The sequence below is a fragment of the Pseudomonas kairouanensis genome (assembly GCF_004682055.1).
Lineage (GTDB): Bacteria > Pseudomonadota > Gammaproteobacteria > Pseudomonadales > Pseudomonadaceae > Aquipseudomonas > Aquipseudomonas kairouanensis.
Map to the genome: position 1 here is coordinate 113,776 of NZ_QUZU01000008.1, position 57,671 is coordinate 171,446.

Genomic DNA, 57,671 nt, shown 5'->3' on the forward strand with positions numbered 1-57,671 from the left:
GTCTACTGGCCGGCGCTTTGGGGGCAGAGTTTATAGGGCAAAAACACAACGTTCCACCAAAAATCCGTCAGGGCGCCAACTCGAAAAACGCCTGGATCAGCCGTAATGAACGGCGCCGTTCCAGGCAACCCAGCATGTGCCGGTTGACCAGGCCATCCCCTTGCAAAGCGATCGCCTGCACCCTGGGGTCGGGGCTGACCTCAATGGACGACACCACCCCAACCCCCAGTTCGGCGGCGACGGCTTCGGTCACCGCCTCGCGGCTGTCCAGTTCCAGCAACACCTTGGGCTGCACGCCCGCGGCCTCACAGGCCTGATCAAATGTACGGCGCGTGATGGAACCGGGCTCACGCAGCACCATGATCTGTTCGTGCAGTTGCGCCAGGTGAATGCCGTCAGGCTGAGTGGCAAAGGCATGGCCGGCGGGCACCAGCGCGCAGATCCGCGACTGGCTCAACGCCTTCAGATACAGGCCATTGCGCGGTTCCACCTCAGTCAGCACCGCCACATCCGCATGTTCGGACAACAACGCCGCCAAGGTGTCCTGGGCGTTGCCCAGGCGCAGGTTGACGGTGATGCCGGGGTAACGCGCCCGCAGGCTGGCGATCATCGGCATCACCAGGTGCGGCCCATCCGCCGCCACTTCCAGGCGCCCGGTGAGCAACTGACGGTTGGCTTCGAGCAGGGCCTGCGCCTCATCCACCAAGCCAAAGATGGCACGGGTGATCGCCGCCAGCCGTGCACCCTCCTCGGTCACCTCCACGCGTCGCGCGGTGCGCCGCAGCAGGGGGATCTGGTAGTACTCCTCCAGCGCCTTGATATGCCCGGTCACCGCCGGCTGGCTGATAAACAGCCGCGCTGCAGCACGGGTAAAACTGCCCTCACGGGCCACGGCATCGAATGCACGCAGTTGGAACAGGTTCATAGCTATCGGCCTCACTGATGGCTCGCATAACAACAAACAATTTGATTGATAACAAGCCAAACTGCAATTTAGGCGTCGTAGATTCAGCCCAGTTTCACGAGGATTTGAAATGACCGCGCCTATCCTGCTCACGCCCGGCCCCCTGACCACCTCCGCCCGCACCCGCCAGGCGATGCTAGTGGATTGGGGCTCCTGGGACGAGCGCTTCAACCAACTCACCGCCAGCGTCTGCGAGCAGTTGCTGGCGATCATCAATGGCAGCGCCAGCCACCATTGCGTACCGTTGCAAGGCAGCGGCACCTTTGCCGTCGAAGCCGCCATCGGCACCCTGGTCCCGCGTGACGGCAAAGTACTGGTGTTGATCAACGGCGCCTACGGCAAGCGCCTGGCGATGATCTGTAAAGTGCTCGGTCGCGGCTTCAGCACCTTTGAAACCGCCGAGGACCAACCCACCACCGCCGCCGACGTCGACCACCTGCTGCGCGCCGACAGCGCCATCACCCACGTTGCGTTGATCCACTGCGAAACCAGCACTGGCATCCTCAACCCGTTGCCGCAAATCGCCGATGTGGTCAAACACCACGGCAAGCGCTTGATCATCGATGCCATGAGTTCGTTCGGCGCATTGCCCATCGATGCCCGTGAAGTGCCGTTCGATGCCCTCATCGCCGCCTCCGGCAAATGCCTGGAGGGCGTGCCCGGCATGGGTTTCGTCTTCGCCAGCACGCAAGCGCTGGCCGCAGCCCAGGGCAATTGCCACTCCCTGGCGCTGGACCTGTTCGAGCAGCACGCCTACATGACCAAGACCGGCCAGTGGCGTTTTACCCCGCCCACCCATGTGGTGGCCGCGCTGCATGAAGCGCTGCAGCAATACGCCGAAGAAGGCGGCCTGCGCGCACGGTATCAACGCTACGCCGGCAATTGCCAGGCGCTACTGGACGGCATGACCGAACTGGGCCTGCGCAGCTTCCTGCCAGCGGCGATCCAGGCGCCGATCATCGTCACTTTCCATGCGCCCCAACACCCGCGCTACCAGTTCAAGGACTTCTACGAACGGGTCAAGGCCCGGGGTTTCATCCTGTATCCCGGCAAATTGACCCAGGTGGAAACCTTTCGCGTGGGCTGCATCGGCCATGTCGACACCCCCGACATGCACGCCGCCGTCGCCGCCATCGCCGAGGCACTGCACGCCATGGGCATCACCCTTTCTTCTATTGGATCGCACGCATGAACTACCACAACCCCAACACCCTCCAGGCCGTGATTCTCGATTGGGCTGGCACCGTCGTCGACTTCGGCTCCTTTGCGCCCACCCAGATCTTCGTCGAGGCCTTTGCCGAGTTCGGCGTGCAGGTTTCCATCGAAGAAGCCCGGGGCCCAATGGGCATGGGCAAATGGGACCATATCCGCACCCTGTGCAATCAGCCCAGCGTGGCCGAGCGCTATCGCCAGGTTTTTGGACGTACGCCCACCGACGATGACGTCACCGCCCTTTACCAGCGCTTCATGCCGCTGCAGATCGAGAAGATCGCCGAGCATTCGGCGCTGATACCCGGCGCCCTCGACACCATCGCCCGGCTGCGCCTGCAAGGCCTCAAGATCGGCTCCTGCTCCGGCTACCCCAAGCAGGTGATGGACAAGGTCGTGGCCTTGGCCGCCACCAACGGCTACTACGCCGACCATGTGGTGGCCACCGACGAAGTGCCCAACGGCCGCCCCTGGCCGGCCCAGGCCCTGGCCAACGTGATTGCCCTGGGCATTGATGATGTAGCGGCCTGCGTGAAGGTCGACGACACAGTGCCAGGCATCCTTGAAGGCCGTCGCGCCGGTATGTGGACCGTGGCCCTGACCTGCTCCGGCAATGCCCTGGGCCTGACCTACGAGCAGTTCCGCGCCCTGGACGCCGTCACCCTGGCCAGTGAGCGCCAGCGCATCAAGGCGATGTTCGCTGGCGCACGCCCCCACTACCTGATCGACACCATTACTGACCTGCCAGCGGTGATCGCCGATATCAACGCGCGACTGATCCTTGGCGAAATGCCCCAGCGCCACTGATAGAGGTCAAGACAAGCGCACTTACGCCAGGCAAAGCGCTCAAAACCGGCATACAGTTACAGCACTCCATCACCCAAGAATGGAGGTTTGCCCTGATGAGTGAGGAACCCAGCGATGCCGTGGAAGAACTCCGATACGCGTTACAGCACCATGTCGATTGCGTTGCATTGGTTGATGGTGGTGCTACTGGCGGTGGTCTACGCCTGCATTGAGCTACGCGGCCAGTTTCCCAAAGGCAGTGGCGCGCGAACGTTGATCGTGGAGATGCACTTCATGTTCGGCCTTACGGTATTCGTGCTGGTGTGGCTGCGCCTGTTTGCCCGCAGCCTGGGGGTGGCGCCGAAGATCGTGCCGGCACCGCCGCAATGGCAAAGCCTGCTGGCCACGCTGATGCATGTGGCGCTGTATGCGTTGATGATCGGCATGCCGATTGCCGGTTGGCTGATCGTCAGTGCCGAGGGGCATTCGGTGATGTTCTATGGCATGGAGTTGCCGCCGTTGATCGCCGAAAACAAAGCGTTAGCCAAGCAGATCGAGGGTTGGCATGTGTGGTTTGGCAAGGTGGGGTATTGGTTGATTGGGCTGCATGCGTTGGCGGGGATCTTTCATCACTATGTGATGCGCGATAACACGGCGTTGCGCATGATGCCGGGTAAACGGGCTAACCCTTGAACCCTCGGCGACCTTGCAGGCCGCCGGTGTGGATGAAGATCAGGCGAGTGCCGGGGGCAAAGCGCCCGGCCTCGATCTGGTGCTTCAGGGCCAGCAATGCCTTGGCGGTATAGAGCGGTTCCAGCGGCAAGCCGCAGGCCTGCTCCGTCGCCTCGATAAAGCTGAGCAACTGCGGGTCGACCTTGGCAAATCCCCCTCGGCTGGCGTCCAACAGTTCATAACGTCCCTGCACGATGGCATCCACGTTCTGCGCCACGCCGTGGCCATCCGGCACGGCCATGGCGCCATACACAGGGTGCGCGCCCGCCTCCGCCAACACCAGCCCCGCCAGTGTGGTGCCCGTCCCTGCCGCCAGCCACCAAGCGTCATAGTCGGCCCAGCCCAATGCAGGCAGCTGCGCCTTCGCCTGTTCCACCAGCACGCCACACCCCACGGCGCCCGCCAACCCACCACCGCCTTCGGGCACGGGATGCAAATCGGGGTATTGCTCAAGCCAGGGCAACCAGAAACCCGCTTCATGCCGCGCACGATAGCCGCCATAACCTAGCCAATGCAGCTGCATGCCGAACGCTTTCAGGTCGTGGAGGGTGGGGTTGTCTTGGGGATGACCGCGCAACAGGCCAACCGTGGGGAAATCAAAGCGTTTCCCCGCCGCCGCCAACGCATGCAGGTGATTGGAGTACGCACCGCCCAGGCTGATGATGCCGCGGGCCTCGTGCGCCTGGGCCAGGTGCCCACGGAGTTTGAACCACTTGTTGCCGCTGATCAGGGGGTCGATGCGGTCCAGGCGCAGCACGGCCAGCTCGACCCCTTGCAGCCAATCCAGGTGCAGGGGTTCAAGGGGAGCGTGGGGAAGCCAATCGAACGGGCCCATCGGGTGCATCTCAATGTGCAAAGGGCCCGTAGTCTATGCCGCCTTACAGCTCGGCGGCCAGTCGCGAGCCTTGGTTGATGGCACGCTTGGCATCCAGCTCGGCGGCCACATCGGCGCCGCCGATCAGGTGTACGTTCTGGCCGGCCGCGATCAACCCATCCTGCAACTCGCGCAACGGATCCTGACCGGCGCAGACGACGATGTTGTCCACCGCCAGCACCTGGGGCTCGCCCTCGGCGCCGATACGGATATGCAGGCCTTCATCGTCGACTTTCAGGTACTCGACACTGTTAAGCATCTGCACCTGCTTGTTCTTCAAACCCGTGCGGTGAATCCAGCCGGTGGTCTTGCCCAGGCCATCGCCGACCTTGGACGTTTTACGTTGCAGCAGGAACACCTCACGGGCCGGCGCGTGGGGCGCAGGCTTGATCCCGGCCACACCGCCACGGGCTTGCAGCTGAGTGTCGATACCCCATTCTTTCCAGAACGCTTCGCGGTCCAGGCTGGTGGACACGCCCTGGTGCACGAGGAACTCCGACACGTCAAAACCAATGCCGCCCGCACCGATCACGGCCACGCGCTTGCCGACCGGCTTGCGCTCCAGGATCACGTCCAAGTAGCTCAGCACCTTGGCGTTATCGATACCGGGAATCGCCGGGGTGCGTGGGGCAATGCCGGTGGCCAGGATGATTTCGTCATATCCGCCGGCCTTCAACTGCTCGACATCCACACGGGTGTTGAGGCACAGCTCCACATGGGTGGTCTGCAACTTGCGCTTGAAGTAGCGCAGGGTTTCGAAAAACTCTTCCTTGCCCGGCACACGCTTGGCGATATTGAACTGGCCGCCGATCTCGCTGGCCGAATCGAACAGCGTCACTTGGTGGCCGCGCTCGGCCGCAACGGTAGCCGCAGCGAGGCCCGCAGGACCGGCGCCGACCACGGCAATTTTCTTGATCTGCTGCACGGGCAGGTAGTTGAGCTCAGTCTCGTAGCACGCCCGTGGGTTGACCAGGCAGGTGGTCAGCTTGCCGCCAAAGGTGTGGTCCAGGCAGGCCTGGTTGCAACCGATACAGGTATTGATCTCGTCGGCGCGGCCGGCGGCCGCCTTGTTGACGAACTCGGGGTCCGCCAAAAACGGCCGCGCCATCGAAACCATATCCGCGTCGCCTTCGGCCAGGATCTGCTCGGCGATTTCCGGGGTGTTGATGCGGTTGGTAGTGATCAGGGGAATCTGCACCGCACCGCGCAACTTGGCGGTGACCTTGCTGAACGCACCACGGGGCACTTTGGTGGCGATGGTCGGGATGCGCGCCTCGTGCCAGCCGATGCCGGTGTTGATGATGGTCGCGCCAGCGCCTTCAATCGCCTTGGCCAACTGCACGATTTCTTCCCAGGTGCTACCGCCTTCCACCAGGTCAAGCATGGACAAGCGGAAGATGATGATGAAATTCGGGCCTACCGCCTCACGCACCCGCCGAACAATTTCCACCGCCAGGCGCATACGGTTTTCATAACTGCCGCCCCAACGGTCAGTTCGATGGTTGGTGTGGGCCGCGAGGAACTGGTTAATGAAGTAACCTTCGGAGCCCATGATTTCCACGCCGTCATACTCGGCGACCTGGGCCAGAAGCGAACAGGTGACGAAATCCTGGATCTGCTTTTCGATGCCCTCTTCGTCCAGCTCCTTGGGCTTGAACGGGTTGATCGGCGCCTGGATCGCGCTGGGCGCAACCTGCTTGGGGCTGTAGGCATAACGGCCGGCATGGAGGATCTGCATGCAGATCTTGCCACCCGCCTCGTGCACGGCGTGGGTCACGATCTTGTGCTTTTGCGCTTCTTCGTCGGTGGTCAGCTTGGCGGCGCCGGCATACACCCCGCCTTCATCGTTCGGGCCAATGCCACCGGTGACCATCAGGCCCACACCGCCACGGGCACGTTCGGCAAAGTACGCGGCCATGCGCTCGAACCCACCGGGTTTTTCTTCCAGGCCCGTGTGCATCGAGCCCATCAGGGTACGGTTGCGCAAGGTGGTAAAACCCAGGTCCAACGGGGCCAGCAGGTGCGGGTAGGCAGCAGCGGTCATGGTCAAGCTCCACAACGGATCATCACGGGACGTGGCAGCCTCGTATGGACTGCCATCGGTTTATGTCCCACAGACTAAGAGGCGGTGGACGACGGCTCAATGACCGAAACTGACAAGTTATTGATCCAAATGCACAGCACCCCTTGGCAAGCCGGTCCACGGGCCCTACCCTAGTCGGCGAACCCCGCTGCCGGTCTGTTGTCTGTTGCCCCATGCGTAAACTTCTAGCTTTTACCGTTTCCCTGGCCCTGGTTGCCGCCATCGCCGCGTATCTGGTCTGGACCCAGGAGCGCCCCGTGGCGCATTACCTGTCGGACCTGCGCATTACCCTGGCCATCAATGAAGGCCTGCCCGCCGATCGCGGCAACCTGCTGGGCATCCAGCCGGAGCTGTTTCCGGCCGACTACCAGAGCCTTGAGCGCCTGCACCTGAAACTCGCGGCCTACCTGCAAAAGGCCCGGGATCAGGGGCTGGTCAATGACAAGACCATCGTTGTGCTCCCCGAACATATCGGCACCTGGCTGATGCTCAAGGGCGAAAAAAACGAGGTGTACCAGGCCCTGCATGCCAAGGAAGCAATGAACTGGCTGTCGGTCAGCAACCCGCTGCGGTTTGCCCGTGCCTGGATCAGCGCCACCGGCGAAAACCGTACCGACGACGCCTACCTGCGCATGAAAGCCGCCGATATGGCGCGCGATTACCAGGTGCTGTTCGGCGGCCTGGCCAAGGAATTCGGCGTCACCCTGGTGGCGGGCTCCATCGCCCTGCCCAACCCGACGGTAAGCCAGGGGCAACTGCACATCGGTCACGGCGCGCTGTACAACGCCAGCCTGGTGTTCAATGCCGACGGCTCACCAGTAGGCCAGCCGCAACGCCAGCTCTACCCGATCTACGATGAACGCGGTTTTATCGCACCGGGCGACGAGCAGACCATCAGCGTGGTTGACACCCCGGCCGGGCGCCTGGGCGTGCTGGTGGGCAGTGACAGCTGGTACCCGGACAACTACCGCAAACTCAACGAACAAGGTGCGCAATTGATTGCGGTGCCGGCGTTTGTGCTGGGGCGCGATACGTGGGATCGCCCATGGCGCGGCTTCAAAAGTGTGTCCACGCCGCCGGAAATCAGCCTCAAGCCCGAAGAACTCAGCGAGGGCGAAGCCTGGCGCCGGCTGACCCTGATCAGCCAGCAGCCCATCAGCCAGGCCAGTGCCGGGATGAGCGTGTTCCTGCGCGGCCAGTTCTGGGACCTGGGCACCGGCGGGCATAGCTTTCTCAGCAGCAACGGGCACGTCAGCGCCGACGGCGAGGCCCGTGGCGCGCGCTTGTTGAATATCTGGCTGTGAAACCGGTACGGCTGGGGGACCTGTCGGTGGGCTTTGTGCACACCTTGGCCGATGCCATCCACAGCCATGGGCTGGACCCACAACCCCTGCTGCTGCAATACGGCCTGGACCCGGCGCGCCTCGCCGAGGCCGGTGCCCGCCTGTCAATCCCGCGCTATATGCGCCTGGGCCATGCGGCCATCCAACTGACCGGCAACCCCGCCCTGGGCCTGCGCATGGGCCAGCTCAGCCGCTTGAGCCAGGCCGGGCTCGCAGGCGTCACTGCCGCCCAGGCGCCCAACGTGCGAGAGGCCGCACGCGCGCTCACCCGCTTCGAAGCATTGTATGGCTCCAACTATCGCGGGCAATCGAGCTTTGACGAGGACGCCAATGGCGCCTGGCTGCGGTTCTATTCCATCAGCCCGTACAACGCCTACAACCGCTTTGTGGTGGATTCGATCATCGCCGGGTGGCTGTTTCAATTGTCGTCCGTGGCGCAGCAGCCGGTGCAGGCCCAGCGCATCGAGATCGAATTTGAAGCGCCGGACTACAGCGAACACTACAGCGTGCTCGGCGACATTCACTTCGGCGCCGAGGCCAACCAACTGCGCCTGAACCAACCCACCCTGGCACTGCGCAACCCACAGCATTGCCCCAGTACCTGGAACCTGTTGTTGCAATTGTGTGAGCGAGAGCTGGAGCAGTTGACCCGCACCCGCAGCCTGCGCGAGCGCATTACCCGCTTGCTCGGGCCGATGCTCAATGGCGGCCGGGAACCCGACCTGGAAGAAGTGGCGGCACGCTTGAAGCTGCCCACCTGGACACTGCGCCGCAAACTGGCCGATGAAGGCACCCAGTTTCGCGCGATACTTAATGACACCCGCCGCGACTTGGCCATGACCTACATTCGCGATACGGAACTGGCTTTCGGCGAGATCGCCTACTTGCTCGGGTTCGCCTCAGCCCAGGCGTTTCAACGGGCGTTCAGGCGATGGAACAACCAGACCCCAGGGGAATTTCGCCGCAGTCAGCGGCATTCCGCCTGAAGTCGGGGTTACAGCTCTGTGGCATCGTCTGCCGGTTCCAGCGGGTCCAGCTCAATGGCGTGGTATTCGAGCAATTCTTCCTGGTAATCGTCCATCGTGGACTCCTTCTTCTTTGAGTAAAAAGCAGCTGCAATCAAGTGACCTGCGTGACCAGCCTAAAGTGCCGTCATGACGAAAAAATGTCGGCGTCATGACGTTCCTGCACTCCAGAACTAAACGTAGCAGCGTTATGGCAATTTAGCATCTTGGACCCTGTATGTGATTGCAATTGCAATCATATGCACTCTTCCATTAGGGTTAGGGCATCCGCTATCAAGGGACTCACCCCATGCCCGCTTCTACCGCCCACGCTGCGCAGCTTTGCCTGGATGCGCTGAGCGCTGTCGAAAATACCCGCAGCTCGCCGCTGTACACCGTCATGAACATGGCCAATACCTTGGAGCTCAGCCGCCAGGCGTGGGTGATTCGGGGCCAATCGCGCAATCGACGCCTGGGCGGCTGGCCAACCTGGTTCGCTCGCAACACTTCGGAAAAACCCATGTTGTACCTGCACAGTGCGGCGTCTTCGGCGCAGTTGTGTGCGCTATCGGACGCCACGGCGCAGCGCGGCATCCTGTGCAACGACATCGAGAACCACCCCTCCCCCTGGCCCAAGGGGGCGCAGCCGTCCTTGCCACTGTGGCTGGCGACCAACCCACGCTGCACACCCTACGACCCGGCCTGCGGCGCAGAGGCCCGGGCGATTGTGCTGGCCGGGTTGCGCAGTTTGTACATGGACGGCCAGCCAGGGTTTTACTACCTGGCGCTGCACGATCATGAGCGCGCCATGCCACTGGCTGAATGGGACCGTGAAGCGGCGCTGAAGGGTATGTACCCGGTTCAGGGTGAACGCACCGCCGATGTTCGATTGCTGGGTGCGGGCAAGGCCCTGGAGGAAGTGATGCGCGCGGCGCAACTGTTGGAGCAGGACTGGAACGTGACTGCGCAGGTGTGGAGTTGCCCCAGCTATACGCGACTGACCCGCGAGGCGGCCGCCGCTGAGCGTTGGAATCGCCTGCACCCCACCGAGCCCAAGCGCGGTTGTCATGTGCGTGAATGCCTGGCGGGGAGTGATGCGCCGGTGATTGCTGTTACTGGCTATCCGCAGCCGATTGTTGATCAACTGGGCGGGTACGTGGATGCCAGTTTTGTCGCGCTGGGGTCGGCACCGAGTCGGTATTGGATTGTGGTAGTGGCGTTGCGGGCGTTGGTAGATAAAGGGTGTATCGATGCACAGCAACTGGAAACAGCAATGACCCGCTACCCACCGCCATGAATTGGAATGCAATCCAAAATGTGGGAGCGGCGGTGCGACGATTCGACTTGCTCGCTCCCACATTGGATCTCCACAGATCCTCAGGTTTTGCGGCGGCCGCGGGTCTGCACGCCCGCCTCCATGGCCATCCCCGCCGTGCGCTCCAACGCATCGGCAAACCCCTGGCGCTGCTCAGGCTCGATCTGCGACAAAAACAGCTCATGCACGGTGCTTTCGTAGATCTTCCACATCTTTTTACGCAATACCCGGCCAGCATCGGTGATGGAAGCGGATGCCCCACGACCATCGCCTTCGGAACGGGAGCGCACCACCAGGCCGTCTTTTTCCAGGCGGTCCACAAGCCGCGTGAGGTTGTAGCGTTCGATGGCCAGTACATCGGCCAATTCGTGCATGCGGCGCGTGCCCTCTGGGCCACTTTCCAGGCCCCATAGCGCGTCGTACCAGGCATACGGCGGCAAGTCCGCTTGCGCCAGGCGCCGCTCGATTTCACGGATGACCGTCCTGTGGGCCCTGACAAAACGGAACCAGACATCAGGCTCATTCGACGACATGCAACACCATCCGGGGAATTTCAAGAAGGTTGCAATAGTAGCTCATCCCGCGCTAGATTCGGCCATGTGATTGCAATTGCAACTACATTGACGGCACTCCCACAAGGAGCCCGCCACTTGAAATCCGCCTACCCTGGAGCCCCACATGTCCACGAATAACGCAGTCAAACGTGACGACGACCCACAGGAAACCCGCGAATGGCTGGAGTCCATCGAATCGGTGCTGTCCACCGAAGGCCGCCCGCGCGCTCACTACCTGATCGATCAGTTGCTGGATTTTGACGTTGCACGGCATGGCGACTTCTACGGGCGGGTCACCACTCCCTACGTCAATACCATCCCGGTGGACCGCCAACTGCCCTACCCCGGCAACCTGGCCATCGAGCGCCGCACCAATGCGTACATCCGCTGGAACGCCATGGCCATGGTCCTGCGCGCAGGTAAACACTCAGGTGTCGGTGGGCATATCGCTACCTACGCGTCAGCCGCCGTGCTGTATGACGTAGGCTTCGACCATTTCTTCCGTGGGCGTAGCGACAGCTTCGATGGCGACCTGGTGTACATCCAGGGCCACTCGTCCCCCGGCATCTACGGCCGTGCTTACCTCGAAGGCCGCATCAGCGAAGCGCAACTGGATAACTTCCGCCGCGAAGCCGGTGGTGAGGGGATTTCCTCCTACCCGCATCCGCGCTTGATGCCGGACTTCTGGCAATTTCCTACGGTGTCCATGGGGCTGGGCCCCATCACCGCCGCCTACCAAGCGCGTTTTATGCGTTACCTGGAATTTCGTGACCTCAAACAACACCAGGGTCGCAAGGTCTGGGCCTTCCTCGGTGATGGTGAAATGGACCAGCCGGAATCCCTGGCGGCCATCTCCCTGGCCGGGCGCGAGAAGCTCGACAACCTGATCTTCGTGGTCAACTGCAACCTGCAACGCCTGGACGGCCCGGTACGCGGCAATGCCAAGGTGATCCAGGAGTTCGAAAGCCTGTACCGGGCCGCCGGCTGGAATGTGATCAAGGTGATCTGGGGCGGCGGCTGGGATGCGCTGCTGGACAAAGACACCAGCGGCCTGCTGCGCCAGCGCATGATGGAATGCGTGGACGGCGACTATCAGAATTACAAGTCCCAGAACGGCGCCTACGTACGCGAACATTTCTTCGGTAAATACCCCGAGTTGCTGGCACTGGTTGCAGACATGTCCGACGACGATATCTGGAAACTCTCACGGGGCGGGCATGACCCGGACAAGGTCTACAACGCCTATGCCACCGCTGTGCGCCACGCCGGCCAACCCACCGTCATCCTGGCCAAGACCGTCAAGGGTTATGGCATGGGCGAGGCCGGCGAAGGCCAGAACATCAATCATCAGTTGAAGAAAATGGGCGCCGATGCCGTCAAAGCCTTCCGCGACCGCTTCGGCCTGGAAGTGGCTGACGAACAACTGGCCGAAATCCCCTACATCAAACCTGTGGCCGACAGTGAAGAAGCCCGCTATTTCGCTGCGCGCCGCCAAGCACTGGGCGGTTACGTGCCTGCGCGTCATAGCACGGTGGCGTCGTTGCACATCCCCGAACTCTCAGCCTTCAGCACCCAACTCAAAGACACCGGCGAGCGTTCGATCTCCACCACCATGGCCTTCGTGCGCATCCTTGGCACCCTGCTCAAGGACCCGCACCTGGGCAAGCTGATCGTACCTATCGTGCCGGACGAATCGCGCACCTTTGGCATGGAAAGCCTGTTCCGTCAGATCGGTATCCATTCGGCCGTCGGTCAACTCTATACCCCTCAAGACGCCGGGCAGTTGAGCTACTACAAGGAGAGCAAGGACGGACAGATCATGCAGGAAGGCCTGAACGAATCCGGCGCCATTTCTTCTTGGATCGCGGCGAGTACGTCCTACAGCAACCACGGCCTGATGACCGTGCCGTTCTATATCTTCTACTCGATGTTCGGCTTCCAGCGAGTGGGCGACCTGGCGTGGGCGGCGGGCGATGCACGGGCGCGTGGCTTCCTGCTGGGCGCCACGGCCGGGCGTACCACGTTGATGGGCGAAGGCTTGCAGCATGACGATGGCCACAGCCATATCCTGGCGTCGGTGATTCCATGCTGCGTGTCCTACGACCCGACGTTTTCCTACGAGCTGGCGGTGATTATTCGCGAGGGCATGCGGCGGATGTATGTCGAGCAGGAAGACATCTACTACTACATCACCCTGCTCAACGAAAACTACCCCCACCCGGCCATGCCCGAAGGCGTAGAGGAAGGGATTCTCAAAGGTATGTACCGGTTGAGCGCAAGCAAGCAGGCGCAGGTGCAATTGATGGGCAGCGGGTCGATCCTACGGGAAGTGATCGCCGCCGCCCAATTACTGGAAACAGACTTCGCCGTGCACAGCGATGTGTGGAGCGTGACCAGCCTTACCGAGCTGCGCCGCGACGGTCATGGGGTGGAACGCTGGAACCTGTTGCACCCGGAAAATGAGCCTCGCATCAGTTACGTGGAGCAGTGCCTGAATGGGCAAACCGGGCCGGTGGTAGTGGCCACTGACTACATGAAGCTATTTGCCGATCAGATCCGCCCCTTTGTGCCAGGCCGCCGGTTTGTCGCCTTAGGCACCGATGGCTTCGGGCAATCGGATACGCGAGAAACCTTGCGCGAGTTCTTTGAAGTGGACCGTCACTTCATCGCACTGGCAGCCTTGAAGGCACTGGCAGATGACGGCGTGATCAGCCGTGACAAGGTCGGCGAGGCCATCAGGCGCTACGGGATCAACGTCGACAAGACCGACCCCGCTGCGGTTTGATTTACTGGGCCGGTGTTGGCAGAGACGGGATCGCTTCTGTCGGCGCCGGCAGGTCCGGGTTGCTGGTTGCAGGCGCTGCGGCGGGCGCTTCCTGCGGGGCAATCGGCGCTGGCTCGGCAGGGGGTGCCACTGGTTCGGAAACCGCCGGTTCTTCCTTTGGTACCTCAACCTTCTCGGCAGCCGGTGCAGCTTTGGGCTCCGGTACGCCCAGGTCAGCCTTAGGCTGCTCGGGAATATGCTCGGCCTTCTTCACCTCCTGCGGCAGGAACACGTCCACCAGCGCAAAGTAACGCTCGTAGAACTTCGGCGCCGACACCGTCTCGCTCGCGACTTTCACCATCGAGTCATCGGTGGAGCCAATCGGCATCGACACCGAACCCAGCACACCCACCCCCAGGCTCGCAGAGTTGTTGACCTTCTTCAGCGCATAGCGATCCTGCAAGGCGTTGGCGAACATCGTCGAGTGGTTGGTGCCCTTGCCATCATCGGCACACACCACGTTGAAGCTGATCTGCAGATGGGTCTCGCCGGTCTGCTGGAAACTCTTGTTACCCACCACCAGCTTCGGATCGCTGCTGGTAATGATGTAGCCCTGGCTCAGCAGAGCACGTCGTGCGGCTTCACACGCAGCCACATCCGTCACCGGGTAATCCCGGGAAAACGTGCCGGAGTCGTCGAAATTCTCATGTTCATAGATAGCGGTCTTGGGTGACGAGCAGCCCGCGGCGCCCGCCAGCACCAGCGCCAGCCCGAGGCTACGCAAGTGAAATGATGTCGACATTGAAAATCCTGAGGAAAACGGTCCGGGCGGTATTGTGCAACAGAACGCGACCTTGGCGCGCGCATTCCTGTCGGTAAAACGTCACAGGATCACGCCGGGATAGACGTGGGAAAAAGCCCAGCGCACATATGATCAATAAACACGCGCAATTTGACCGAGCTGTGGCGACTTGATGGCCATAGCATCCAGAAACTGCCCCGGTGCTCCAGGTAATCATCCAGCACCCTTTGCAAACGCCCTTCGCTCACCGCCTGATTGACCATGTAGTCGGGCAGGCAAGCAATGCCCAGCCCCTCGTGCACCACATGGTTGAGGGATTCGATGGTGGTGCTGACCAAAGGCGTGCGCAAGGTCGGCTCCGCAGCACCGGGCGCCAGGCGCAATGGCCAAGGCTCCAGTTTGCCGGTGGCGCAGAATTTGTGGCGCAGGCAGGCGTGATCGCTCAAGTGCTCCGGTTGCTGCGGGGTACCGTGCTGGCTGAAATAGGCTGGGGCGCCCACCAGAACCAATTGGTAATGCCCCAAGTGACGGGCCATCAGGCGCGAATCTTCCGGCTTACCGGTGCGAATGACCGCATCGAAACCTTCCTCGATCACATCCACCATGCGGTCAGAAAAATCCACATCCAGCTCGATTTCGGGATAGGCGCGCATGAAGTCACTGAGCACCGGCATCAACAAACCACGCACTTGCGGCACGCTGATACGCAACTTGCCCCGAGGGGTTGCGCTGGCGTCGGTCAACTCGCGCTCAGCCGCTTCGACCTCCGCCAGGATGCGCCGCGAACGCTCCAAAAACAGTGCCCCCTCGGAGGTCAAGGTGATGCTGCGGGTGCTGCGGTGAAACAAACGCACCCCCAAGCGTTCTTCCATGCGTGCAATGCTTTTGCCCACCGCCGACGATGACACGCCCAAGACACGGCCCGCTGCGGTGAAGCTACGGGTCTCCGCGACCTGCACAAAAACCGAGAGGCTACCCAGACTGTCCATGATGCCCTCCTGCATTACGGACAACGGCGTCCGATAAGTTCGGAACCTTAGCCTGTTTTTCCGCTGATCACAGCCCCCTACCCTGCGTCCTTGCCCTTTGCATGGATACCGCATCATGACGTCACTTGTAAGCGCTCCCTCGGATAGGCTGCCTTTAGGCAGCTTGCTGGCACTGGCCTGCGCTGGCTTTATCACCATCCTGACCGAAGCCATGCCTGCTGGGCTTCTGCCCCAAATGGGCGAAGGCCTTCGCGTGTCGCCGGCCCTGGTCGGCCAACTGGTCACGCTCTACGCCCTGGGCTCACTGCTGGCAGCCATTCCCCTGACCTTGCTGACACGGGGCTGGCGCAGGCGGCCACTGTTGCTATTGGCCATTGGGGGCTTTGCGCTGGTCAACAGTGTGACCGCCGTATCCAGCCACTACGGTATTACGTTGACCGCGCGTTTCTTCGCCGGGGCATTCGCCGGGTTGCTATGGGCGCTGTTGGCCGGCTACGCCAGCCGGATGGTGGCGCCACACCTGCAAGGCCGGGCAATTGCGGTGGCCATGTTGGGTGCGCCACTGGCCCTGTCACTGGGTGTACCGGCAGGCACCTTCCTGGGCTCGGTGGTGGGCTGGCGCCTGAGTTTTGCAATCATGACCGGGCTGACGCTGGTGCTGCTGATGTGGGCGCGCTGGCAACTGCCGGACTTCGCTGGCCAACCCACCGAGAAGCGCTTGGGGCTGCGCCAAGTGCTGAGTTTGCCCGGTATTCGTCCGGTGCTGTGGGTGACCTTCACCTACGTACTGGCCCATAACATTTTGTACACCTACATTGCGCCGATGCTAGTGCCGGCGGGGATCGCCGCCGACATCGATAAGGTGCTGCTGCTGTTTGGCCTGGCAGCGCTGGTGAGCATCTGGCTGGTGGGCCTGCTGATCGACCGCTGGCTGCGCCTGTTAGTGCTGGTCAGTTGCGCGCTGTTCGGTTCACTCGCCCTCGCGTTAGCCGCCTGGATCAGCTCGCCGTGGGTGGTCTACATCGCCGTAGCGGTTTGGGGCCTGGCGTTCGGTGGGTTGCCGGCCCTGCTGCAAACGGCACTGGCGAAGGCCGCCGGGGACTCGGCAGATGCAGCACAGTCGATGCTTGTGACGGTGTGGAACCTGGGCATCGCCGGCGGCGGGCTGGTAGGCGGTTTATTACTGCAAAGCTGGGGGGTGATTGCGTTCCCGTGGGCAGTCGTGGTGTTGATGCTGCTGGCGCTGAGCAAGCGCCCATAAAAAAGCCCCCGGCCTTTTCAGACCGGGGGCTTTTTATTCAGACCATCATCAGTACTTCTTGATGTCAGCCTTGTTTTCCAACTGCTTGCGGTACGCCGCGAAGTCCTGCTGGCCCACACGGGAAGCGAGGAAGCGGCGGATTTGCGCCTTTTCTTCGTCCGTTGGGGCCGCCGCCTCGTTAACGCCGTTCAAGCGCACGATCACCAGGCTCCCGTCACGCAGGGTCACGGTGGTAAAGGTCGGCTTGTCCTTGGCCGCAGGCTTGGGCATGCGGAACAGGGCTTGCAGCACGGCCGGATCGATCGCTTCCTGGTTACGGGTAGCGGCTTCGGTCACTTTCCACGCCTGGCCGTCTACCGGCTGGTTCAGCGGGGTCTTGCCATCGCGCAGGCTGGCGATCAACTCGTCAGCATGAGCCTTGGCAGCCGCACTGGCGCGCTCCTTGGCCAACTGGGTGCGAATCGCCGCAGCGACGCTTTCCAGCGGCAGTTGTGCAGGCTTCAAGTGCTCTTTGGCACGCAGCACGATGATGGTTTCCGGGTCCAGCTCGATGGCGGAACTGTTGGCACCTTCATCCAGCACTTCGGGGCTGAACGCAGCGGTGACCACGGCACGGTTGGCCGCAACACCTTCACCACCTTCACGGCCAAATGGCGCGGAGGTGTGCACGGTCAACTTCAGGTCAGACGCCGGCTGAGCCAGGTCAGAGGCTTCAAATGCCGCATCTTCCAATTGCTTGGTCGCTTCGACATAACGCTGCTCCACCTGTTGGGTCTTGAGCTCGCGGGTCAGCTTGTCTTTCAGGCTGGCAAACGTCGGCACTTCAGGTGCTTCAACGCCCAACAGCTTGATCAAGTGCCAACCGAAGGTGCTGCGTACCGGCGCCGAAACCTGGTCCTTGTTCAAGGCGTACAGGGCGGTTTCGAAGTCAGGGTCGTACACGCCAGGACCGGCGAAGCCGAGGTCGCCGCCGTTGTTGGCCGAACCTGGGTCCTGGGAGAACTCCTTGGCCAGGGCCTCGAACTTCTCGCCCTTGGCCAGGCGCGCCTGGATCTCTTCGATCTTGGCCTTGGCCTGGGCGTCGGTGACCTTGTCGTTGACTTCAATCAGGATGTGCGCCGCACGACGCTGTTCGGCGAGGTTGGCGGTTTCTTTCTGATAGGCAGCTTGCAGCTCTTCGTCCTTGACACTGACCTGGTCGAAGAAAGAGGACTTCTTCAGTTCCAGGTAATCAATGACAACGCGGTCCGGCGTCATGAACTCTTTGGCGTGCTGGTCGTAGTAAGCCTTGACCTCATCGTCGGTGAGCTTCACCGCAGCAGCGTCTGCCTTGATGTTGACGGTGGCGAAATCGCGGGTCTGCTTTTCCAGGCGAGCGAAGGCCAGCACTTCGGCGTCGGTGACAAAACCGCTGCCGGCAATACCTGCGCGAACCTGGCCGATGAGCATTTCCTGGGTCATCATTTGACGGAACTGCATACGGCTGTAGCCCAGCTGACGAATCACCTGGTCAAAGCGTTCGGCATTGAACTTGCCATCCACCTGGAATTCCGGTGTCTGCAGGATCACCTGGTCCAGCGCTGCTTCAGAGAAGCCAAACTTGGAATCGGCAGCGCCTTGCAGCAGCAGCTTGCGATCGATCAGGCCCTTGAGGGCCGCTTCGCGCAGCAGTTTTTCGTCCAGCAGGGAGGCGTCGAAATCCTTGCCCAGCTGTTGCATCAACTGGCGACGTTGCATGTCGACGGCCTGGCTCAGTTCGGTCTGGGTGATTTCTTCACCGTTGACCTTGGCCACGTCCTGCTTGTTGTTACCCGAAGCCTGGAAAATGGCTTCGATACCGGTGAACGCCATCAATGCGACGATGATCCCGATAATGGTCTTGGCAATCCAGCCTTGTGAATTGTCCCTGATATTTTGCAGCATGCGTCCCCCAGAAACGGTTGAACTTCAAAAATAGGCAACCGTGGAGCGTGGGTAGAGTACGGATATAAGAAAGGCGCATCCTAGGATGCGCCTTCTCGCAACTGGCGGAGCGGACGGGGGCTTCGATTTCTCCCCCCAGCTTGGCGACCCGATGAATACGTGGGTCCCTTACCGCTCCGCTGCCAGGTCGAACCTGCGTTCGACCCGGGTAGGTCAAGGCTTGATCGAAGCTTAGTTAACAGCTTCTTTCAGGGCTTTACCGGCTTTGAAACCTGGTTTCTTGGCAGCCGCGATATTCAGTGCTGCGCCAGTCTGTGGGTTACGGCCAGTGCGAGCTGGGCGGTCAGTCACAGAGAAAGTACCGAAGCCTACCAGTACTACGGAGTCGCCGGCCTTCAGAGCGCCAGTGACGGATTCGATTACTGCATCCAGCGCACGGCCAGCAGCAGCTTTCGGGATATCAGCGGATGCAGCGATAGCATCAATCAGTTCCGACTTGTTCACTCTAAGTCCCCTTATATATCTATTGAGTATGATTCTAAGTTTTTTGGTGAAAGCAAAAACCAGTGCTGAATGGCCTACAGACACTTAAGAGCCGCTTTATAACAAGGGCTCTAAAAAGCTGTCAAGGAAGCCCCCAGGCTTAATCGCATTAATGCGTGCTAATTCTTTCCTTGGAATCAGACTCACGTTTTTCGTCCTTTGCAACTATCTCCGGAGCCACATCCGGCAAGGGCTCCGGCGCGTATTGCAGCGCAATTTGCAGGACCTCGTCAATCCATTTAACGGGTTTAATCTGCAGATCTTGCTTGATGTTGTCAGGAATTTCCTTCAAGTCGCGAACATTCTCTTCAGGAATGATCACGGTCTTGATACCACCGCGGTGTGCGGCAAGCAATTTCTCTTTCAAACCACCAATCGCCAATACCTGGCCGCGCAAGGTGATTTCACCGGTCATTGCCACATCGGCACGCACCGGGATGCCGGTCAGTGCCGACACCAGCGCCGTGCACATGCCTACGCCAGCGCTAGGGCCATCTTTGGGGGTGGCCCCTTCAGGCATGTGGATGTGAGTGTCGTGCTTCTCGTGGAAGTCCAGGGGGATCCCCAGGCTCTTGGCGCGGCTGCGCACCACGGTCTGCGCGGCGGTGATGGATTCGACCATCACATCACCGAGGGAGCCGGTCTTGATCAGTTGGCCTTTGCCTGGGATCACCGCAGCTTCGATGGTCAGCAACTCGCCACCCACCTGGGTCCATGCCAGGCCAGTCACCTGCCCTACCTGGTCCTGTTGCTCAGCCAGGCCATAACGGAATTTACGCACGCCAAGGAAGTGTTCCAGGGAGTCCGCAGTCACCTTCACCGAGAAGCGTTTTTCCAGCGCATGTTCCTTGACCGCCTTGCGGCAAATCTTCGCGATCTGGCGCTCCAGGCCCCGTACACCGGCCTCGCGAGTGTAGTAGCGCACGATGTCACGGATCGCCTCGACCTCAAATTCGATCTCGCCTTTCTTCAGGCCATTGGCCGAAGTCTGCTTGGGCGCGAGGTATTTGACGGCGATATTGATCTTCTCGTCTTCGGTGTAACCCGGCAGACGAATCACCTCCATCCGGTCCAGCAATGCTGGTGGAATGTTCATGGAGTTGGAGGTGCAGAGGAACATTACGTCGGACAGGTCGTAGTCGACTTCCAGGTAATGGTCGTTGAAATTGTGGTTCTGCTCCGGGTCGAGCACTTCCAGCAACGCCGATGCAGGATCGCCGCGCATGTCGCTGCCCATTTTGTCGATTTCATCAAGCAGGAACAGCGGGTTGCGTACGCCCACTTTTGTCATCTTTTGAATCAATCTTCCTGGCATCGAACCGATATAAGTCCGGCGATGACCACGGATTTCCGCTTCATCACGCACGCCACCAAGGGCCATGCGCACGAATTTACGGTTGGTTGCGTTGGCAATGGACTCGGCCAAGGAGGTTTTACCCACACCTGGCGGGCCAACCAGGCACAACACAGGGCCACGAATTTTCTTCACGCGCTTTTGCACGGCGAGGTATTCGAGGATGCGTTCTTTGACTTCTTCGAGGCCATAGTGGTCGGCGTCGAGGATGTCTTCAGCACGAGCCAGGTCCAGGCGCACTTTGGTCTGGGCCTTCCACGGCACCTGCACCAGCCAATCAATATAGGAACGAACCACGGTGGCTTCGGCCGACATTGGCGACATTTGCTTGAGCTTGTTCAGCTCGGCGGTGGCTTTGGTCAGGGCGTCTTTTGGCAGGCCAGCGGCATCGATACGCTTTTTCAGCTCTTCGATTTCGTTGTGGCCTTCCTCGCTGTCACCGAGCTCTTTCTGAATGGCCTTCATCTGCTCATTCAAGTAGTACTCGCGCTGACTGCGCTCCATTTGTTTCTTCACACGACCGCGAATGCGCTTCTCAACCTGCAACAGGTCGATTTCGGCATCCAGCAGCGCCAGCACATGCTCAACACGGGCCGACAAGTCGATGATTTCGAGAATGTCCTGCTTCTGTTCGATCTTCAGCGCCATGTGCGCGGCCATGGTGTCTACCAGGCGGCTTGGCTCATCGATGCTGTTGAGGGACGACAGGACTTCAGCCGGGACTTTCTTGCCCAGTTGTACATACTGCTCGAACTGCGAGAGCAAGCTGCGCACGAAGACTTCGGATTCACGCTCAGGGGCTTCGACTTCGTCGATCAACGCCACTTCGGCGCGCAGGTGGCCGTCCACCTCCATGAAACGCTCGACGGCACCGCGCTGCTCACCCTCTACCAACACCTTGACGGTGCCATCGGGCAGCTTGAGCAGTTGCAGGACAGTGGCAATGGTACCAACGCGATACAGGGCGTCTTCGCCTGGATCATCATCAGCAGGATTTCTCTGGGCCAACAGCAGGATTTGCTTGTCGCCCGTCATCGCAGCCTCGAGGGCTTCGATAGACTTCTCGCGCCCCACGAACAGCGGGATAACCATGTGCGGATAGACGACGACATCACGCAACGGCAGGAGAGGCAATTCGATGGTGGTCTTCATGATTTCGCCTCTATGACAGATGAAAAATAAGCTTGAAACCAAGATGGGGGCTGCATGCAAAAAAAACAAGCTTATTGCCAGCAGTTAAACGCAGGAAAGGTCTTACGGCAAAAAACACCGCAAAAACAAAGGGGCCCCTGGAGGCCCCTTGTTTGTACCGACACTGCACAACGCTTACGCGTCTGGCGCAGCCTTGGCAGCTTTGGCCGCCGGCTCACTGTTTTCGTAGATAAACAGCGGCTTGGACTTACCTTCTATAACGCTTTCGTCGATCACCACTTTACTCACCTCAGACTGCGAGGGAATTTCGTACATGGTGTCGAGCAACACGCCTTCGAGGATCGAGCGCAGGCCACGCGCACCGGTCTTGCGCTCCAGTGCCCGCTTGGCCACTGCTTTGAGTGCATCGGTACGGAACTCGAGGTCTACACCTTCCATTTCGAACAGCTTGGCGTATTGCTTGGTCAGGGCGTTTTTCGGCTCGGTGAGGATCTGAATCAGAGCAGCCTCATCCAACTCGTCCAACGTTGCCAGGACCGGCAGACGGCCGACAAATTCCGGGATCAGACCGAACTTGACCAGATCGTCAGGCTCGACTTCACGCAGGGACTCGCCCACCTTCTTGCCTTCTTCCTTGCTGCGCACTTCTGCACTGAAACCGATACCGCCACGGGTGGAACGCTGCTGGATAACTTTTTCCAACCCCGAGAATGCACCGCCACAGATGAACAGGATGTTGCGCGTATCAACCTGAAGGAATTCCTGCTGCGGGTGCTTGCGGCCGCCTTGTGGCGGTACGGAAGCAACCGTGCCTTCGATCAGTTTCAACAGGGCTTGCTGCACGCCTTCACCGGAAACGTCCCGGGTGATCGACGGGTTGTCGGACTTGCGCGAGATCTTGTCGATTTCGTCGATGTAGACAATACCCATCTGGGCCTTCTCTACGTCGTAGTCACACTTTTGCAGCAGTTTCTGAATGATGTTCTCGACGTCCTCGCCTACGTAGCCAGCCTCGGTGAGGGTGGTGGCGTCGGCGATGGTGAACGGAACGTTCAGCAGGCGAGCGAGGGTTTCTGCAAGCAGGGTCTTACCCGAGCCTGTAGGACCGATCAGCAAGATGTTGCTCTTGCCGAGCTCGACTTCGTCGCCTTTCTTGTCACGCTGGTTCAAGCGCTTGTAGTGGTTGTATACCGCTACGGCCAGAACCTTCTTTGCACGTTCTTGACCAATGACGTACTGGTCAAGGATGCCGCTGATTTCTTTAGGCGAAGGCAATTTATGCGCACTGCTCTCGGCCTGGGCTTCCTGCACCTCCTCACGGATGATGTCATTGCACAGGTCGACGCACTCGTCGCAGATAAAGACCGAGGGGCCGGCAATCAACTTGCGTACTTCATGCTGGCTTTTGCCACAGAAGGAGCAATAGAGCAGCTTGCCGTTGTCCTCGCCGTTGCGGGTGTCAGTCATTCGTTCGATCCAAATCCGATAGGCTTGCAACACAAGATGAAGGCTTATGCGGGCTTTTTCAAGCCCGCAGGTGGTCGGGCATGCCGACCAGCCTTATTTTGAGTGGCTTATATTAAGCTGGGCGACGGTCAATCACTTTATCGATCAGGCCATAGGCCTGTGCGGCTTCGGCGCTCATGAAGTTGTCGCGATTGGTGTCGCGCTCGATTTCTTCCAGGGTACGCCCGCTGTGCTTGGCCATCAGCGAGTTGAGGCGCTCACGGATAAACAGGATTTCCTTGGCGTGGATCTCGATGTCCGACGCCTGGCCCTGGAAACCGCCCAGTGGCTGGTGAATCATCACGCGGGAGTTCGGCAGGCAGAAACGCTTGCCCTCGGCACCAGCGGTCAACAGGAACGCGCCCATGCTGCAGGCTTGACCGATACAGGTGGTCGATACGTTCGGCTTGATGAACTGCATGGTGTCGTAGATCGACATGCCCGCTGTCACCGAACCGCCTGGGGAGTTGATGTAGAGATGGATGTCCTTGTCCGGGTTTTCCGCTTCAAGGAACAGCAGTTGCGCACAGATCAGGTTGGCCATGTAGTCCTCTACGGGGCCCACCAGAAAGATCACTCGCTCCTTGAGCAGGCGCGAGTAGATGTCGTAGGCGCGTTCGCCACGAGCGGACTGCTCGACAACCATCGGGACCAGGCCGCCAGCGGCCTGGATATCAGAGTTCTGCTGAATATAGGAATTACGGAACATGCTCTGCAGTTACTCCCAAATAGTCATGTCTTGAAAACGCATAAGCCAGCGCGAGGCTGGCTTATGGTTGTATTTCCAACGAGTTGGACAATCAGTCGGCTTGTGCTGCTTCCGCCGGTTTGACTGCTTCTTCGTAAGAGACCGCTTTATCGGTCACCTTAGCCTTCTGCAGAACAGTATCCACAACTTGTTCTTCCAGCACAACCGAACGTACTTCGTTCAGTTGCTGGTCGTTCTTGTAGTACCAAGCTACGACCTGCTCAGGCTCCTGGTAGGCCGAAGCCATTTCCTGGATCATTTCGCGAACGCGGTCTTCGTCAGGCTTGAGGTCGAACTGCTTGACCACTTCAGCCACGATCAGGCCCAGCACGACGCGGCGCTTGGCTTGCTCTTCGAACAGCTCGGCCGGCAGTTGGTCAGGCTTGATGTTGCCACCAAACTGCTGAACAGCTTGTACGCGCAGACGGTCTACTTCGTTGGACAGCAGGGCCTTAGGCACTTCGATCGGGTTGGCAGCCAGCAGGCCGTCCATTACCTGGTTCTTGACCTTGGACTTGATGGCCTGGCGCAGCTCACGCTCCATGTTCTTGCGAACTTCGGTGCGGAAACCTTCGATACCGGTTTCCTTGATACCGAATTGAGCGAAGAACTCTTCGTTCAGCTCTGGCAGCTTAGGCTCGGAGACACTGTTGACGGTCACGGTGAACTCGGCGGTTTTGCCAGCCAGGTCCAGGTTTTGGTAGTCAGCAGGGAAAGTCAGGTTCAGAACACGCTCTTCGCCGGCTTTAGCGCCAACCAGGCCGTCTTCGAAACCAGGGATCATGCGATTGGAACCCAGCACCAGCTGAGTACCCGTGGCGGAGCCGCCAGCGAAAACTTCGCCGTCAACCTTGCCAACGAAGTCGATGTTCAGTTGGTCTTCGTTCTGGGCAGCACGATCGACCACTTCGAAACGGGTGTTCTGCTTGCGCAGGATTTCCAGCATGTTGTCCAGGTCCGAATCAGCCACTTCGGCGCTCAGACGCTCGATCTCGATACCTTCGAAACCGGCAACTTCAAATTCAGGGAACACTTCGAATACGGCAACGTATTCCAGGTCCTTGCCCGCTTCCAGGGACTTAGGCTCGATCGAAGGCGAGCCAGCCGGGTTCAGCTTTTGCTCGACAACGGCTTCGTAGAAGGAAGCCTGGATCACGTCACCTACCGCCTCCTGACGTGCATCAGCACCAAAACGGCGCTTGATTTCGCTCATCGGCACTTTGCCTGGACGGAAACCAGCGATCTTGGCCTTCTGGGCAGTCTGCTGCAGACGCTTGTTGACCGCAGTCTCGATACGCTCAGCCGGCACGGTGATGCTCAGGCGGCGCTCAAGAGCAGTAGTATTTTCAACAGAAACTTGCATGGATATTCCTCGTTGCACAGACGTTAGCCGGCCATTTCCGACCCCAATCAAGGGCATGCATTCTAGTGGGTCAAACTCAAGAAGTCACCCTACTGGAAATACGCCCGAAAACAGCCGGCAATTTATCGGTACGAAGGCACTGAAGTACCTCGCCCCGGTGACAAATACAGACAATCACGCCAGGGCTCTGCGTCGCCCCTTCTATATATAGAAGAGGTCGTCATCCATCTCCCTGACGGCCCACCCTGCTAACAGAGGGAGCGGGCAGCGCAGCATCATCGAGACACACAAATACGATGAAACGCCCTGCCGTTGCGACCCACAACCTGCAGCCGCTGGATATTCGAACCGCTAAAACCAAAAAAGGCGCCAGACTGTTAAATCTGGCGCCTTTCGAATATGGGGTGGACGAAGGGGATCGAACCCTCGACAACGGGAGTCACAATCCCGTGCTCTACCAACTGAGCTACGCCCACCATATTGCATTAACAAAGAACTCGAACATCTTCTTTGTTGAACCTCACCTTACCTGACGGTAGGGCGACGCCTTGAAATTGGTGCGGATGAAGAGACTCGAACTCTTACGCCTCGCGGCGCTGGAACCTAAATCCAGTGTGTCTACCAATTCCACCACATCCGCGCTTGAAGCTCTTAAAGCAAAGGCGCCAGACGATTAATCTGGCGCCTTTTCAGAATATGGGGTGGACGAAGGGGATCGAACCCTCGACAACGGGAGTCACAATCCCGTGCTCTACCAACTGAGCTACGCCCACCATATAGCGCTACTTGTGCCAAAGCTGCCTAATGGCGCACCCGGCAGGACTCGAACCTGCGACCATCCGCTTAGAAGGCGGATGCTCTATCCAGCTGAGCTACGGGCGCCTTATTAATCTGTATTCTATTAGGACTACAAACTAAGTGCTTCCAGCCTTGCAGAACAACCATCTATTCTGCTCGACCTTCTTAACCAGTGCTAGGCTGTGCCCGACAAGTGCGACGAATAGTATAGAGGGCCTTGAAACCCGTCAAATCTTTTTTGAAAAAAATTCATTTTATTTAAGGGGTTAGGGCAATTTGCAGACCAAGCGCCTTTGCCCTCACGCCATGGCATGCGAGAATGCGCGCACTTTTCTTCCCCCTCTCGATGGTTAATCACGCGTAATGACTGCACAACTTATCGACGGCAAATCAATCGCCGCCAGCCTGCGCCAGCAGATCGCCAAACGAGTCACCGAGCGCAGCCAGCAAGGCCTGCGCACGCCTGGCCTCGCGGTGATCCTGGTCGGCAGCGATCCTGCCTCTCAGGTTTATGTCTCGCACAAGCGTAAAGACTGTGAAGAGGTCGGCTTTATTTCCAAGGCCTACGACCTGCCTGCGCAGACCAGCCAACAGGCCCTCACCGACCTGATCGACGGCCTCAACGACGACGCAGGCATCGACGGCATCCTGCTGCAACTGCCACTGCCCGAGCACCTGGACGCGTCCAAACTGCTGGAGCGCATCCGCCCGGACAAAGACGTCGACGGTTTCCACCCTTATAACGTCGGTCGCCTGGCCCAACGTATCCCGCTACTGCGCCCCTGCACCCCCAAAGGCATCATGACCCTGCTGGAAAGCACCGGCGTCGACCTGTACGGCCTGGATGCCGTGGTTGTCGGCGCGTCCAACATCGTCGGTCGTCCGATGGCCATGGAACTGCTGCTGGCCGGCTGCACCGTCACCGTCACCCACCGCTTCACCAAGGACCTCGCCGGCCACGTTGGCCGTGCCGACCTGGTTGTGGTCGCCGCCGGCAAGCCGGGGCTGGTCAAGGGTGAGTGGATCAAGGAAGGCGCCATCGTCATCGACGTGGGCATCAACCGCCAGGAAGACGGCAAGCTGGTGGGCGACGTAGTGTACGAAACCGCCCTGCCCCGTGCTGGTTGGATCACACCGGTACCGGGTGGCGTCGGCCCGATGACCCGCGCCTGCCTGCTGGAAAACACGCTGTACGCCGCAGAAACCTTGCACGACTAATAACTCGCCGTGCTGAAAAAGCCCTGCCTTATCGCAGGGCTTTTTATTGCGCGCCATAAACTGATTTTTTCTTAGTTTTTAAGCACTTTCGTCCGGTTCTCGAAGAACATTCGACAGTTTCTGATCCATACTCCTAAAATGTAACGGCATTTGTCATATAACCCGTTCCCCAACGGTATTTCCTTACTTTTTAGCGAGTTCATCCGCGTGAAAATTCGTCTCTCTCTCGTCAGCCTATTGTTTGCATTTACAGGCACCTTCGCGCACGCCGCCGAGACCACCCAGGCCCCGCGTGACACCTCCAAGCTGCAAATCGCTTCCGGCAGCGCCATGCTGGTAGACCTGCAGACCAACAAAGTCATCTATTCCAGCAACCCGGACGTGGTGGTGCCCATCGCCTCCGTAAGCAAGCTGATGACCGGCTTGGTGGTGCTGGAAGCCAAGCAGAATATGGACGAATACATCGACATCAACATCAAGGACACGCCGGAAATGAAAGGCGTGTTTTCCCGCGTGAAAATCGGCAGCGAAATGCCGCGCAAAGAGATGCTGCTGATCGCCCTGATGTCCTCGGAAAACCGTGCCGCCGCGAGCCTCGCCCACCACTATCCAGGCGGCTACCCGGCGTTTATCGCGGCGATGAACGCCAAGGCCAAGGCGTTGGGCATGACCAGCACCCACTATGTTGAGCCCACCGGCTTGTCGATCCACAACGTGTCCACCGCCCGTGACCTGAGCAAGCTGCTCGCCGCCGCGCGTCACTACCCGATGCTGAGCCAGTTGAGCACTACCAAGGAAAAGACCGTGTCGTTCCGCAAGCCCAACTACACCCTGGGCTTCTCCAACACCGACCACCTGATCAACCGTGCCAACTGGGATATCAAGCTGACCAAGACCGGTTTCACCAACCAGGCCGGGCACTGCCTGGTGCTGGTGACCAGTATGGGTAACCGTCCGGTTTCCCTGGTGATCCTGGACGCGTTTGGCAAATTCACCCACTTTGCCGATGCGGGCCGGATTCGTAATTGGGTCGAGACAGGCAAGAGTGGGTCAGTGCCGGATGTGGCGTTGCGCTACAAGGCCGATAAAAACCTGAAGAATCGCCCGAACGCGGCAGAAGTGCGTCGCTAACACCGCAATACCTAATGTGGGAGGGGACTTGCTCCCGATAGCGGTATATCAGTGGCAGATGCACTGACTGACACACCGCTATCGGGGGCAAGCCCCCTCCCACATGGGCGCTTGGGTGTTCTTTTCTATTTGGTTTCAGCCAACACTTTAAGCGCCTGCGCAGCCGCCCGCTCCTGCCCGGCCTGAGCCGTTGCATTCGCCGCCTCCCGCCAACGCTGCGCATCCACATTCGCCGGCAACTGGCTCGGCCGCTGAGTGAGGATTGCCCAACTCCCGGCGCTTTTCCATTTAGATTCAAAATCGCTGAAGCTCATCAACAACCGTCGGTCCATGCCCGAGCGCAGCAGCACGGTGCTCTTCTGCTGGTTGAACCCCACCACGACCACATAGTGCGCGTCAGAGAACATCCCGCCACCGATACGCGCCATCACCGGATACCCCGCCGCCACCTGCGCCAGCACTGCCGTGAGCTTGGCATCCAACGGGTACACCATCAGCCCGTACTCACGCGCCAGCACCTGCATGTTGCGCTCCAGGTTCGCTTCGCCGCCGGGCAAATGCAGTGGCTTATCCAACAGGCCCGGTGTCATGACAATGCCTTGTTGCGACAGCATGCTGGCTAAGGCCGTAGGGCCGCTCTGATAGGCCTCGCTGCGAAACGTCGGTACGCCGTTGAGCTCGACACGCTCCGGCAAGCCCGGCAGCTTCGACGGCGCAGAGGAACAGGCTGCAAGGCCCAGGGCGCACGCCAGCAACACGGAATTTGGAAGGTTTGACCGTAACCGCAATTTTTTACTCTCTTGATCAACTGCCGGTAAGGGCCCTGATCATAGGACGCTCTGCCACGCGGGTATAGCCTCAAGCGTCAGTAAAGCGTCCGGCATAGAGCAAAGAAGTTGGACAGACACGACCATTGGTCAATAGCGGGCAACCGCCAGGTGACTAGACTGTCCATTGAAAAGACTGTGTGTGCCCCGTACGGGGCGAAAGGAGGCCCGAATGAGCCTTGCAACAACGATTTTCATGTTGATCTGCGGTTGGCTGGCGGTTGCCGGCGCCATGTTGTGGGGGGTGTTGCGCATAGCCCGCCGGCACCATCACCCCCACGTCGTCAAACCCGCCAAACCCCACAAGGCGGCGGTACATCACGCCTAGCCAGGCATGCAATTGAAGTCCTCGGTCGCCGCAACCTCCTTGCCGTGGCCATCCTTGAGGGAGGCGCGCACGGTGGTGCCCAGGCTCGATTCCACCAGGGTGTAGTGCTCGCCCGCCCTGAAGTGCTTGTATTCGACCCGACCTTGGCAGTCCTGCTGGTTGTCGTCGCCGGGTTCCTCTTCAAACAACGTCACATCCAAGCGATGATCCCCAGGGCTTACTTCAAAGAAGCGCCCGTCATTCACGCGTTTGCCGTCCACGCGTTCGGCCATCAGGTCGTTCGGCGCTTCTTCTTTCAAACCAATCCACGCTTCGCTCGGGTCCGCTTTCGGGATCGGGCCGGCGCACGCCGACAACAACAGCACAGCACCGAGGGCAGGAATCAACAATAAGGGCTTGAGTGACATGGCAGGGCTCCAAAGAAAGACGATGTGTCCGATGGGTGACAAGCTTGAGGAGGGGGCCCGTGTAGAACAAATGAATACATATGAAACGATCTTAAGCTCCAACCTAAATGTTCCTTCACCTGGCTGAAAGGCGCGTGTTAGGTGGGTCGGGCAAGACTGCCGGGGTTTGCAATCCTGCTCCCCTGGAGGTTCACGCATGCTCGGGCTGGTAAAGACCGCACTGCAAAAGCCGTACACGTTTATCGTGTTGGCCATATTCATCTGCATCATCGGGCCGATGGCGGCCCTGCGAACCCCCACGGATGTGTTTCCCGATATCGGCATTCCCGTGGTCGCCGTGGTCTGGCAGTACAACGGCCTGTCGCCGGATGCCATGGCCGGTCGGGTGATCTACACCTACGAACGCTCCCTGAGCACCACCGTCAACGACATCGAACATATCGAATCGCAATCGCTGCCCGGCATGGGCATCGTCAAGATCTTCTTCCAGCCCGGCGTGGATATTCGCACCGCCAACGCCCAGGTGACGGCCGTTTCACAAACCGTGCTCAAGCAGATGCCGCCCGGCATCACGCCGCCGCTGATCCTCAACTACAGCGCCTCCACGGTGCCGATCCTGCAGATGGCGTTCTCCAGCCCCAGCCTCTCGGAAGCCAAAATCCGCGACTTGGTGCAGAACAATATCCGCCTGCCCCTCAGCGCCCTGCCCGGCCTGGCCATGCCGACGCCCATGGGCGGCAAGCAACGCCAGATCACCCTCGACCTTGACCCCCAGGCGCTGGCCGCCAAAGGCCTGTCGGCGCAGGACGTGGGCAACGCCCTGGCGCTGCAGAACCAGATTATCCCGGTGGGCACCGCCAAGCTCGGCCCCAACGAATACACCATCCTGCTCAACAACAGCCCCAAGGCCATCGATGAGCTCAACGACCTGCCGATCAAGACCGTCGACGGCGCGCTGATCACCATCGGCCAAGTGGCCCACGTACGTGACGGCTCGCCGCCGCAAACCAACATCGTGCGCGTTGACGGCCACCGCGCCGTGCTGATGCCGGCGCTCAAGAACGGCAGCATCTCCACCCTGTCGATCATCGACGGTATCCGCCAGATGCTGCCGCGTATCAACGAGACCCTGCCGCCGTCGCTCAAGACGTCGCTGCTGGGTGATGCATCGGTGTTCGTCAAGCAGTCGGTGGGCAGCGTGGCCCAGGAAGGCATCATCGCCGCGCTGCTGACCAGTGCGATGATCCTGCTGTTTCTCGGCAGTTGGCGCTCCACGATCATCATTGCTGCCTCGATTCCCCTGGCGGTGCTGTCGGCGATTGCGCTGTTGGCGGTCAGCGGGCAAACCCTCAACGTCATGACCCTCGGCGGGCTGGCGTTGGCCGTGGGTATCCTGGTGGACGACGCCACGGTGACCATCGAGAACATCAACTGGCACCTGGAGCAAGGCAAGTCGGTAAAGACCGCGATCCTCGACGGCGCCGCGCAAATCGTCGGTCCGGCGTTCGTATCGCTGCTGTGTATCTGCATCGTGTTCGTGCCGATGTTCTTGTTGCAAGGCATCGCCGGCTACCTGTTCCGGCCGATGGCCCTGGCGGTGATCTTTGCCATGGCCAGTTCGTTCATCCTGTCGCGCACCCTGGTGCCGACCCTGGCGATGTTCCTGCTCAAGCCCCACACCCCGGAGCAAGGCGCGGGGCATCATCCGGAAGATGCATTCATCAACCACCACGAGGGCGAGCAACACCAAAAGCCGCGCAATGCCCTGCTGCAAGGGGTGCTGAATTTCCAGCAAGGGTTCGAGCGCCACTTCTCGAACATCCGCGATACCTACCACGGGTTGCTGACCCTGGCGCTGGCCAATCGCAAGCGCTTTATCGTTGGCTTCCTGGCCTGCGTACTCGCATCCTTCCTGTTGCTGCCCAGCCTGGGCCAGGATTTCTTCCCCGCCACCGATGCCGGCGCCCTAGCGCTGCATGTGCGCCTGCCGTTGGGCACGCGTATCGAGGAAAGCGCCGCCGCCTTCGACCGCATCGAGCAGCGGATCCGCGAAGTGATCCCCGCCGCCGAACTGGACACCATCGTCGACAACATCGGCATCCCCCTCAGCGGTATCGACATGGCCTACAGCAGCAGCGGCACCATCGGCCCGCAGGATGGCGACATCCAGGTCACCCTGAAAAAGGACCACGCCCCTACCGCCGACTACGTGAAAAAGCTGCGTGAAGCCCTGCCGCAAAGCTTCCCCGGCAGCCACTTCGCCTTCCTCCCGGCAGACATCAGCAGCCAGATCCTCAACTTCGGCGCCCCGGCCCCGCTGGACGTGAAAATTTCCGGGCGCAGCGATGAGGAAAACCGAGCCTATGCGGTGGAACTTGAGCGTCGCTTGCAGCACGTACCGGGCATCGCCGACCTGCGGATCCAGCAGTCCACCGGCTACCCGTCGCTGCAAGTCAACGTCGACCGCCTGCGCGCCAACGGCCTGGGCATCACCGAACGCGACGTGACCAACAGCATGGTCGCCTCCCTGGCCGGCAGCTCGCAGACCGCCCCGACCTTCTGGCTCAACCCTGCCAACGGTGTGTCGTACTCCATTGTGGCTGCCACGCCGCAATACCGCCTCGACAGCTTGCCGTCACTGGAAGCCCTGCCGGTTACCGGTGCGGACGGCCAGTCACAAATCCTCGGTGGCGTGGCAAGCATTTCCCGTGTGCAAAGCCCGGCCGTGGTGACCCACTACAACATCGAACCCACCCTGGACCTGTACGCCAACGTACAAGGCCGCGACCTGGGCGGCGTGGCGCGCGACGTGCAAAAAGTGCTGGATGACACCGCGTCCATGCGCCCCAAAGGCGCAACCATCAGCCTGCACGGGCAGATCGACGCACTGCACGAAGCCTTCAGCGGCCTGAGCCTGGGCTTGCTCGGTGCGGTGGTGCTGATCTACCTGCTGATCGTGGTCAACTTCCAGTCCTGGGCCGACCCGTTCGTGATCATCACCGCCCTGCCAGCGGCGCTGGCAGGCATCGTGTGGATGCTGTTCCTGAGCGGCACTTCGTTATCGGTGCCCGCATTGACCGGGGCCATTTTGTGCATGGGCGTGGCCACCGCCAACTCGATCCTGGTGGTGAGCTTCTGCCGTGAGCGCCTGGCCGAACATGGCGATGCCCTCAAGGCCGCCATGGAAGCTGGCTATACGCGCTTCCGCCCGGTGTGCATGACCGCCTTGGCGATGATCATCGGCATGTTGCCGCTGGCCCTGTCCGAAGAACAAAACGCCCCCCTCGGCCGGGCGGTGATTGGTGGGCTGATCTTCGCCACCATCGCCACCCTGTTGTTTGTACCCGTGGTTTTCAGCCTGGTCCACGGGCGTCACCCTACTCGCGCTGTTGCAGGAGAAACCCCACATGTCGTCTGATCACAAACCCTCGCGCAAGCGTCTGATGCTCATGGGTGTCGGCGGCCTGACACTGGCTGCGCTGTTGGTCGCCAACGGCCTGCATGCCCGTACATTGCACGAACAATCGGTCACCGCCTGGACGCAAACCGCAGCCATCCCCCAAGTGATGGTGTTCCAACCGCAACAAAACGCCGCCGGCGACACCCTGCGCTTGCCGGCCCACCTGGAAGCCTGGAGCAAGGCGCCGATCCATGCCCGGGTCAGCGGCTACCTGAAGGACTGGAAAGCCGATATCGGTGCACAGGTCAAAGCCGGGCAAATCCTGGCCGAAATCGACAGCCCCGACCTCGACCAGCAACTGGCGCAGACCCATGCGCGCCTGGTGCAGGAGCAAGCCAATGCGCGCCTGGCCGAAACCACCGCTACGCGCTGGCAAAACCTGCTGGCCAGCCATTCGGTGTCGCGCCAGGAGGCGGATGAAAAAACCTCCAACGCCGTTGCAGCCAAGGCCAACGCCGAAGCTGCCGCTGCGGACTACGCACGCCTGTCGGCGCTGGCAAGCTACAAGACCATTCGCGCGCCGTTCGCTGGCACCATCACCGCGCGTAACACCGATATCGGCCAGTTGATCAAGGCCGATACCGACAGCGACCCCGAGCTGTTCAACATTGCCGACACCCACCAACTGCGCCTGTACGTACCGGTGCCGCAGAACTACGCGGCCGTTATCCACCCAGGCCTTGAGGCCCAGTTGACGGTGCCCGAGCACCCCGGCGAACACTTCAAGGCGCGCCTGATCGGCGACTCCACCGCCATCGACCGCCGCTCCGGCACCTTGCTGGCGCAGTTCGTCGCCGATAACCCCAAAGGCGAATTGCTGCCCGGCGATTACGCCGAGGCAACCTTCGCGATTCCGGCGGACACCCACGGTGTGAGCATCCCGGCCAGTGCGCTGATCTTCCGCGCCCAAGGCACTCAGGTGGCGGTATTGGACGCGCAGAATCATGTGCACCTGCAAGCCATCCATATCGGCCTGGACCTTGGCGAACGCCTGGTGATCGACCAGGGCCTGAAACCCGCCGACCGTGTCGTCGACAACCCGCCCGACGCCTTGCGCGAGGGTGACCCGGTGCAACTGGCCGACGCCTCCGGAGGTGCGCATGCGCCCAAGGCTTAACTCCATAGCCGCCTTGATGCTGCTGGCGTTGCAAGGTTGCTCCATGGCGCCGACCTACAAGGTGCCAAGCGTGGACTTGCCAGCCGGTTATCGTGAACAGACCAGCGACGGTCCATGGCACAGCGCGCAACCGTCCGATCAACTGGCGCCTCAATGGTGGACGCTCTACAACGATTCGCGCCTGAGCGGCCTGCAACAGCAACTGCTCAAGGCCAACCCGGACCTGGCGGCGGCGCTGGCGCACTTCGATGCGTCCCAGGCGTATGCCAGCCAATTGCATGCCGGGCTGTTCCCCCAGATCACCGCCAGCGCGCAACCCCTGCGCCAACGCCAGTCAGACTCAAGACCCCTGCGCGGTGATACACAGCCTTCGGTCTACAACAGTAATACCGCCGGTTTTTCGTTGAGCTACGACCTGGACCTGTGGGGCAAAATCCGCAACCAGGTGGCGGCTGGCGATGCCCAGGCACAGGCCTCTGGCGATGACCTGGCGGTGGCGCGCCTGAGCCTGCAGCATCAGTTGGCGACCTTGTACGTGCAGCTCAATGGGCTGGATGCCCAGGCGCGGATACTCAACAGCTCGCTGGAGGATTTCAGCCAGGCGCTGCAACTGACCCGCAGCCGATATGAAGGGCAGATCGCTTCAGAGCTGGACCTGACCCGAGCGCAAAACCAACTGGCTGAAGCCAAGGCGCAGCTGGATGAGGTCCGTGGGCAACGCAACCTAACCGAGCATGCCATTGGTGAACTGGTAGGCGTCGCGGCGAGTGACTTTTCATTGCCTGCAAGCCAACAGTTGCTCGCCCTGCCGGGTATTCCTGCGCAACTGCCCAGCCACCTGCTGCAACGTCGACCGGACATCGCCGCAGCAGAGCGCCGGGTGTTCGCCGCCAACGCCAATATCGGCGTGGCCAAGGCCGCGTGGTACCCGGACTTCAGCCTGACCGGATTGATTGGCGGGCAGACCCAGGGCGTCGGCAACCTGCTCTCGGCGGGCAATCGCTATTGGGCGCTGGGGCCACTGGTCAACCTGCCAATCTTCGACGGCGGCCGCTTGAGCGCCAATGAACGCCAGGCCAAGGCCGAGTTCGAAGAAGCCTCGGCGCAGTATCGCAGCCAGGTGCTCAAAGCCATCCGCGAAGTGGAAGACAACCTGGGGCAACTGCGGGATTTGCAGCAAGAAGCCCAAGATGAACAAGCGGCGGCAGATGCGGCGCAGCACACCCAAGCCCTGGCGATGAACAGCTACCAGGCCGGGGCGGTGAGCTACCTGGATGTGGTGACCGCGCAGACGGCGGCATTGCAGGCACAGCGGACGTTGCAGGCGGTGCAAACGCGACAACTGCAAGCCAGCGTCGGCCTGATCACCGCCTTAGGTGGCGGCTGGCAAGGGCGGGCCCATTAAAACTGCTGCGACTGACACACCGCCATCGGGAGCAAGCCCCCTCCCACATGGGTTCTGCGCAAGACACACATTGTATAAACACCGCAGATCCAATGTGGGAGGGGGCTTGCTCCCGATAGCGGTGTGTCAGTCACTTATGTATCAACTGAGCCACCGCTAGCGGGAGCAAGCCCCCTCCCACATTTTTAAACGCATTTCAGGCGGCGAGTTTGCCGCTGGCGATTGCGGCTGACGCGGCGACCATTGCCCTGAGCAACACCGCACACCCCGCCGCCAAATCATCTGGCGCGGCATTCTCGATTTCGTTATGGCTGATGCCGCCTTCGCACGGCACAAAGATCATCCCCGCCGGGCCAAGCTCCGCGACGAAGATCGCGTCATGCCCTGCCCCACTGACGATGTCCATGTTCGACAGGCCCAAGCCATTGGCCGCCTCACGCACGGCGTCCACGCAGCCTTTGTCGAAATACAGCGGAGGGAAATCGGCCGTCGGCTCCATTTCAAAACTCAAACCATGTTTGGCACAGGTGTCTTCGATCACGTTGCGCACCTGGGCAATCATCGAATCCAGCCGCGCCGGCTCCAAGTGACGGAAGTCCAGGGTCATGCGCACTTCGCCGGGAATGACGTTGCGCGACCCCGGGTAGGCTTGCAGGCATCCCACGGTGCCGCACGCATGGGGCTGATGGCCCAGCGCCGCGGCATTTACCGCCGCTACCACGGCCGCTGCGCCCACCAGGGCGTCCTTGCGCAGGTGCATGGGCGTCGGCCCCGCATGCGCCTCGACACCGCGCAGCTTCAGGTCGAACCACTTCTGGCCGAGTGCGCCCAACACCACGCCGATGGTTTTTTTCTCATCCTCCAAAATCGGGCCTTGTTCGATATGGGCCTCAAAATATGCGCCGACCTTGTGGCCGCTTTCCGCACGGGTGCCGGCATAGCCAATGGCGTTGAGCGCATCGCCCACTGATATGCCATCGGCGTCCACTTTGGCCAGGGTGTCGGCCAAGGTGAATTTCTGGGCGAACACCCCCGAACCCATCATGCACGGCGGAAAGCGCGAGCCCTCTTCGTTGGTCCACACCACCACTTCCAGCGGCGCTTCGGTTTCCACGTTGAGGTCGTTGAGCGTACGCAAAACCTCCACCCCGGCCAGCACGCCAAAGCAGCCGTCGAACTTGCCGCCGGTGGGCTGGGTGTCGATGTGGCTACCGGTCATCACCGGCGGCAGGTTGGGGTTGCGACCAGGGCGGCGGGCGAAGATGTTGCCGATACCATCGACGGTCACCGTGCATCCGGCGTCTTCGCACCACTGCACAAACAGGTCGCGGGCCTTGCGGTCCAGATCGGTGAGGGCCAAGCGACACACGCCGCCCTTGGGGGTGGCGCCGAGTTGGGCCAGGTCCATCAGCGACTGCCACAAGCGGTCGCGGTTGATGTGCTGATGGGTGGATTGCAGAACGTCTAGCGCAGCGTTCATGGGGATCTCCTCAGGCTGTATTTCTTATGATTTCACTCGGATCAATGTGGGAGGGGCGGTGCGACGATTCGACTTGCTCCCGATTGCAGTGGTTTAGTTGATAAATCTGTAGCTGACACACCGCTATCGGGAGCAAGCCCCCTCCCACACTGGTCCGCATTCACAACTGGGATTTGGCGGGCACCGGGCTGGCCCCGCGCTTGGCATTCAGGCCGTAGTACAACAACCCACCCAACGCCGAACCGGTAAACCAGCCATAGCTGTAGAACCAGCTGAATGCGTCACTGCCCAGCGACAACAACGTCAGCACCACCGGCACGCCAAACGCGATAAAACCACTCCAGTTCCACGCCGGGTACACGTCATCGCGGTACAACCCGGCGAGGTCCAGTTGCTGTTTGCGGGTAATGAAGTAGTCCACCACCATGATCCCGGCAATCGGCCCCAGCAGGCTTGAGTAACCCAGCAGCCAGTTGGAATACACGGTCTCCAGGCTCACATCGGAAACGATCAGCCCCAGCTTTTTCAGCAGCTCATGGCCCATCAAAACCAGGCCCACCAACCCGGTGAGGATCACCGCCGTGGTGCGGTTGATCAGCTTGGGCGCGATGTTCTGGAAGTCATTGGTGGGCGAGACAATGTTCGCCGCCGTGTTGGTGGACAAGGTGGCGATGATGATCAGGGCCATGGCGATAGCCACCCATACCGGGCTCTGGATATGCCCGATCAAGGTCACCGGGTCGGACACGCTCACACCCACCAGTTTTACCGAGGCAGCGGTCATGATTACGCCAAGCGCCGCAAACAGGAACATGGTCAGCGGCAGGCCAAAAATCTGCCCCAATATCTGGTCTTTCTGGCTTTTGGCGTAGCGGCTGAAGTCGGGAATGTTCAGCGACAACGTGGCCCAGAAGCCCACCATTGCGGTCAGGCCGGCCATGAAGTAACCGGTGAGGCTCGCACCTTCCGGACGTTTGGGCGGGATGGCCATCAATTCGCTGATGGACACGTTGGGCATCGCCCACACCAGCAGGCCAATCCCGACCGCCACCAGCAACGGCGCGGACAGGGTTTCCAACAGCTTGATCGACTCGGCGCCTCGCAGCACCACCCACAAGTTCAGGCACCAGAACACCATGAAGCCGATCACTTCCCCAGTACCGCCCAAGGACTTCCAGCCCTCGAAAATCGAGCCCAGGAACAGGTGGATCGCCAACCCGCCAAACATGGTCTGGATACCAAACCAGCCGCACGCCACCAACGCGCGAATCAGACAGGGCACGTTGGAACCGAGGATGCCGAACGACGAACGCAGCAACACCGGAAACGGAATGCCGTACTTGGTACCGGGAAACGCGTTAAGGGTCAGCGGGATCAACACCACGATGTTGGCCAGCAGGATCGCCATCAGCGCCTCACCCACCGACAAACCGAAGTACGCCGTGAGCACCCCGCCCAGGGTGTAGGTGGGCACACAGATCGACATGCCGACCCACAGGGCCGTGATATGCCACTTGTTCCAGGTTCGTTCGTGCACCTTGGTCGGTGCCATGTCGTGGTTATAGCGAGGGCTGTCGAGGACGTCGGGGCCGGCGTCGAGTTCGTACAGGCCGTTGCGTTCAATGACTTGCGATCTGTTCTGTTGCATGGCCGCTCCACGGTTTTTTCGAATTATTGTTGCTCATCCAACGCGTAACACTGGATGGCCGGAGTACCTCGTAAACAACATGACATCACGGGCCCGGCCAGCCGCCACTGCACTCAATATCCGTGCCGACAACCGTTGCCACACCCGCACCGCTTATATAACTGGCTGATGTTAATCAGCTTTCCGATCAAGCCTTCGGTACTTTTCACACGGCTCAGGCTAAACCCAGTGGAAGTTGTCCGAGCTATCAGGACTCAATCTGGTGCAACACAATTATTTTTATTTACCGCCCTCGTCAAGCGGCATGTCTCAAGCGTCTGATTTGCAATAAGAAATGTTGCTCAATTTAAGAACCTGTCAAGTGCGTCAAAATGGTGAGAGGCCGCTACATTTTGGTGAAAATTGATTTTTATCCTTATAAATCAATCAGTTAAAATCTATATAAGCTTATAAAAAATCTTCTTGCCCAATCTAAAAACTCGGGCTAGCTTCTATTCCTGTCACCGATGACAGGAATTAACCGGCCATCGGTTAGCAGCATTACAACACTTAGAACTGGCACAAGCCGGTCAAGCCTGTGAGGAACTCGACATGTCGCTGTTGATCCGTGGCGCCACCGTTATTACCCATGATGAAAGTTACCGCGCCGATGTACTGTGTGCAGACGGTCTAATTCGGGCCATTGGTACGAATCTGGATATTCCCGCCGGTACTGAACTACTCGATGGCAGCGGCCAATACCTGATGCCCGGCGGCATCGACCCCCACACCCATATGCAATTGCCCTTCATGGGCACCGTGGCCAGTGAAGACTTTTTCAGCGGCACGGCGGCGGGCCTGGCGGGGGGCACTACGTCGATCATCGACTTTGTCATTCCCAACCCACAGCAATCCTTGCTGGAAGCCTTTCACCAGTGGCGCGGCTGGGCAGAAAAGTCCGCGTCCGACTACGGCTTTCATGTGGCAATCACCTGGTGGAGCGAGCAGGTGCGCGAGGAAATGGCCGAACTGGTCAGCCGCCACGGCATCAACAGCTTCAAGCACTTCATGGCCTACAAGAACGCGATCATGGCGGCCGACGACACCTTGGTGGCCAGCTTCGAGCGTTGCCTGGAACTGGGCGCAGTGCCCACCGTGCATGCGGAAAACGGCGAGTTGGTCTACCACTTGCAACGCAAGCTGATGGCCCAGGGCATCACCGGGCCGGAAGCGCACCCCCTGTCGCGACCGTCCCAGGTAGAAGGCGAAGCGGCCAGCCGGGCAATCCGAATCGCCGAAACCATCGGCACACCGCTGTACCTGGTGCATGTATCGACCAAGGAAGCGCTGGACGAAATCACCTACGCCCGCAGCAAGGGCCAACCGGTCTACGGTGAAGTCCTGGCCGGCCACCTGCTGCTGGACGACAGTGTCTACCAACACCCCGACTGGCAAACCGCCGCCGGCTACGTGATGAGCCCGCCGTTCCGCCCACGCGGGCATCAGGAGGCGCTGTGGCACGGCCTGCAATCGGGCAACCTGCACACCACCGCCACTGACCACTGCTGCTTCTGCGCCGAGCAAAAGGCCGCAGGCCGTGATGATTTCAGCAAAATCCCCAACGGCACCGCCGGTATCGAAGACCGCATGGCCGTGTTGTGGGACGAAGGCGTCAACAGCGGGCGCCTGTCGATGCAGGAGTTCGTTGCGCTGACCTCCACCAACACCGCCAAGATCTTCAATCTCTACCCCCGCAAAGGCGCGATCCGTGTCGGTGCCGATGCCGACCTGGTGCTGTGGGACCCTGAGGGTACGCGGACCATCTCCGCCAAGACCCACCACCAGAAAGTCGACTTCAACATCTTCGAAGGCAAGACCGTACGCGGCGTGCCGAGCCACACCATCAGCCAGGGCAAGTTGGTTTGGGCCGATGGCGACCTGCGCGCCGAGCGCGGTGCCGGGCGGTATGTGGAGCGGCCGGCGTATCCGGCGGTGTTTGAGCAGTTGAGCAAGCGGGCCGCGCATTCCAAGCCAGTGGCTGTGAACCGCTGAAGCCGCTTTCGGGAGCAAGCCCCCTCCCATATTTGGATTTGTGAACGCATTCAAAATGTGGGAGCGGGCTTGCTCGCGAAGAGGCCAGTACAAGCAACACAAAAACCAATGCCCATCAGAGGCGGCACCTCAATAACCGTGAGGCCAAACCCGTGATCCAGACCCTGACCCACCTCCCCCATCCCCGTGAGGATGGAACAACCCTCGCCAGCCACTTCACCGACCTGGCACCGCCCCTCAACGCCCGCCAGGCCCAACTGGAAGCCTCGCGCTGTCTGTATTGCTACGACGCGCCGTGCGTGAACGCCTGCCCCAGCGAGATCGACATCCCGTCGTTCATCCGCAATATCCACACCGACAACGTGCAAGGCGCCGCGCAAAAGATTCTCTCGGCCAACATCCTCGGCGGCAGCTGCGCACGGGTTTGCCCCACCGAAATCCTCTGCCAGCAAGCCTGCGTGCGTAATAACGCCGAAGAATGCGCGCCGGTCCTCATCGGCCTGTTGCAACGCTATGCGGTGGACAACGCCCACTTCACCGAACACCCCTTCCATCGCGCCGCCGCCACCGGCAAGCGCATCGCCGTTGTCGGTGCCGGGCCTGCGGGTTTGGCCTGTGCCCACCGCAGCGCGTTGCACGGCCATGACGTGGTGATCTTCGAAGCGCGGGAAAAAGCCGGTGGCCTGAATGAATACGGGATCGCCAAGTACAAACTGGTGGATGACTTTGCCCAGAAAGAGCTGGATTTCCTCCTGCAAATCGGCGGCATTGAGATCCGCCACGGCCTGCGCCTGGGGGATAACCTCACCTTGAGCGAGTTGCACCAGCAATTCGATGCGGTATTCCTCGGCCTGGGCCTGGCCGCCAGCAAACAACTGGGCCTGCCCCATGAGGACGCCCCCGGCCTGCTCGCCGCCACTGACTACATCCGCGAACTGCGCCAGGCCGATGACCTGACCCAACTGCCCCTGGCCGACCGCTGCATTGTGCTCGGCGCCGGTAATACCGCCATCGACATGGCGGTGCAAATGGCGCGACTGGGCGCCCGTGACGTCAACCTTGTCTACCGCCGAGGCTTGGCGGACATGGGCGCCACTCACCATGAACAGGAGATCGCCAAGGCCAATCAAGTGCGCTTGTTAACCTGGGCACAACCTGAGCAAGTGCTGCTGGATGATCAGGGCCATGTACGCGGCATGCGCTTTTTGCGCACGCACATGGAAAACGGCCGTCTTCACCCCACCGGCGAAACCTTCGAACTGGCCGCCGATGCGATCTTCAAGGCCATCGGCCAAGGCTTCGACAGCGCAGCATTGCACGACCCGCTGGCCCAGCAACTGCATCGGGTGGGCGAGCGGATCTTTGTCGATGAACAGCTGCAAACCAGTATTCCCGGGGTGTACGCCGGCGGCGATTGCGTCAGCCTCGGCCAGGACCTCACCGTGCAGGCGGTACAACACGGCAAGCTCGCAGCCGAAGCCATGCACACCCAACTCATGCTGAACGTGGAGGCTGCGTAATGGCCGATCTCTCGATTGTGTTCGCCGGTATCAAAGCCCCCAACCCCTTCTGGCTGGCCTCTGCGCCACCCACCGACAAGGCCTACAACGTGGTGCGCGCGTTCGAAGCGGGCTGGGGCGGCGTGGTCTGGAAAACCCTAGGTGAAGACCCGGCGGCGGTCAACGTGTCGTCACGCTACTCGGCCCACTACGGTGCCAACCGGGAGGTGCTGGGGATCAATAACATCGAGTTGATCACCGACCGCTCCCTGGAGATCAACCTGCGGGAAATCACCCAGGTGAAAAAAGACTGGCCCGACCGTGCGCTGATCGTGTCGTTGATGGTGCCCTGCGTGGAGGAGTCCTGGAAAAACATCCTGCCACTGGTAGAAGCCACTGGCTGCGACGGCATCGAACTGAACTTCGGCTGCCCCCACGGCATGCCAGAGCGCGGCATGGGCGCGGCGGTGGGCCAGGTGCCGGAGTATGTGGAGCAGGTGACACGCTGGTGCAAGACCTATTGCTCGCTGCCGGTGATCGTCAAGCTCACGCCCAATATCACCGACATCCGCGTGGCGGCGCGGGCGGCCTATCGAGGCGGGGCGGATGCGGTGTCGCTGATCAACACCATCAACTCCATCACCAGCGTGGACCTGGAACGCATGGTCGCCCTACCGGTGGTGGGCACCCAAAGCACCCACGGCGGTTATTGCGGCTCGGCGGTCAAGCCGATTGCGCTGAACATGGTGGCCGAGATCGCCCGCGACCCACAGACCCAGGGCTTGCCCATCTGCGGCATTGGCGGCATAGGCAACTGGCGCGATGCGGCGGAATTCGTTGCGCTAGGCTGCGGCGCGGTGCAGGTGTGCACGGCAGCGATGCTGCATGGCTTTCGGATTGTGGAAGAGATGAAGGACGGGTTGTCGCGCTGGATGGACAGCCAAGGCTACAAGAGCTTGCAGGAGTTTTCCGGGCGAGCGGTAGGTAACACCACGGATTGGAAGTACCTGGACATCAACTATCAGGTAATTGCGAAGATCGATCAGGAAGCGTGCATTGGCTGTGGGCGTTGCCATATTGCCTGTGAAGATACGTCCCACCAGGCGATTGCGAGTTTGAAACAGGCAGATGGCACGCACAAATACGAGGTGATCGATGATGAGTGCGTGGGCTGTAACCTGTGCCAGATCACTTGCCCAGTGGCGGACTGCATCGAGATGGTGCCGATGGATACGGGCAAGCCGTTTTTGAATTGGACGCAGGATCCCAGGAATCCCTATCGGGAAGCTGTGTAGCCCTTTAGGCCGCTATCGGGGGCAAGCCCCCTCCCACATTTGGATTTGTGAACACGGTCAACTGTGGGAGGGGGCTTGCCCCCGATAAGGCCCTAAGCCCCACCACAAGGCTCAGGGCTCCAACCCAATCCCCCGCAAAATCACCCCCGTCACCGTCTGAATCGCCCGCTCAAACTGCATATCCGACAACGGCTGGTGATCATTCAAAATCTTCACCTGGTGATCAAAGTCGGCATAGTGCTGGGTCGACGCCCAGATCATGTACAGCAGGCTCGACGGTTCCACCGGCAAAATGCGTTTGTCCTCCACCCATTGGCGGATTTTCGCTTCTTTCATCTTGGCCCAGTCATACAGGCTTTCATCCAGCGCCTCACCCAGGGTAGGCGCGCCGTGGATGATTTCATTGGCCCAGACTTTCGACCCATACGGCCGTGTACGCGAGCGCTGCATCTTGGCGCGGATGTAGCTGCTGAGCACCACACGCGGGTCATCGAAGGTTTCGAAACTCAGGGCGTCCTGCTTCCACACTTCCAGCAGGTCGAACAGCACCGCGCTGTACAGCTCGCTCTTGGTGGTGAAGTAGTAATGCAGGTTGGAGCGCGGCAGTTGCACTTCTTCGGCGATGTCGGCCATGGCGGTGCTGCCATAGCCTTTCTCGGCGAAGATCTTCTCCGCCGCCAGCAGGATTTTTTCGACGTTGACCCGCCGAATTCCGATCTTGTGATTGCCCATAAGGGCTCCCTGACAACAACTAGGGCTAAAGACTACCATCGGCTCTAGATCGCGGCGACAGGCCATAGTGAAACTTCTGACGCGAAGCTTTCCCACGCAAATTGGATTGGTTAGGATCGCGGTCCCTATGAAGGATCATTGCAATGACTATTCGACCTCGCGTGGCCACCGACGACCCCGAGCTGGGTGCGCTGTGGGAACGCTCGGTACGGGCTACCCATGACTTCCTGCCCGAGGACGATATCCAGCGCTTGTTGCCCTTGGTGCGCGACACCTACCTGCCGATGCCTGCCCTTGAGGTGTGGGTGTACGAAGCCCCTGAAGGCATCGCCGGTTTTATCGCCACTGGCGCCAACAATGTGGAAATGCTGTTTATCGACCCTGCCCGCCGGGGCCAGGGCATCGGCCGTCAATTGCTGGACCACGTGCGTGCGCGTCACGACACGCTGACTGTCGATGTGAACGAGCAAAACCCCCAGGCCGTGGGTTTCTACCTGCACTATGGTTTTATCCAGGTGGCGCGCTCGCCGCTGGATGGCGAGGGCAAGCCCTTTCCTTTGTTGCACATGGCATTACCGACTCCCTGACCTGTAGGTACTGAACAATGTTGATCAAGAAAACCCTGACCACTGTCGCCCTGCTCACTTGCTTGCTGGGGGCTTCGGCTGCGTTCGCCCATGCTCACTTGAAAAGCGCCGAGCCCGCTGCAGACAGCAGCGTTGCGGCCCCCAAAGACCTGCGCCTGACCTTCAGCGAAGGCGTGGAAGCCACCTTCACCAAGGTTTCCCTGAGCAAGGACGGCACCGAAGTCGCCATCAAGGGCCTGGAAACCCCGGATGCCGACAAGAAGACCCTGGTGGTCACACCGGCCGCGCCACTGGCCGCCGGCACCTACAAGGTGGTGTGGGATGCCGTATCGGTCGACACCCACAAGAGCAACGGTGAATACAGCTTCAAGGTCGGCCAATAACCCATGGCAACCCTGCTGGTGCTGTGCCGCTTTGTGCATTTCATTGTCGTACTGCTGATGTTCGGTGCTGCGGTATTCAGGCCCTGGCTACTCGGCATCGCGGCGCACCCCGCACTGGATCGGCAGTTGTTGCGCCTGACCCGTGCACTGGCCTGGGTCGGGCTGGTGTCGGGGGTGACCTGGCTGCTGTTGATCACCGCCAGCATCGCGGGCGGTTGGAGCGCGGCACTGCAACCGGCGACCGTGCAACTGGTGCTGGTCAAGACGTTTTTTGGCCAGGTGTGGGTGTGGCATCTACTGCTCAATCTGTTACTGCTGATGGTGCTGATCAAACCCTGGCCGGCCCTGCGCCTGCCGGTGCTGGCTCTGCTGCTGGCAACACTGGCGCCGGTCGGCCATGGTGCCATGCTGGATGGGCTCAGCGGGCAATTGCTGATCCTGAACCAGGTGGTGCATCTGGCCTGCGTGGGCGCGTGGCTCGGTGGGTTGTTGCTGCTGGTGTTGATCCTGGGTCAACCGCAGGGCCTTGCACTGGAGCCGATCCTACGACGGTTCAGCGGCCTGGGGTATGGCTTGGTGGCGGGGCTGCTGGTGACCGGGCTGATCAATGTGCGGGTACTTACCGGGCAGATTTGGCCCACCCCCCTGTTCAGCGGGTTTGCGTTGATCCTGCTGATCAAGGCGATGCTGGTGCTGGGGATGTTGGCGTTGGCGTTGTTGAACCGGTTGCGGATCGAGCGGTGTGACGAGCGTGTAGGTAGTTTGAAGGCCAGTGTGATGGTGGAGTGGCTGTTAGGGATTGCGGCAGTGGCGGCCGTTTCTCTACTAGGAACCCTGCCGCCGATGGTCATGGCCAACTGATTTCACCCGTTGAAATGCAATCAAAGGTGGGAGGGGGCTTACTCCCGATGGCTGTGGGTCAGTGATGGATACGTTGACTGACACACCGCTATCGGGAGCAAGCCCCCTCCCACATTTAAACCGTGCCCGCTTAATACCTAGGGCGGCATAGTCATCCTATAACTTCTGCTTGACACATGGCTAAAACCCCGCAAATATCGCCCTCAATGTTGTACGACAACGTATGACAAATAATAAAAACAACAAAAGAAAGGGAGCTTCACTGTGAGTCAATTCGCCCGCAATTCCTGCGCTCGTCTGGGTTTTATCAGTTTCGGCAGCCTCGCCTTCACCCTCCCCCTCAGCGTCCAGGCCGATGGTTTTCTCGAAGACGCCAAGGCCACGCTCAACCTGCGCAACGCCTACTTCAACCGTAACTTCACCAACTCGACCAACCCACAGGCCAAGGCCGAGGAGTGGACGCAAAACTTCATTCTCGACGCCAAATCCGGCTTCACCCAGGGCACGGTGGGCTTTGGCCTTGATGTGCTGGGCCTGTACTCGCAAAAACTCGACGGCGGCAAAGGCACCGGCGGCACCCAGCTGTTGCCGATCCACGACGACGGCCGCCCTGCCGACAACTTCGGGCGCCTGGGAGTGGCGCTGAAAACCAGGCTGTCCAAGACCGAGTTAAAGGTGGGCGAATGGATGCCGGTGCTGCCAATCCTGCGCTCCGACGACGGCCGCTCCCTGCCCCAGACCTTCCGTGGCGGCCAGGTCACGTCCAATGAAATCGCCGGCCTGACCCTCTACGGCGGCCAGTTCCGTGGCAACAGCCCGCGCAACGACGCGAGCATGGAAGACATGTTCATGAACGGCAAAGCCGCCTTCACCTCCGATCGTTTCAACTTCGGCGGCGGCGAATACAGCTTCAACGACAAACGCACCCAGGTCGGCGTGTGGTACGCCGAACTCACCGATATCTACCAACAGCAGTATTTCAACCTCACCCACAGCCAGCCGGTGGGCGACTGGACCCTGGGCGCCAACCTGGGCTTCTTCACCGGCAAGGAAGACGGCAGCGCCCTGGCCGGCGACCTGGATAACAAAACCGCGTTTGCCATGCTCTCGGCCAAGTACAACGGCAACACCTTCTACGTAGGCTTGCAGAAACTCACCGGCGACAGCGTGTGGATGCGGGTCAACGGCACCAGCGGCGGCACCCTGGCCAACGACAGCTACAACGCCAGCTACGACAACGCCAAGGAAAAGTCCTGGCAGGTGCGCCATGACTTCAACTTCGTGGTGCTGGGCGTGCCGGGGCTGACCATGATGAACCGCTATATCAGCGGCAGTAACGTACACACCGGGGCGATCACTGATGGCAAGGAATGGGGCCGGGAGTCGGAGCTGGCGTACACGGTGCAGAGTGGTGCATTGAAGGATCTGAACGTGCGCTGGCGCAACTCGACCATGCGTCGGGATTTCAGCAATAACGAGTTTGATGAAAATCGGATCTTTATCAGCTACCCGATTTCGTTGCTGTAAGGTTTCCAGCCGAACGGGGATTTGCCACCAACACGAATCCCCTGTGGGAGCGGGGTTGCTCGCAAATGCGGTTGGCCAGTCAATTCATGTGTCGACTGATACACCGCTTTCGCGAGCAAGCCCGCTCCCACATTTGATCTCATTCGTCCAAAGGGGCGTTGACAAGCCTGGGAATCCGTAACGATACTTCGACCAAGTCATACGACAACCTACAACAAAAACAGGAATCTCAATGACCACGACCTCCCCCACTCCCTTCAACCGCCTGCTGCTCACCGGCGCCGCCGGTGGCCTGGGCAAAGTCCTGCGTGAACGCTTGCGCCCCTACGCCCAGGTGCTGCGCCTGTCGGACATCGCCAACATGGCACCGGCCCAGGCCCACGAAGAAGTCCAACCCTGCGACCTCGCCGACAAACAAGCCGTGCACCACCTGGTCGAAGGCGTCGACGCCATCCTGCATTTTGGCGGTGTGTCGGTGGAGCGCTCATTCGAAGAAGTACTGGGCGCCAATATCAGCGGCATTTTCCATATCTACGAAGCCGCCCGTCGCCATGGCGTCAAGCGCGTGATCTTCGCCAGTTCCAACCATGTGATCGGCTTCTACAAGCAGGGCGAACACCTTGATGCCCATTCCCCACGCCGTCCGGACAGCTACTACGGCTTGTCCAAATCCTACGGCGAAGACATGGCCAGCTTCTACTTCGACCGCTACGGCATCGAGACCGTGAGCATCCGCATCGGCTCGTCGTTCCCGGAACCTCACAACCGCCGGATGATGCATACCTGGTTGAGCTTCGATGACCTCACCCAACTGCTGGAGCGTGCGCTGTATACCCCCAACGTCGGCCACACCGTGGTCTACGGCATGTCGGATAACCTCGACACTTGGTGGGACAACCGCTACGCCGCCCACCTGGGCTTTGCCCCCAAGGACAGTTCCGAAGTGTTCCGCGCCCAGGTCGAAGCGCAGCCCCCGGTGGCGGCCGATGACCCGGCCAAGGTCTATCAGGGCGGTGCGTTCTGCGCAGCCGGCCCGTTCGGGGACTGACCCATGACAGCCGAACTGATTGTTGACGCGCGCAACGCCGTGGGCGAATGCCCGGTGTGGGTGCCCGAGGAAAACGCCCTGTATTGGGTGGACATCCCCAACGGCGGCCTGCAACGCTGGAGCCTCGCCACTGGCCATGTGGCAGCCTGGAAGGCGCCGCAGATGCTGGCCTGCATTGCGCGCACCGACACCGGCAACTGGGTGGCCGGCATGGAAACCGGTTTTTTCCAGCTCACCCCACACAACGATGGCAGCCTCGACACCACGCTGCTGGCCGGAGTCGAGCACCCACGCCCGGACATGCGCCTCAACGACGGCCGCTGTGACCGCCAGGGCCGGTTCTGGGCCGGCAGCATGGTGCTGAACATGGGCTTGAACGCCGCCGAAGGCACCCTCTACCGTTATGCAAGCGGCACCCAGCCCCAGGCCCAGTTGGGCGGTTTCATCACCCTCAATGGCCTGGCCTTCAGCCCCGATGGCCGCACGCTGTACGCTTCGGACTCGCACCCGCTGGTGCAGCAGATCTGGGCCTTCGACTACGACACCGACACCGGCACGCCGTCCAATCGCCGCGTATTCGTGGATATGCACCAACACCTTGGTCGCCCCGACGGCGCTGCGGTAGACGCCGATGGCTGCTACTGGATCTGCGCCAACGACGCCGGCCTGATCCACCGTTTCACCCCCGAGGGGCGCCTCGACCGCTCCCTTGCCGTGCCCGTGAAAAAACCCACCATGTGCGCCTTTGGCGGCAGTCGGCTGGACACCTTGTTCGTCACCTCCATTCGTGACGACCAGGGTGAGCAGTCACTGTCCGGCGGCGTATTCGCCCTCAACCCTGGCGTACAAGGACTGGCCGAGCCCCGCTTTACCGTCTAGCTGCATCGCTGTGCCTTGAATACAACAATAACAAGACAGGAGACACACCCCATGGACTTCAAACGCACCTTGCTCGCCGCTGCATTCATCACCCTCAGCAGCGCCGCCCATGCGCTGGAAATCAAATTCGCCGACATCCACCCCGATGGCTACCCCACCGTGGTCGCCGAGAAAAACATGGGCGCCGCACTGACCAAGGAAAGCAACGGCGAACTGACGTTCAAGTTCTTCCCCGGCGGTGTGCTGGGCTCGGAGAAGGAAGTGGTCGAACAGGCCCAGGTCGGCGCGATCCAGATGGCACGGGTAAGCCTCGGCATCGTCGGGCCGGTGGTGCCGGATGTGAACGTGTTCAACCTGCCGTTCGTGTTCCGCGACCAGGCCCATATGCGCAAAGTCATCGACGGTGAAATCGGCGATGAAATCCTCGCCAAGATCACCGACTCCGAGTTCGGCCTGGTGGCCCTGGCCTGGATGGACGGCGGCACGCGCAATGTCTACACCAAGAAACCCGTGCGCAAGATCGAAGACCTCAAGGGCATGAAGATCCGCGTGCAGGGCAACCCGTTGTTCATTGAAGCCTTCAATGAAATGGGCGCCAATGGCATTGCCATGGACACCGGCGAAATCTTCAGTGCCCTGCAGACCGGCGTCATCGACGGCGCGGAAAACAACCCGCCGACCCTGCTGGAACACAACCACTTCCAGAACGCCAAGTACTACACCCTCACCGAGCATTTGATCCTGCCTGAGCCCATCGTGATGTCGAAAATCACCTGGAACAAACTCAGCCCTGCCCAGCAAGTCATGGTGAAGAACGCCGCCAAGGCCGCCCAGGCCGACGAGCGCGTGCTGTGGGATGCCAAGTCCGCCAGCAGCGAAGCCAAGCTTAAGGCAGCGGGTGTGGAGTTCATCACCGTCGACAAAAAGCCCTTCTATGACGCCACCGCGCCGGTTCGCGCCAAATACGGTGCGGCCTACGCCGACATCATCCAGCGCATCGACGCCGTTCAGTAACGCCCCCCTCCCTAGCAAGGCCCGGCGCGGTCCGCACTGACGCGCCGGGTTACGGTGAACGCCATGAAGAATTTACTGCTGCGCATCAACGACCGCATTTACATGACCTGCATCTGGGTCGCCGGCCTCTCAGTACTGGGGGTTGCGCTGATCATTCCCTGGGGCATCTTCGCCCGCTACATCCTCGGCACAGGCTCCAGCTGGCCGGAACCCACCGCGATTTTGCTGATGCTGGTATTCACCTTCATCGGTGCCGCCGCCAGCTACCGCGCAGGCGCGCATATGTCGGTGGCGATGATCACCGACCGCCTGCCCCCCCAGCAACGCCGCCTCGTCGGCATCCTGTCCCAATTGTTGATGGCGACCATCTGCCTGTTCATGACGATTTGGGGCAGCAAGTTGTGCATGGCCACCTGGAACCAGTTCATGAGCGCCATCCCCACCCTGCGCGTGGGCATCACCTACATGCCGATCCCCATTGGCGGGCTGCTGACCCTGGTGTTCGTACTGGAAAAACTCCTGCTCGGCGACCAGAGCCAGCGCCGCGTAGTGCGTTTCGACCTGATTGAAGAAAGCGAAGAGGCCGCCTGATATGGACGCATTGATTCTGCTGGGCAGCTTTATCGCCTTGATCCTGATCGGTATGCCGGTGGCCTATGCCCTCGGCTTGTCGGCGCTGATCGGCGCGTGGTGGATCGATATTCCGTTCCAGGCCCTGATGATTCAGGTGGCCGGCGGGGTGAACAAGTTTTCGCTGATGGCGATTCCGTTCTTTGTGCTGGCCGGGGCGATCATGGCCGAGGGCGGCATGTCGCGGCGGTTGGTGGCGTTTGCCGGGGTGCTGGTGGGTTTTGTACGCGGCGGGCTGTCATTGGTGAACATCATGGCCTCGACGTTTTTTGGCGCGATCTCCGGCTCGTCGGTGGCCGATACGGCCTCGGTCGGCTCGGTGCTGATCCCGGAGATGGAGCGCCGTGGCTACCCCCGCGAGTTCGCCACGGCGGTGACCATCAGCGGCTCGGTGCAAGCACTGCTGACCCCGCCCAGCCATAACTCGGTGCTCTACTCCCTGGCGGCCGGGGGCACTGTGTCGATTGCCTCGCTGTTCATGGCCGGCGTGGTGCCGGGCTTGCTGATGAGCGCGTGCCTGATGGTGCTGTGCCTGATCTTCGCCAAGAAGCGCGACTACCCCAAGGGCGAAGTCATTCCCTTGAAACAGGCGCTGAAAATCTGCGCCGACGCGCTCTGGGGCCTGATGGCCATGGTGATCATCCTCGGCGGCATCCTGTCGGGCATCTTCACCGCCACCGAATCCGCGGCCATTGCGGTGCTGTGGGCATTCTTCGTGACCATGTTCATCTACCGCGACTACAAATGGAGTGAGCTGCCCAAGCTGATGCACCGCACGGTGCGCACCATTTCCATCGTGATGATCCTGATCGCCTTCGCCGCGAGCTTCGGCTACATCATGACCCTGATGCAGATCCCGGCGAAGATCACCACGTTGTTCCTGACCCTGTCGGACAACCGCTATGTGATCCTGATGTGCATCAACGCCATGCTGCTGTTGCTGGGCACGGTGATGGACATGGCGCCGCTGATCCTGATCCTCACACCGATCTTGATGCCGGTGATCCTGGGTATCGGCGTCGACCCCGTGCACTTTGGCATGATCATGCTGGTGAACCTCGGCATCGGGCTGATTACCCCGCCGGTGGGCGCGGTGTTGTTTGTGGGCGCGGCGGTGGGCAAGACAACCATCGAGAAAACCGTGAAGGCGTTGCTGCCGTTTTATGCGGTGCTGTTTCTGGTGTTGATGGCGGTGACCTATATTCCGGCACTGTCGCTGTGGTTGCCGGGTCTGGTGCTGTAAACCGCGCTTCACCTAACAATGAGGATCAAATGTGGGAGGGGGCTTGCTCCCGATTGCAGTGGGTCAGCCAATATATTCTTCACTGACACACCGCCATCGGGAGCAAGCCCCCTCCCACATTTGACCTCTTTGTTTGTTCTATTTTTATATGGCGGGAAACCATGTCTTCGAACTTCATTGAACTGCGTGATCACCTCACCCACCTCACCCTCGCCCCCGCCGTGGGCGGCAGCATCGCCAACTGGCACGTCACCGCCACCGGCCAACCGCTGTTGCGCCATAACGATGAACACGCCCATCTCCCCGGGAAACTGGGGTGCTACCCGCTGGCCCCCTGGTCCAACCGCATCGGCGAAGGCGGTTTCGACAACCCGGACGCTTGGCTGGCGTTGCCCCCCAATAGCCCCACCGACCCGCTGCCGATCCACGGCTCGGCCTGGCAGCAGGCATGGCAGGTGGTCAGCCAATCGGCGCATGAAGCGGTGCTTGAGGTAGTGTGCGACACCCCGTTCGCCTATCGCGCCGAGCAGCGGTTCAGGTTGGATAACGGTGAGCTGAGTATCACCTTACGGGTGACTCACCTGGCGGAAAAACCCGCCTGGCATGGGTTGGGTTTGCACCCCTATTTCCCACGCACAGGCGGCACTCGCTTGCAGGCCAAAGCGTCCAAGGTGTGGCTGAGCGATGCGTCCAAGCTGCCCACCGGCTTGGTGCCTGTGCCGGATGAGTGGAATTTCCAGCAGCTCAAATCCCTGCCAGAAAGCATGGTCGACAATGGGTTTTGCCAGTGGGATGGGCACTGTCTGATCGAACAGCCGGAGTTGGGATACACCCTGGAATGCCAGGCCAACGGCGCGGAGTACTTCCTGTTGTTCTGCCCGCCGGGGTTGGGGTTCTTTTGTGTTGAGCCTGTGAGTCATCCGGTGAATGCGCATCACCTGCCCGGCAGGCCTGGTCTCAAGCTATTGGAACAAGGCCAGTCAACCCACCTCGATTTCACGTTGAAATACATTGCAAATGTGGGAGGGGGCTTGCTCCCGATAGCGGTGTGACAGTCATGGGATTATTGACTGACCCACTGCAATCGGGAGCAAGCCCCCTCCCACATTTTTGATCACTGTTGTGCCCGTATCAGGGCGGGCTGTTTTTAAGGCGCCCTGCGGTATCAATACTCACCACCACCGACAACCCCGGTCGCAACCGCTCGCTCTCGGCTTGATCCGGGTCCACCGTAATCCTCACCGGCACCCGCTGCGCAATCTTCACAAAGTTGCCCGTGGCGTTGTCTGCCTGCAACAAGCTGAACTCCGACCCGGTGGCCGGCGAAATATGCTGCACCGTGCCGTGAAACTTGCGGTGGTTCAGGGCATCCACGGTGAAGGTCACCGGCTGCCCCACCTGCACGTTGTCCATCTGGGTTTCCTTCATATTGGCGATCACCCACAGTTGCGGCGGCACCAACGCCATCAACTGCGCGCCGGAATTGACGTAGGCCCCAAGGCGCACGCCAATCTGCCCCAACTGGCCGTCACGGGGCGCGGTGATGCGGGTGTTCGACAGGTCGATCCGCGCCAGTTCCACCGCCGCATCGGCGCTGGCTACCGCGGCTTCCAGGGAGCCACGGTTGACAATCACCGTCTGCAAGTCCTGCCGCGCGATTTCCAGATTGGCCTGGGCTTGGGCCACCGCAGCGATGGTCTGCGCATTGGCTGCACGGGTCACGTCCAGCTCGCGCTTGGACACCGAACCATCGCTGATCAACTCCTCATTACGGCGCAAGTCAGCCAGGCTTTTACGCGCCTGGGCCTGGCTGTCCGCCAATGCCGCCTGACGCAGCTTGATGGTGGCTTCGGCGCTATTGCGTTGCTGCACCACATTGGCCAACGAGGCTTTTTGCACCGCCAGCTGCGCCAGGGCCTGGTCCAGGCGTTGCTTGTAGATACGGTCATCAAGGCGCACCAACAGGTCTCCGGCCTTCACGTATTGGAAGTCCTGCACCGGCACTTCAAATACATAGCCGCTCAACTGCGGGCCGATGATCGTGACCTGCCCGCGCACCAGGGCGTTCTCGGTGGTTTCCACCGCGCTGCTGAACGGCGGCAACTGCCAGGCATACAACACAATCAACACGCCGACGATGGCAATCGCGGCAAAGCCCAGGGACGAAATAATCCGCACCCTCAGTGGCCGCAGTTCGGTGGGCACGGCGCCCGGTGGTGTACTGCCTTCCGGGGTGGAGGCGATGGCGGTGGTGGTCGTGGTGGAAGGTTCGGTCATGAAGGTGCGCCGCTGGGTTGAACGGGAGTGGCTGCTGCTTGGGTGGTGCTCATCAGCCACAGACTGCGGATAAAGATCCAGATCATGGTGAGCATTGCGATAATCGCGATCAGCATGAACACATCGTTGTAGGCCATTACATTCGCCTCACGGGTGGCCGCCGTGGCCAGGCTGCGGATGCCCATGAGGTTGCGCAGCTCGGGGTCGGCGATGATACCGCCGTAGGCCGTGCCGCCGCTGCTGACCCGCGCCGCCACACGCGGGTCGAGCAAGGTCAGGTGTTCGACGATCATGCTGGAATGGAATTTCTCCCGCACAATCTGGAACGTGCCCAGCAACGCGGCGCCAATCAGGCCGCCAAGGTTCTGGCAGATACCGAACATCACCGAAAAGCTCACCAGGTTGCGCGGGTTGGTCAGCACGTTCTTGGTACCCAACACCATGGTCGGGCCCAGGAAGAACGTACCGCCGAAGCCTAGCAGGAACTGGCTGATATACAGGTTCTGCGGCCGGGTCAGGTTGCTGGAGAAACTGTCCATCACTGAGCCCGTGGCCATCAACGCCAGGGAAATCACCAACGGCATCAACAGGTGCGCCGGGTTGATGGTCAACGCGCTGACCGCAAGCCCCGCAATCGCCCCAGCCAGCATCACCACATACAGCGTGTGCATCTGCTGGTAGCTCATGTTCAACATTTGCATGAACCCCACCGCGCCGGTGGACTGCTCCGACAGCACCATGCGAATCAGGATCACCGCCAGCGCCAGGCGGATCATCACACCGCTGCCCAGCCAACGGGTCATCAGCATGGGGTTGGCGCGGTTATGTTCGATGGCCAGGCCGGCCATGATCAGTACCAGGGAGCAGGCCGAGGCCACGCCGATCCACGGGGCCTCCAACCACCAGTCGATACGCCCCAGGGACAGCACCGCACACAACAGCGCCACGCCGGTGGCGAGCAAGGCGAAGGTCAGGAAGTCGAGCTTTTCAAAGGTCTTGAAGCGGTCACCCGGCGGCAACTTGAGCAGGAACACGCAACCCAGGCAGATCAGCGCCATGCCCAGTTCGAACAGGTACAGGCCGCGCCATTCGGCGATTTGCAGCAAGTCCTCAGAGAACAACCGCGCCAGCGGCAACGCCAACTGTGCCGTGCCCAGGCCCAGTACCAGGGCTTTCAAGCGCCACTTGGCCGGGAACGCCTGGATCATGTAGTACAAGCCCAACGAACTGAGCGCCGCGCCCACCATGCCATGGGCCGCCCGTACGGCAATGGCCGAACTGAGGTCGTTGACGAATAAATGCCCAAAGGTCACCAGCGCGTACAGCACCAGGAACACCTCGGTAAACGCCCGCAGCCCGAACTGTTGGCGAAACTTCACCAGCAGCAGGTTCATGCACACGTTGGTCATTACGTAGGCGGCGGGCAGCCAGGCCATTTCGGCAGTGGTGGCGCCCAGCGCACCTTGCAGGTATTGCAAGTTGGCAATCACCAGCGCGTTGCCCAGGCCACCGGTGATTGCCACCAGCACGCCCACCATCGCAAACAGCCAGCGCTTGTACGTAGGGTGCAACGGGGTGGACGGCGAACCCGGCAGGCTCGGGCGCTCGTGGGGTTCCCAGGTGTGGGGGGTGTATTTGTTCATTCAGTGACCTAGATGACCCGACCGGGGATGTCGGTAAAACCATACTCAGAGAGTAGTAAACCTGAGGGGAGTTCATCTTGCCATGTCAGACGATACATTTACTCCCTGTAGGAGCGAGCTTGCTCGCGAAGGTCGTCAACGATAACGCGGGGGGGCCTGGTTGTCCGCGGCGAGCTCTGGTTTTTCGCGAGCAAGCTCGCTCCTACAGGTGTAGCGCGGTTAGATCCAGCCGAGCCAGCTCCAGTAGGTGGCGGCAAACACCAGCATCAGCCCATAGCCAATCAGCGTCACCAGAATCCCCACCTTGGCAAACTGGCGCGCCGTAAACGTCCCGGTGCCCAGGCACACCATGTTCTGCGGCGCATTGATCGGCAGGATGAACCCGTAGCTCATCACAAAGCCCAACAGCATGGTCATGCCCAACCGGCTGAAATCCCCCGGCAAGGTCTGCACCACCGCGATCAGGATCGGCAACAGCGCCGAGGTCAATGCGGTGGCGCTGGCAAAGCCCAGGTGGATCAGGATCAGGAACGCGCCCAGGATCGCAAACACGCCCAAAGGCCCGACCTGATCCAACCCGGTGTGGGCCACCACGGCAGACCCCAGCCATTGCCCAGCCTGAGTGGTCAGCAATGCCGTACCCAGGCTGATCCCCACCCCAAACACAATCACCGTGCCCCACGGAATGCGCGACTGCACATCCTTCCAGGTCATCACGCCGATGCCCGGCAGCAGCAAGAACACCAAACCGGCGTAGGTGGTCGAGGTGGTGTCGAAGGTGTGCAGGCGCCCTTCGGTGGCCCATGCCAACAGCAGCAGCACGGACACGGTCAGCAGGCGTTTCTGTGGCCCGGTCATGGGGCCGATATCCACCAACGACTGGGCCACCGCTTCCTTACCGCCAGGAATGCTGTCGGTCTCTGGTGGCAGCAGC

Annotated in this window: 47 protein-coding genes and 4 tRNA genes (1 of these 51 running past the window's edge); 27 read left to right on the top strand and 24 right to left on the bottom strand. The window is 60.6% G+C overall.

The annotated features are described in order from the left end of the window. Window positions 1-67 precede the first annotated feature (67 nt). Complete coding sequence (locus DYL59_RS09290; protein ID WP_135288913.1) at window positions 68-925, bottom strand: LysR substrate-binding domain-containing protein; 858 nt, start codon at window positions 923-925, stop codon at window positions 68-70. A gap of 109 nt (window positions 926-1,034) precedes the next feature. Between DYL59_RS09290 and DYL59_RS09295 the strand changes: the two genes are divergently transcribed. The 3 genes from DYL59_RS09295 (at window position 1,035) to DYL59_RS09305 (ending at window position 3,652) form a co-directional block, all read left to right on the top strand. Beyond that, a complete protein-coding gene (locus tag DYL59_RS09295) occupies window positions 1,035-2,156 on the top strand; it encodes a 2-aminoethylphosphonate--pyruvate transaminase (protein WP_135288914.1) in 1,122 nt (373 codons plus the stop codon). Then, window positions 2,153-2,980, top strand: a complete 828-nt coding sequence (gene phnX, locus DYL59_RS09300) for a phosphonoacetaldehyde hydrolase (RefSeq protein WP_135288915.1) — start codon at window positions 2,153-2,155, stop codon at window positions 2,978-2,980. Before DYL59_RS09295 ends, phnX begins: the two co-directional genes overlap by 4 nt. A 114-nt stretch (window positions 2,981-3,094) precedes the next feature. Further along, window positions 3,095-3,652, top strand: a complete 558-nt coding sequence (locus DYL59_RS09305; protein WP_135288916.1) for a cytochrome b — start codon at window positions 3,095-3,097, stop codon at window positions 3,650-3,652. On the opposite strand, the gene DYL59_RS09310 is transcribed toward DYL59_RS09305, so the two are convergent. Beyond that, window positions 3,642-4,526 (bottom strand): 1-aminocyclopropane-1-carboxylate deaminase/D-cysteine desulfhydrase, encoded by an 885-nt coding sequence (locus DYL59_RS09310; protein WP_135288917.1) that lies wholly within the window; start codon window positions 4,524-4,526, stop codon window positions 3,642-3,644. The two genes, DYL59_RS09305 and DYL59_RS09310, sit on opposite strands and share 11 nt — an antisense overlap. A 43-nt stretch (window positions 4,527-4,569) precedes the next feature. Next, window positions 4,570-6,609, bottom strand: a complete 2,040-nt coding sequence (locus DYL59_RS09315; RefSeq protein ID WP_135288918.1) for an NADPH-dependent 2,4-dienoyl-CoA reductase — start codon at window positions 6,607-6,609, stop codon at window positions 4,570-4,572. Window positions 6,610-6,821: 212 nt separating this feature from the next. Here DYL59_RS09315 and DYL59_RS09320 point away from each other — a divergent pair, with 212 nt between their 5' ends. The 3 genes from DYL59_RS09320 to DYL59_RS09330 all read left to right on the top strand — a co-directional run bounded on the left by DYL59_RS09320 (window position 6,822) and on the right by DYL59_RS09330 (window position 10,292). After that, window positions 6,822-7,952: a carbon-nitrogen hydrolase family protein gene (locus DYL59_RS09320; protein WP_135288919.1), complete on the top strand. Its 1,131-nt coding sequence runs from the start codon at window positions 6,822-6,824 to the stop codon at window positions 7,950-7,952. Further along, window positions 7,949-8,977, top strand: a complete 1,029-nt coding sequence (locus DYL59_RS09325; protein ID WP_135288920.1) for an AraC family transcriptional regulator — start codon at window positions 7,949-7,951, stop codon at window positions 8,975-8,977. The genes DYL59_RS09320 and DYL59_RS09325 overlap by 4 nt, the downstream gene beginning before the upstream one ends. A 328-nt stretch (window positions 8,978-9,305) precedes the next feature. Next, window positions 9,306-10,292 (top strand): transketolase-like TK C-terminal-containing protein, encoded by a 987-nt coding sequence (locus DYL59_RS09330; RefSeq protein WP_135288921.1) that lies wholly within the window; start codon window positions 9,306-9,308, stop codon window positions 10,290-10,292. An 80-nt stretch (window positions 10,293-10,372) separates the two neighbouring features. Here DYL59_RS09330 and DYL59_RS09335 read toward each other — a convergent pair whose 3' ends face one another. Beyond that, a complete protein-coding gene (locus DYL59_RS09335) occupies window positions 10,373-10,843 on the bottom strand; it encodes a MarR family winged helix-turn-helix transcriptional regulator (RefSeq protein WP_135288922.1) in 471 nt (156 codons plus the stop codon). A 145-nt stretch (window positions 10,844-10,988) separates the two neighbouring features. Here DYL59_RS09335 and aceE point away from each other — a divergent pair, with 145 nt between their 5' ends. Further along, complete coding sequence (aceE, locus tag DYL59_RS09340; protein WP_135288923.1) at window positions 10,989-13,649, top strand: pyruvate dehydrogenase (acetyl-transferring), homodimeric type; 2,661 nt, start codon at window positions 10,989-10,991, stop codon at window positions 13,647-13,649. 1 nt (window position 13,650) lies between these two features. On the opposite strand, the gene DYL59_RS09345 is transcribed toward aceE, so the two are convergent. Together DYL59_RS09345 and DYL59_RS09350 are read right to left on the bottom strand one after the other, a co-directional pair. Continuing rightward, a complete protein-coding gene (locus tag DYL59_RS09345) occupies window positions 13,651-14,430 on the bottom strand; it encodes a DUF2242 domain-containing protein (RefSeq protein WP_135288924.1) in 780 nt (259 codons plus the stop codon). Window positions 14,431-14,519: 89 nt separating this feature from the next. Continuing rightward, complete coding sequence (locus DYL59_RS09350) at window positions 14,520-15,419, bottom strand: LysR family transcriptional regulator (RefSeq protein WP_135288925.1); 900 nt, start codon at window positions 15,417-15,419, stop codon at window positions 14,520-14,522. 115 nt (window positions 15,420-15,534) lie between these two features. On the opposite strand from DYL59_RS09350, the gene DYL59_RS09355 reads away from it, so the two are divergent. Beyond that, window positions 15,535-16,680 carry an MFS transporter gene (locus DYL59_RS09355; RefSeq protein ID WP_135288926.1) on the top strand — a complete coding sequence of 382 codons (1,146 nt, stop codon included), beginning with the start codon at window positions 15,535-15,537 and terminating at the stop codon, window positions 16,678-16,680. A 48-nt stretch (window positions 16,681-16,728) separates the two neighbouring features. Here the strand turns inward: DYL59_RS09355 and DYL59_RS09360 are convergent, their stop codons facing one another. From DYL59_RS09360 to DYL59_RS09405, 10 genes are all read right to left on the bottom strand, one after another. Beyond that, window positions 16,729-18,603: a SurA N-terminal domain-containing protein gene (locus DYL59_RS09360; RefSeq protein WP_135288927.1), complete on the bottom strand. Its 1,875-nt coding sequence runs from the start codon at window positions 18,601-18,603 to the stop codon at window positions 16,729-16,731. Window positions 18,604-18,834: 231 nt separating this feature from the next. Further along, entirely contained in the window at window positions 18,835-19,122 is a 288-nt protein-coding gene (locus DYL59_RS09365; RefSeq protein WP_475513842.1) for an HU family DNA-binding protein, read from the bottom strand. 133 nt (window positions 19,123-19,255) lie between these two features. Further along, window positions 19,256-21,652 carry an endopeptidase La gene (gene lon / locus DYL59_RS09370; RefSeq protein ID WP_135288929.1) on the bottom strand — a complete coding sequence of 799 codons (2,397 nt, stop codon included), beginning with the start codon at window positions 21,650-21,652 and terminating at the stop codon, window positions 19,256-19,258. 174 nt (window positions 21,653-21,826) lie between these two features. Further along, window positions 21,827-23,119 carry an ATP-dependent Clp protease ATP-binding subunit ClpX gene (clpX, locus tag DYL59_RS09375; protein ID WP_135288930.1) on the bottom strand — a complete coding sequence of 431 codons (1,293 nt, stop codon included), beginning with the start codon at window positions 23,117-23,119 and terminating at the stop codon, window positions 21,827-21,829. 112 nt (window positions 23,120-23,231) lie between these two features. Beyond that, entirely contained in the window at window positions 23,232-23,867 is a 636-nt protein-coding gene (clpP, locus tag DYL59_RS09380) for an ATP-dependent Clp endopeptidase proteolytic subunit ClpP (protein ID WP_105522686.1), read from the bottom strand. Window positions 23,868-23,958: 91 nt separating this feature from the next. Next, a complete protein-coding gene (tig, locus tag DYL59_RS09385) occupies window positions 23,959-25,269 on the bottom strand; it encodes a trigger factor (protein WP_135288931.1) in 1,311 nt (436 codons plus the stop codon). Between the two features lie 400 nt (window positions 25,270-25,669). Continuing rightward, window positions 25,670-25,745 (bottom strand) — tRNA-His (locus tag DYL59_RS09390). Window positions 25,746-25,824: 79 nt separating this feature from the next. Next, window positions 25,825-25,909, bottom strand: a tRNA-Leu gene (locus tag DYL59_RS09395). A gap of 57 nt (window positions 25,910-25,966) precedes the next feature. Then, window positions 25,967-26,042, bottom strand: a tRNA-His gene (locus tag DYL59_RS09400). Window positions 26,043-26,074: 32 nt separating this feature from the next. After that, window positions 26,075-26,151, bottom strand: a tRNA-Arg gene (locus tag DYL59_RS09405). 279 nt (window positions 26,152-26,430) lie between these two features. Here DYL59_RS09405 and folD point away from each other — a divergent pair. Both folD and pbpG read left to right on the top strand, forming a co-directional pair. Continuing rightward, window positions 26,431-27,285, top strand: a complete 855-nt coding sequence (gene folD, locus DYL59_RS09410; RefSeq protein WP_135288932.1) for a bifunctional methylenetetrahydrofolate dehydrogenase/methenyltetrahydrofolate cyclohydrolase FolD — start codon at window positions 26,431-26,433, stop codon at window positions 27,283-27,285. 207 nt (window positions 27,286-27,492) lie between these two features. After that, a complete protein-coding gene (gene pbpG / locus DYL59_RS09415) occupies window positions 27,493-28,416 on the top strand; it encodes a D-alanyl-D-alanine endopeptidase (protein ID WP_135288933.1) in 924 nt (307 codons plus the stop codon). Between the two features lie 125 nt (window positions 28,417-28,541). Here pbpG and DYL59_RS09420 read toward each other — a convergent pair whose 3' ends face one another. Next, window positions 28,542-29,204, bottom strand: coding sequence for a C39 family peptidase (locus tag DYL59_RS09420; RefSeq protein ID WP_135288934.1), 663 nt, complete (start codon window positions 29,202-29,204; stop codon window positions 28,542-28,544). 211 nt (window positions 29,205-29,415) lie between these two features. On the opposite strand from DYL59_RS09420, the gene DYL59_RS31365 reads away from it, so the two are divergent. Next, a complete protein-coding gene (locus DYL59_RS31365; RefSeq protein ID WP_167496671.1) occupies window positions 29,416-29,571 on the top strand; it encodes a hypothetical protein in 156 nt (51 codons plus the stop codon). Here DYL59_RS31365 and DYL59_RS09425 read toward each other — a convergent pair. Next, window positions 29,568-29,978, bottom strand: coding sequence for a PA0061/PA0062 family lipoprotein (locus DYL59_RS09425; protein WP_135288935.1), 411 nt, complete (start codon window positions 29,976-29,978; stop codon window positions 29,568-29,570). The genes DYL59_RS31365 and DYL59_RS09425 overlap by 4 nt on opposite strands. 196 nt (window positions 29,979-30,174) lie before the next feature. Here DYL59_RS09425 and DYL59_RS09430 point away from each other — a divergent pair, with 196 nt between their 5' ends. Genes DYL59_RS09430 through DYL59_RS09440 form a run of 3 tightly spaced genes read left to right on the top strand, consistent with a single transcriptional unit; the run spans window position 30,175 to window position 35,960 of the window. Continuing rightward, entirely contained in the window at window positions 30,175-33,396 is a 3,222-nt protein-coding gene (locus DYL59_RS09430; protein ID WP_135288936.1) for an efflux RND transporter permease subunit, read from the top strand. Then, complete coding sequence (locus tag DYL59_RS09435) at window positions 33,386-34,555, top strand: efflux RND transporter periplasmic adaptor subunit (RefSeq protein ID WP_135288937.1); 1,170 nt, start codon at window positions 33,386-33,388, stop codon at window positions 34,553-34,555. The genes DYL59_RS09430 and DYL59_RS09435 overlap by 11 nt, the downstream gene beginning before the upstream one ends. Beyond that, window positions 34,539-35,960 carry an efflux transporter outer membrane subunit gene (locus DYL59_RS09440; protein ID WP_135288938.1) on the top strand — a complete coding sequence of 474 codons (1,422 nt, stop codon included), beginning with the start codon at window positions 34,539-34,541 and terminating at the stop codon, window positions 35,958-35,960. Before DYL59_RS09435 ends, DYL59_RS09440 begins: the two co-directional genes overlap by 17 nt. 196 nt (window positions 35,961-36,156) lie before the next feature. On the opposite strand, the gene DYL59_RS09445 is transcribed toward DYL59_RS09440, so the two are convergent. Both DYL59_RS09445 and DYL59_RS09450 read right to left on the bottom strand, forming a co-directional pair. After that, a complete protein-coding gene (locus tag DYL59_RS09445; RefSeq protein ID WP_135288939.1) occupies window positions 36,157-37,440 on the bottom strand; it encodes a Zn-dependent hydrolase in 1,284 nt (427 codons plus the stop codon). A 160-nt stretch (window positions 37,441-37,600) separates the two neighbouring features. Continuing rightward, the gene (locus tag DYL59_RS09450; protein ID WP_135288940.1) at window positions 37,601-39,088 is read right to left on the bottom strand and encodes an NCS1 family nucleobase:cation symporter-1; all 1,488 of its coding nucleotides are present in this window, start codon (window positions 39,086-39,088) and stop codon (window positions 37,601-37,603) included. A gap of 591 nt (window positions 39,089-39,679) precedes the next feature. Between DYL59_RS09450 and hydA the strand changes: the two genes are divergently transcribed. The 3 genes from hydA (at window position 39,680) to preA (ending at window position 43,913) form a co-directional block, all read left to right on the top strand. Further along, window positions 39,680-41,119, top strand: coding sequence for a dihydropyrimidinase (gene hydA, locus DYL59_RS09455; RefSeq protein WP_135288941.1), 1,440 nt, complete (start codon window positions 39,680-39,682; stop codon window positions 41,117-41,119). Between the two features lie 152 nt (window positions 41,120-41,271). Continuing rightward, window positions 41,272-42,639 (top strand): NAD(P)-dependent oxidoreductase, encoded by a 1,368-nt coding sequence (locus DYL59_RS09460; protein ID WP_135288942.1) that lies wholly within the window; start codon window positions 41,272-41,274, stop codon window positions 42,637-42,639. Further along, window positions 42,639-43,913 (top strand): NAD-dependent dihydropyrimidine dehydrogenase subunit PreA, encoded by a 1,275-nt coding sequence (gene preA, locus DYL59_RS09465; protein WP_135288943.1) that lies wholly within the window; start codon window positions 42,639-42,641, stop codon window positions 43,911-43,913. Before DYL59_RS09460 ends, preA begins: the two co-directional genes overlap by 1 nt. A gap of 111 nt (window positions 43,914-44,024) precedes the next feature. Here preA and DYL59_RS09470 read toward each other — a convergent pair whose 3' ends face one another. Continuing rightward, window positions 44,025-44,645 carry a TetR/AcrR family transcriptional regulator gene (locus DYL59_RS09470; RefSeq protein ID WP_135288944.1) on the bottom strand — a complete coding sequence of 207 codons (621 nt, stop codon included), beginning with the start codon at window positions 44,643-44,645 and terminating at the stop codon, window positions 44,025-44,027. Window positions 44,646-44,788: 143 nt separating this feature from the next. On the opposite strand from DYL59_RS09470, the gene DYL59_RS09475 reads away from it, so the two are divergent. From DYL59_RS09475 to DYL59_RS09520, 10 genes are all read left to right on the top strand, one after another. Beyond that, complete coding sequence (locus DYL59_RS09475; RefSeq protein ID WP_135288945.1) at window positions 44,789-45,232, top strand: GNAT family N-acetyltransferase; 444 nt, start codon at window positions 44,789-44,791, stop codon at window positions 45,230-45,232. Window positions 45,233-45,249: 17 nt separating this feature from the next. Continuing rightward, window positions 45,250-45,615: a copper homeostasis periplasmic binding protein CopC gene (copC, locus tag DYL59_RS09480; RefSeq protein WP_135288946.1), complete on the top strand. Its 366-nt coding sequence runs from the start codon at window positions 45,250-45,252 to the stop codon at window positions 45,613-45,615. Between the two features lie 3 nt (window positions 45,616-45,618). Then, entirely contained in the window at window positions 45,619-46,476 is an 858-nt protein-coding gene (copD, locus tag DYL59_RS09485; protein WP_135288947.1) for a copper homeostasis membrane protein CopD, read from the top strand. 264 nt (window positions 46,477-46,740) lie between these two features. Then, window positions 46,741-48,003, top strand: coding sequence for an OprD family porin (locus DYL59_RS09490; protein ID WP_135288948.1), 1,263 nt, complete (start codon window positions 46,741-46,743; stop codon window positions 48,001-48,003). Between the two features lie 232 nt (window positions 48,004-48,235). Further along, window positions 48,236-49,051, top strand: coding sequence for an NAD-dependent epimerase/dehydratase family protein (locus DYL59_RS09495; protein ID WP_135288949.1), 816 nt, complete (start codon window positions 48,236-48,238; stop codon window positions 49,049-49,051). A 3-nt stretch (window positions 49,052-49,054) separates the two neighbouring features. Then, window positions 49,055-49,930 carry an SMP-30/gluconolactonase/LRE family protein gene (locus DYL59_RS09500; RefSeq protein ID WP_135288950.1) on the top strand — a complete coding sequence of 292 codons (876 nt, stop codon included), beginning with the start codon at window positions 49,055-49,057 and terminating at the stop codon, window positions 49,928-49,930. A 51-nt stretch (window positions 49,931-49,981) separates the two neighbouring features. Then, the gene (locus DYL59_RS09505) at window positions 49,982-50,944 is read left to right on the top strand and encodes a TRAP transporter substrate-binding protein (protein WP_135288951.1); all 963 of its coding nucleotides are present in this window, start codon (window positions 49,982-49,984) and stop codon (window positions 50,942-50,944) included. Window positions 50,945-51,007: 63 nt separating this feature from the next. Further along, the gene (locus DYL59_RS09510; RefSeq protein ID WP_135288952.1) at window positions 51,008-51,535 is read left to right on the top strand and encodes a TRAP transporter small permease; all 528 of its coding nucleotides are present in this window, start codon (window positions 51,008-51,010) and stop codon (window positions 51,533-51,535) included. A 1-nt stretch (window position 51,536) separates the two neighbouring features. Then, entirely contained in the window at window positions 51,537-52,817 is a 1,281-nt protein-coding gene (locus tag DYL59_RS09515; protein WP_135288953.1) for a TRAP transporter large permease, read from the top strand. 161 nt (window positions 52,818-52,978) lie between these two features. After that, window positions 52,979-53,869 carry an aldose 1-epimerase gene (locus DYL59_RS09520; RefSeq protein WP_135288954.1) on the top strand — a complete coding sequence of 297 codons (891 nt, stop codon included), beginning with the start codon at window positions 52,979-52,981 and terminating at the stop codon, window positions 53,867-53,869. 79 nt (window positions 53,870-53,948) lie between these two features. On the opposite strand, the gene DYL59_RS09525 is transcribed toward DYL59_RS09520, so the two are convergent. The 3 genes from DYL59_RS09525 to DYL59_RS09535 all read right to left on the bottom strand — a co-directional run. Then, window positions 53,949-55,094, bottom strand: a complete 1,146-nt coding sequence (locus DYL59_RS09525) for an HlyD family secretion protein (protein WP_135288955.1) — start codon at window positions 55,092-55,094, stop codon at window positions 53,949-53,951. Continuing rightward, the gene (locus tag DYL59_RS09530; RefSeq protein WP_135288956.1) at window positions 55,091-56,737 is read right to left on the bottom strand and encodes an MFS transporter; all 1,647 of its coding nucleotides are present in this window, start codon (window positions 56,735-56,737) and stop codon (window positions 55,091-55,093) included. Before DYL59_RS09530 ends, DYL59_RS09525 begins: the two co-directional genes overlap by 4 nt. Window positions 56,738-56,956: 219 nt before the next feature. Then, on the bottom strand, window positions 56,957-57,671 hold the end of the coding sequence (locus DYL59_RS09535; RefSeq protein WP_135288957.1) for a DASS family sodium-coupled anion symporter. Its footprint extends 749 nt past the window's final position; the window shows 715 of its 1,464 coding nt (coding positions 750-1,464); its start codon lies off the right edge, out of view — the gene reads right to left on this strand; the stop codon is at window positions 56,957-56,959.

Coding starts and splice junctions, on each gene's coding strand:
- DYL59_RS09320 (WP_135288919.1), top strand. CDS start 6,822: ATGCGTAAACTTCTAGCTTTTACCGTTTCCCTGGCCCTGGTTGCCGCC.
- tig (WP_135288931.1), bottom strand. CDS start 25,269: ATGCAAGTTTCTGTTGAAAATACTACTGCTCTTGAGCGCCGCCTGAGC.
- copD (WP_135288947.1), top strand. CDS start 45,619: ATGGCAACCCTGCTGGTGCTGTGCCGCTTTGTGCATTTCATTGTCGTA.
- DYL59_RS09290 (WP_135288913.1), bottom strand. CDS start 925: ATGAACCTGTTCCAACTGCGTGCATTCGATGCCGTGGCCCGTGAGGGC.
- hydA (WP_135288941.1), top strand. CDS start 39,680: ATGTCGCTGTTGATCCGTGGCGCCACCGTTATTACCCATGATGAAAGT.
- folD (WP_135288932.1), top strand. CDS start 26,431: ATGACTGCACAACTTATCGACGGCAAATCAATCGCCGCCAGCCTGCGC.
- DYL59_RS09305 (WP_135288916.1), top strand. CDS start 3,095: ATGCCGTGGAAGAACTCCGATACGCGTTACAGCACCATGTCGATTGCG.
- DYL59_RS09445 (WP_135288939.1), bottom strand. CDS start 37,440: ATGAACGCTGCGCTAGACGTTCTGCAATCCACCCATCAGCACATCAAC.
- DYL59_RS09530 (WP_135288956.1), bottom strand. CDS start 56,737: ATGAACAAATACACCCCCCACACCTGGGAACCCCACGAGCGCCCGAGC.
- DYL59_RS09425 (WP_135288935.1), bottom strand. CDS start 29,978: ATGTCACTCAAGCCCTTATTGTTGATTCCTGCCCTCGGTGCTGTGCTG.
- phnX (WP_135288915.1), top strand. CDS start 2,153: ATGAACTACCACAACCCCAACACCCTCCAGGCCGTGATTCTCGATTGG.
- DYL59_RS09440 (WP_135288938.1), top strand. CDS start 34,539: ATGCGCCCAAGGCTTAACTCCATAGCCGCCTTGATGCTGCTGGCGTTG.
- DYL59_RS09515 (WP_135288953.1), top strand. CDS start 51,537: ATGGACGCATTGATTCTGCTGGGCAGCTTTATCGCCTTGATCCTGATC.
- DYL59_RS09310 (WP_135288917.1), bottom strand. CDS start 4,526: ATGGGCCCGTTCGATTGGCTTCCCCACGCTCCCCTTGAACCCCTGCAC.
- DYL59_RS09520 (WP_135288954.1), top strand. CDS start 52,979: ATGTCTTCGAACTTCATTGAACTGCGTGATCACCTCACCCACCTCACC.
- DYL59_RS09355 (WP_135288926.1), top strand. CDS start 15,535: ATGACGTCACTTGTAAGCGCTCCCTCGGATAGGCTGCCTTTAGGCAGC.
- DYL59_RS09335 (WP_135288922.1), bottom strand. CDS start 10,843: ATGTCGTCGAATGAGCCTGATGTCTGGTTCCGTTTTGTCAGGGCCCAC.
- aceE (WP_135288923.1), top strand. CDS start 10,989: ATGTCCACGAATAACGCAGTCAAACGTGACGACGACCCACAGGAAACC.
- DYL59_RS09495 (WP_135288949.1), top strand. CDS start 48,236: ATGACCACGACCTCCCCCACTCCCTTCAACCGCCTGCTGCTCACCGGC.
- clpX (WP_135288930.1), bottom strand. CDS start 23,119: ATGACTGACACCCGCAACGGCGAGGACAACGGCAAGCTGCTCTATTGC.
- DYL59_RS09345 (WP_135288924.1), bottom strand. CDS start 14,430: ATGTCGACATCATTTCACTTGCGTAGCCTCGGGCTGGCGCTGGTGCTG.
- DYL59_RS09475 (WP_135288945.1), top strand. CDS start 44,789: ATGACTATTCGACCTCGCGTGGCCACCGACGACCCCGAGCTGGGTGCG.
- DYL59_RS09525 (WP_135288955.1), bottom strand. CDS start 55,094: ATGACCGAACCTTCCACCACGACCACCACCGCCATCGCCTCCACCCCG.
- DYL59_RS09350 (WP_135288925.1), bottom strand. CDS start 15,419: ATGGACAGTCTGGGTAGCCTCTCGGTTTTTGTGCAGGTCGCGGAGACC.
- DYL59_RS09330 (WP_135288921.1), top strand. CDS start 9,306: ATGCCCGCTTCTACCGCCCACGCTGCGCAGCTTTGCCTGGATGCGCTG.
- clpP (WP_105522686.1), bottom strand. CDS start 23,867: ATGTTCCGTAATTCCTATATTCAGCAGAACTCTGATATCCAGGCCGCT.
- lon (WP_135288929.1), bottom strand. CDS start 21,652: ATGAAGACCACCATCGAATTGCCTCTCCTGCCGTTGCGTGATGTCGTC.
- DYL59_RS09295 (WP_135288914.1), top strand. CDS start 1,035: ATGACCGCGCCTATCCTGCTCACGCCCGGCCCCCTGACCACCTCCGCC.
- DYL59_RS09360 (WP_135288927.1), bottom strand. CDS start 18,603: ATGCTGCAAAATATCAGGGACAATTCACAAGGCTGGATTGCCAAGACC.
- DYL59_RS09430 (WP_135288936.1), top strand. CDS start 30,175: ATGCTCGGGCTGGTAAAGACCGCACTGCAAAAGCCGTACACGTTTATC.
- DYL59_RS09450 (WP_135288940.1), bottom strand. CDS start 39,088: ATGCAACAGAACAGATCGCAAGTCATTGAACGCAACGGCCTGTACGAA.
- DYL59_RS09470 (WP_135288944.1), bottom strand. CDS start 44,645: ATGGGCAATCACAAGATCGGAATTCGGCGGGTCAACGTCGAAAAAATC.
- DYL59_RS09510 (WP_135288952.1), top strand. CDS start 51,008: ATGAAGAATTTACTGCTGCGCATCAACGACCGCATTTACATGACCTGC.
- DYL59_RS09500 (WP_135288950.1), top strand. CDS start 49,055: ATGACAGCCGAACTGATTGTTGACGCGCGCAACGCCGTGGGCGAATGC.
- DYL59_RS31365 (WP_167496671.1), top strand. CDS start 29,416: ATGAGCCTTGCAACAACGATTTTCATGTTGATCTGCGGTTGGCTGGCG.
- copC (WP_135288946.1), top strand. CDS start 45,250: ATGTTGATCAAGAAAACCCTGACCACTGTCGCCCTGCTCACTTGCTTG.
- DYL59_RS09435 (WP_135288937.1), top strand. CDS start 33,386: ATGTCGTCTGATCACAAACCCTCGCGCAAGCGTCTGATGCTCATGGGT.
- preA (WP_135288943.1), top strand. CDS start 42,639: ATGGCCGATCTCTCGATTGTGTTCGCCGGTATCAAAGCCCCCAACCCC.
- DYL59_RS09315 (WP_135288918.1), bottom strand. CDS start 6,609: ATGACCGCTGCTGCCTACCCGCACCTGCTGGCCCCGTTGGACCTGGGT.
- DYL59_RS09505 (WP_135288951.1), top strand. CDS start 49,982: ATGGACTTCAAACGCACCTTGCTCGCCGCTGCATTCATCACCCTCAGC.